Raw genomic sequence first — 56502 nt, 5'->3', positions numbered from 1 at the left:
CTTTGTTCGAGCCGCCGACGGAGCCGGCGCCGCGCCAGCTTCCGCCGCTCGAACCGGCGACGCCGGCGGCAGCTGCCCGGCCTTGCGCGCCACCGATGCGCGATCCGCTCGCCGACGCGGGGCTGCTCGACATCGCCCCCGGTGAGCTGGCCGGCGGAAGCGATCCGCTCGGACTCAATATGTTCACCCCGGCTCCGGCGGGGCCGGGAAGGGCTGCCGAGAGCGACCATGTGCCGCCCGAGCGGGCGGCCTTGTCGCGCAGCGCGCCGTTCGCGCAGTTCGCCCCGGCCCAGCCGCAGTCGCCTGTCCCCGCGGCCGCGCCTGCGCTGGCGATGGGCGCCTTTGCGATACCGGAGGATTACGATCCGCTCGCCGACTTCCGCGCGCCTCCCGCGCCGCCGGTCCAGGCGCCGCCAGCCCCCGTGCCGCTTGCCGTGCCGGCGCCCGAATCGCCCCCGGCGGCGCCGGCGGCCGTGTCCCGGCTCGAGGCGGCGGACGACGCCGTCATGGCCGCGCTGCTGCGCGGTCTGGGGCTGCCCGACCTCAAGCTCCAGCGGCCCGCCGTGGAGGTGGCCGAGATCGTCGGCGCGATGCTGCGCGAGGCGACGGCGGGGACGATCGATGTCCTGATGGCGCGCGCGCTCACCAAGAGGGAGAGCCGGATCGAGATGACGATGCTCGGGGTGCGCGAGAACAACCCGCTCAAGTTCTTCCCCCACGCCGAGGGGGCGCTGCGCCAGCTGCTGGGCGGTTCGCTATCCGGCTACATGGCGCCGGTCGAGGCGATGGCGGGCGCGTTCGACGACCTCCGCGCCCACGAGCTGGCCGTCATTGCCGGGATGCGGGCGGCGCTGGGCGCCGTCCTGCGCCAGTTCGACCCGGCGGCGATCGAGGCGCGCCTGGCCGTGCCCACCGTGATGGACAAGATGCTGTCGTCGAAGCGCAAGGCGAAGCTGTGGGACGGCATGGTGGAACTGTATGCCCAGATCGCGCGCGATGCCGACGCCGACCTGCAGCGATTGTACGGGGAAAAGTTTTCGGAAGCCTATGAGGAACAGGTGGCGCGCCTGCGCAGCGCCAGGTCCTGAGGCGGCATCAACCATGACGGAAAGGGCAATATGGCGTGGAAGAACAAGGTGGTCTGGTCGGAAGGCATGCTGCTGCAGCCACAACACCTGCAGCAGCACGACCGCTACTGGCAAAGCCAGCTGGAGAGCCGCGTGGCGGCCTTGCGTCCGTACGGCTGGGGCTTTTCGGAGCTGAAGGTCGACGAACACCAGCTCGGCCTCGGCAAGCTGGCCCTGAGTGCATGCAGCGGGGTCCTGCCGGACGGGACGCCGTTCGCGCTGCCGGCCGACGACGATCTGCCGCTGCCGCTCGACGTGCCGGCGGAGGCGCGCAATGTGGCGGTGGTGCTGGCGCTGCCCTTGCGGCGCCATGGCGTAGCCGAGGTGACGGGCGGGGAGGGGGCCGAGAATTTCGCGCGCCACCGTAGCACGGATTACGAAGTCTGGGACAGCAATGGGCTCGACAACAGCGCCTTGCTACAGGTGGGCAAGCTGCGCCTGCGCCTGGCCCTGGCCTCCGAGGTCGCACATGCCTACGCCACGCTGGGCGTGGCCCGTGTCGTCGAGCGGCGCGCCGATAACCGTCTGGTGCTCGACCTTGAATACTGCGCTCCCTGCCTGGATTTCCAGGCTGCGCCGCGGCTGGCGTCCTTTGCCGACGAGCTGGTCGGACTGCTGCACCAGCGCGGCGACCTGCTGGGAGCGCGCTTGTCCCAGCCGGGCGCCCTGGGTGCGGGAGAGATGAGCGACTTCCTGATGCTGCAGCTGCTGAACCGAACCGAACCGCTGATGGCTCACCTGGCGGGCGCCGGCGGGGTGCACCCGGAAACGCTGTACCAGGCGCTGGTCGCCCTGGCCGGCGAGCTGGCTACCTTCACCGATCCCGGCAAGCGCGCCGCCGCCTATCCCGTCTACCGGCACGACCAGCTGGCGGAGAGCTTCGCCCCGGTCATCGCCGACCTGCGCCGCGCCTTGTCGGCCCCGATGGACAACCAGGCGGTCCCGATCCCGCTCGACGAGCGCCAGTTCGGGATCCGCGTGGCCGTGGTGCCGGACCGCGAGCTGCTGCGCGCGGCCACCTTCGTGCTGGCGGTGAACGCCCACATGCCGCCGGAGGTGCTGCGCGGGGCCTTCCCGGCCCAGGTCAAGATCGGTTCGGTGGAGAAGATCCGCGACCTGGTCAACCTGCAGCTACCCGGCATCGGCCTGCGGCCGCTGGCGGTGGCGCCGCGCCAGCTGCCTTTCTTCGCCGGCTACACCTACTTCGAGCTCGACAGCGGAAGCGAGTACTTCCAGCATCTGCACCAGTCGGCCGGTTTCGCGATGCACGTCGCCGGGGACTTTCCCGGCCTGCAAATGCTGTTCTGGGCCATCAGGAGGTAGGCCGCCATGAACCCACAGGATCCATCCCGGCCGCAACCGGATCCGGAAGCCACCATGCTGGTGCTCAATCCCGGCGGCCGGCGCGCGGCGCCTTCCGCCGCCGGGCCGGCGGATGCGCCGGCTGCGCCGCTGGACGGGGCGGGCCCGACGCACGCGGTCCTGCCGGGCAGCGGCTTGAATCCCCTGGTGCGGGCCGCCAATCCGCTTCTGGACCTGGTGGTTCCGCTGCGCACCACCTCACAGCCGCCTGAGCTCAACCAGCTGCGCGAGCGGCTGGCCCACGCGGTGCGTAACTTCGAGCGCGAGGCGCGCGATGCCGGCGTGCCGTCCGAATCGGTCGCGGTCGCCCGCTATGCCCTATGTACGCTGCTCGACGAGGCGATCGCAGGCACCGCCTGGGGCAGCGGGGTATGGGGATCGCGCAGCCTGCTGGTGGCGTTCCACAACGAGGCCTTCGGCGGCGAGAAATTCTTCCTGGTGCTGCAGCGCCTGAGCCAGGAACCGGCACGCCATCTTGACCTGCTCGAACTGATGTACCTGTGCCTGGCGCTCGGCCTGGAAGGGCGCTTCCGGGTGGCCGAGCAGGGCCATGCCCAGCTGGCGATCCTGCGCGAGCGCCTGCTGCAGCTGATCCGCCAGCACCGTGGCCCGGTCGAGACCGACCTGTCGCCGCACTGGCGCGGGGCGCCTGCCCCGGCGGCGTCGCCGCTAAGCAGCACGCCGGTCTGGGTGTTCGCGGCGGTGGCTTGCGCTCTGCTGCTGGCGGCGCAGCTGGTGGCCTCGACCGCGCTCAACCGGGCCTCGGACCCGGTGTTCGCCAAGCTGTCGGCGCTGCGCCAGGCCGCCGTCTCGGCGCCGGCGGCGGCCGGCCCGGCGGCCCCGGCCCCGGCCCAGCCGTCGAGGGTCGCCGGCTTCCTGGCGCCGGAAGTGGCCCAGGGCATGGTCACGGTTGCCGAGACCGCCGGCCGCACCACGATCACCCTGCGCGGTGAAGGGATGTTCGCACCAGGCAGCGCCGAACTCGATGAGGCCAGGCTCGGCTTGCTCGAACGGATAGGCGACGCGCTGGCCACCCTGCCGGGCAGGGTCGTCGTGATCGGGCACACCGACAATACCCGGCCCGGGCTGTCGGCCCGCTTTCCGTCGAATTACGACTTGTCCAAGGCACGCGCGCAAAGCGTGATGACGGTGCTGGCCGGGCGCGCCGGCCCCCCCGGGCGCTACAGCGTGGAGGCGCGCGGCGATGCCGAGCCGCTGGCGCCGAACGACAGCCCGGCCGGGCGCGCGCGCAACCGCCGGGTCGACGTAGTGGCGCTGGCGCCCGCGGAGGCCCCATAGCATGCGTCGACCGGTCCGTCCTCATCCACCCATCGGCCGCTTCTGCGGGAGATCATGAAACGACTGCTGTCCTGGCTGTCCAAGCGTCCGGTCCTGCGCTTCATCGGGGTATGCCTGCTGGCGCTGGTGTTCTGGTTCGAGGCGCCGCTGCTGGCCTTCGATGGCAAGGAGCCGTTCGCGTCCGCGAGGGTGCGCTGGATCATGGTCGCCCTGATGTTCGGCGCCTGGGCCGGCTGGTATGGCTGGAAGGCGCTGGCTGTGCACCTGGCCAACCGGCGCCTGATGGCCGGGCTGGCGGCGGCCAGCGCGCCGGCGCCGGGCGCCGCCGCTGCTGCACCGGCGGCCCTGCAGGAGCAGGCCGTGCTCCAGCAGCGCATGCGGCAGGCGCTGGACTTCCTGCGCAAGGCGGCGCCCGGCAAGCGCAGCTGGGGCAGGCAATACCTGTACCAGCTCCCCTGGTACATGTTCGTCGGCGCCCCGGGAAGCGGCAAGACCACCAGCCTGCTGCACTCCGGCCTGCGTTTCCCGCTGGCCGAGGCCATGGGGCCCGGTGCGATCGGCGGGGTCGGCGGTACCCGTCACTGCGACTGGTGGTTCACCGACGACGCCGTGCTGCTCGATACGGCCGGACGCTATACGACCCAGGACAGCGACGCGGAAGCCGACCAGGCCGGGTGGCATGGCTTTCTCGGCCTGCTCAAGAAGCACCGGCCGCGCCGCCCCATTAACGGGATCATCGTGGCGTTGAGCGTGGCGGACCTGTTGCAGCAGGGGCCGGCGGCGCGCCAGGCCCAGGCGGCGGCGATCCGCGCCCGCATCAAGGAATTGCACGAGCGCCTGGGAAGCAGCTTTCCGATCTATGTGACGGTGACCAAATGCGACTTGCTGGCCGGTTTCATGGAGTTCTTCGACAACCTGGGGAAAGAAGAGCGCGCCCAGGTGTGGGGCATGAGCTTCGCAGCCAGCCCGGCGGATGCGGCGCTGGCTGCCTTCCCGGCCCGTTTCCTCGAACTCGAGCAAAGGCTGCAGGCGCGCGTCCTGGGGCGCCTGCAGGAGGAGCGCGACCTGCAGCGGCGCGCGCTGCTGTACCGCTTCCCGCAGCAGTTCGGGGCACTGGGCGAAGTGCTGAGGGGCTTCCTCGAGGCCGTGTTCGCGTCGACGCGCTATGAGCAGGCCGCACAGCTGCGCGGCGTCTATTTCACCAGCGGCACGCAGGAAGGCAATCCGATCGACAGGGTCATGGGCGCCCTGGCCGCAAGCTTCGGCCTGGACCGCAAGGTCTTGCCGCCGAATGCGGTGAGCGGGCGCAGCTATTTCATCACCAGCCTGCTGCGCGACCTGATCTTCAAGGAGGCCGGCCTGGCCGGGCTCGACCCGGTAGTCGAGCGGCGCCGGCGCCAGTTGCGCTGGGCGGCCGCCGGCGCGGCGGCGCTGGCGGCCGCGCTGTTTGGCACCGCGCTGGCCACCAGCTACCTGCGCAACCAGCGCACCGTGGAGGAAGCCGACGCCCGCACCGATGCGCTGGCCCGCATGGTGGCGGGCGTGCGCGCCGACGCGAACCTGCTCGATACGCTGCCGATGCTGAATGCCGCGCGCACGCTGCCGGGCGGCTATGCACAGCGCGAGGAAGGGACGCCCCTGCTGGAGCGCTTCGGACTGAACCAGAGCGACAAGCTGGGCGCGGGCGCCCAGCTGGCCTACCAGCGGCTGCTGCGCTCGGCCTTGCTGCCGCCTGTCATGGCCAGGCTCGAAGAAGTGCTGAGGCGCGGGGATGCCAATAACCAGGAACAGCTCTACGAGACCCTGCGCGTGTACCTGATGCTGGGCGATCCGCGGCGCCTGGAGCCGGAATCGGTGCAGGCCTGGCTCGATCTCGACTGGCGCCGCAGCCTGCCTCAGGCCAGCGCCGCGCAGCGCGACGAGCTGGCCGCGCATGTCGCCGCCTTGCTCGATCCGGGTGGCGCCGCGGCCGCTCCGCCGGCGCTGGACGCCGCCCTGGTTGCTTCGGTGCGCGCAACCCTGGCCATGATGCCCTTGCCGGAGCGCGTGTACAACCGGTTAAAACGGAAGGTGGCCCAGGCCAGGCTGCCCGAGACCAGCGTCAACCGCGCCGCCGGACGCGATGTGTCGGCGCTGCTGGCGCGCAAGAGCGGGGAGCCGCTGACGCGCGGCGTGGCCGGCCTTTTCAGCGTGGCCGGCTACCGCGAACTGCTGAAGCAGGCGCCCGGCGCGCTGTCCGATATCGCCAAGGACAGCTGGGTGCTCGACCGCCGCGAGGCCGAGGATGCCGCCGCCCTGAATGGCGCGCAAATGAACGAGGCCGTCCTGCGCCTGTACTATGCGGACTATATCCGCGCCTGGGACGGGTTGCTGGGCGACGTGCGGATCGCGCCTTTCTCCAGCCTCGACCAGGGCGCACGCATCACCAATGCGCTGTCCGCGGCCGACTCTCCGCTGAAAGCCTTCCTGGCGGCGGCCGCGCGCGAGACCAGGCTCGAAGGCGCGGCCGCCAGGCCGGCCGTGGCGCTGGATACTGCGGTGCGCAACAAGCTGTCTGAGGCGCGCAAGAAGCTGGAAGCGGTCCTCGGCGCCGAGGAGGCGCCGCCACCGGCCGCCGAGTCCGATAACCCGGTGGACCGGCATTTCGCGCCCTTGCACAAACTGGTCGGCAGTCCAGACGCCCCCGGACCGCTGGACGCCCAGCTGGCCCTGATGAAGGAGGCCTCGCAATTCTTCGACGCCGCCGACCAGGCGCGCCGCGCCGGGACGCCGGCGCCGGCCGGAGAAACGCTGCAGAAGATCAAGCGCGCCGCCGAAGGGACGCCGGCGCCGCTCGGCGAGATGCTGCAGACCATCGACAACGCGGGTTCCAGCCTCACCCTGGGGAGCGAGCGTGCGCGCATCCGGGCGCTGTGGGCCGCCGAAGCGGCGCGCTTCTGCCGCGATGCCATCGCCGGGCGCTATCCCCTGGTGCGCGGCGCCGGGCGCGACGCGACGCCGGACGATTTCGGGAAATTCTTCGGGCCCGGCGGCCTGATGGACGACTTCTTCAGCAAGAACCTGGCCGCGCAAGTGGACATGTCGGGAGCTCGCTGGCGCTGGCGGAACACCGGCGAGGCGCCGTCCGGCATTCCCCAGGACGTGCTCGACCAGTTCCAGCGGGCGGCCAAGGTCCGCGACATGTTCTTCGCGGCCGGGGCGCGCCAGCCGTCGCTGCGCTTCGAGCTGACGCCCGAGGCGGCCGATCCCGCCTGGTCGAAAGTCGTCCTCGAGATCGACGGGCAGCAGGTGGTGAGCAGCCCGGGCGCCCCGGTGCGGCCGGTACCGGTCACGCTGCCATCCGGCAGGGGAGGAGGCCTGGTGCAGTTCGAGACCACGCCTCCGCTGCGCACCGACCTGCGCAGCGAAGGGCCGTGGGCCTGGTTCCGCATGATCGACAAAGGCAGCCTGCAGGCCGGCGCCCAGCCCGAGCGCTACCTGCTGGCTTTCGACCTGGACGGACGCCGGGTCAGCTATCGGCTGACGGCGAGCAGCGTCGTGAATCCGTTCCGGCGCGAGACGCTCGAAGGATTCCGCTGTCCTTCGGGCTGGTAAGAGACCTGCGATGGAGTGCCCCGCATCCGCACCCGGCTTTTTCGGCAAGCTGCCCAGCCACGGCGATTTCATCGGACGCGGGCTGCCGCCTGCGGTACGAGACTGCTTCGACCGCTGGCTGCAGGAAGCGCTCCTGCACGGCAAGCAGTCGCTCGGTGCGCAGTGGATGCCGGCGTGGCTGAACGGCCCGCTGTGGCGCTTCGTCGTGTCCGCCGGCGTGTGCGGGCCGCAAGCCTGGGCCGGCGTCCTGATGCCGAGCCACGACCGGGTCGGGCGCTGCTTTCCGCTGCTGCTGGCGGCAGGCATGGCGCGCCCGCCCTCGCTGGACGACTGCCTGGACAGGCACGATGCCTGGTTCGCAAGCCTCGAGGAGTTGGCCCTGGCTTCGCTGGACGAGGGATGCGGCCTGGTTGGCCTGGAAGACGGATTGCGGCTGGCGGTGCACGTCCCCGGCGCACCGCGCGCCCGGCAGCGCGCCTCGCTGCAGGCCTGGAGCGACACCGCGGCGGTGAATGAACTCGGAGGCTCAGGAATGCAGCGACGCAGCGCCTGGTGGACCGATGGCGCCGCGCACTTGCCGCCTGCGCTCGCCATATGCGAGGGCTTGCCGGCGCCGGATGCGTTCCTGGCCTTCCTGGATGGCCGCTGGCGCGGGCATGGCTGGTGTCCGGTGGCGTATCCGTAAGCATGGCGGGCGTGGAGCGAACGCAGTCCAATCGATCACTGGGGAGGGACAATCATGGTTACACTTGCTTGCAATACTGGTCAGCACTTGACCAGCCAGCTCTTGAACAGCTATCTGCACCTGAACATGCGGGACATCTGTCCTCATGGCTACGCGGACGAGGACTTGAATCACTGCGCGCATTTCGTGTCGCACGTGCTGAATGTCGCGGCGGGCAGCATCACCTGCCGAGGCATGTCGGCGACCAAGGCCGCAGGGAGGATCGGCGTGTGTATCCGCGTCCATGAACTCTTTGCGGCCTGCGAGGAAGTGGGCTTCTACAAGGACGCGAGCGCTGGTCAGCTGGCATCGGGCGTCTTCGTCTTTGTATGCGCAAAGAATAATCCGGTCCGCTTTCAACCCAGGTCATTCCAGAACGTTCCGAGGAAGCACGTCGGTATTGGGCTCGGCGGTGAGATCTGGCACTATAGCAACGGAAAAGACATGGTGGTGACGGCGACGCCAGATGATTTCCGCAAGCATTACGCGAAGCAGATCAACGAGCTCTATTTCGGCACCTTCCCGAAGAACTCCTTCCCAAGCTCGCTCAACTGCGGGCGCTGACATTGAAGAACATGGCTTTCTCGCTCAAATATCTCGCGCCGGCGGCGGTTTTCCTGGCGGTCGCCGGCGGCGCGCCGGCCGCGGCAGCTTTCGGCCCGGCGTCGCAGGACAGCCGTACCGATGCCGACGCCACCACTTACCGGATCATTCGTTCCGCCCTCCAGTTGCGCGACGTCTCCCTGGGCGTGCACAAGACCTGCCGGGATGCGGCGCCGCTCAAGCCCGCGCGTACCGTCGGGGATTACCTGGCCGGGTTCCTGGCGCACATGCGCTCGGACGCCAACAGCATCAGCACCTCCTGCCATCCTCATGGGGGCCTGCAGCGCTGCGAACTATGGCTCGCGCATGCGGACGGCGACGACGAATGGAAGTGGGGAATCCGCTTCGACATGGATGGCAAGGGGAAGGCCAAGCCGTCGTCGGTGCAATGCCTGGGAGCGGGCTAGGGAGACTCGCGGTGCGGCAGGCACAGGGCCAGCAGCACGGTGATGTTGTCGCGTCCGCCGTTGGCCTTGGCCATGCCGATCAGGCGGGCGCAATCGTGACCGAGGCTGTCGGCGCGCACCTGTTCCAGGACGCGTCCAAGCTCAGCGGTCGGCACGCTGCCGTGCAGGCCGTCGCTGCATAGCATCAGGACGTCGCCTTCGCGGACGGGATGCGAGCGTACTTCGGCCGTGATCGACGGCGCCGGTCCGACCGCCTGCAACAGCAGGTTGCGCGCCGGTAGCTGCTCGAAGATTCCCGATTCGAGCGCCTGCTGGTACAGGGTCTGGTCGCGCGTGAGCTGGTCGAGGACGCCGTCGCGCATGCGGTACAGGCGGCTGTCCCCGACATGGAAGGCCACCAGCGGGGCCTCGGCCGTGGGGCGCCAGAATCCGGTCAGCGTGGCCCCCATGCCGCTGCCGTCGGCATGCCTGCGCGCGCGGTTCTGCGCATACAGATGGGCGTTGGCGTGCGCCACCGCCTCGTGCAAGAGGCGCTTGGCGCCGGCTGCGGGATCAGACCAGGTGCTGTCGGCATCGGGCGCCAGGCGAGTGTCCGCGTCGATCAGGGGAACGCCATGCGCATGCCGGGCGAGATAGTCGCGCATTTCAACCAACACTCCCGCACTGGCCAGCTCACCGGCTGCATGGCCGCCCATGCCGTCGGCTAGCATGGCCAGGCCGAGCGTCTCGTCGAACAGGAAATTGTCTTCGTTGTTGCTGCGGACGGGGCCGACGTCGGTCGCCCCGAACGCCACCATCGCCGGCAAGCGGTGCATACGCGGGGGGGAGAGCGGGATCGGCAGCGTCATCGTGTCCGGGAGTAGCGAAGCGAGCTGGTTGAACCGTGGATCTCAACTTAACACGGCCTTGTCCAAGCCGCAAGAATTCAGTTGAAAAATTGTTCACATCGGTCCGCCGCCTGCTAGCTCTCCCGCTGCCGTTCCGCGTCGTCCTCACGGATGGCGCGGCAGCCGCGGCGCACGCACGATGACGACCGCCATCGTTCCCGCCGTCGCAATGTTTCGCGCTACCGGCGCCGATGGCTTGGCCTTGGCTTCCGGCAGGCTGTCGAGCGCGAATTTACCGGCGCCGAGGACGCCCAGCGTGACGACGAAAATGGCTTCCATGTGCTTGTGGATGTTCATGATGTTCCCCTTCGATGGCTGGTTTCGGAAAAGTGCGGAGCGTTTCGCTTGCCCACGGCTTCCCTATAGCATTTGGCGTGCCAGCCCCAAGGCGCCGGACGGCGCGGCAGAATGAAAAAGGGGATCTTTCGAGAGCGCGGGCGCTCAGCCGTAAATGCCCGAACCCGCCTGGGACGTCGGGCCGGAAACAACACCCTGAAGCTGCGCTGTCGGTTCCGGCCCAACAGCCAGGGGCCATTCGCATCCGCCGGAAAAGGACGCGCTCCCGACGGCAAGCAGCCGTCCAGCGCAGACCCGCCCTGGCACATTCCATGCATCGCTCCTGGCGAGCATTGACCACAAGCTCGCCCCCATCCAACTACATCGAGGAGCACTATCATGGAAACCCTGGTTATCAAGGATCTCGTCATCACGGAATGCGATCGGCGCGGCGCCGTCCGTTCGCTGTCGCGCAAGGAAATGAAGCTGGTTCAAGGCGGACGCGCCATTTCCGTCCTGGTCGACGGCCGCCCCGGCGGCGTGGTCGACGACTTCCAGCTGCAGATGGCAATCTTCAAGGGCGACATCGGCGTCCGGGTCGTCTGAGTTGGCCCGCAAGCATCCACACAACAGGGAAGCCGGCGCTTCGCCGCAGGCTTCCCACCGGCATATCAACAATTTCCACGCGCGGGCAGCGGCGGCATTGTATTTCGCCGATCGAGCTGCTAAAACTGAAAGGTGACGCTGTAGGTCGCTGCTTGGCCATGCGGGTTCGCGCCCGGGGCAAGCGTCGAGCGATCCCGGCTGTCTTTCCGTGCGACGCGAGGACCTCGAGGAGACGTCATGGCAGGAATCGTGCGTATCGACGATGAAGTGATCGATACCGACTACTTCATCAGGACATTGAAACTCACCGGCCAGTTCGAAGGCCTCGTCGAACAGCTGGTGCGCGAGAAGCTGACCGTGCGCGCCGCAAAGAAGGCGGGGCTGGCCCTGGCGCCGGACGACATCCAGGAGCGCGCCGACCAGTTCCGCCGCATCCAGGGGCTGCACCGTGCGGCCGACATGAACAATTACCTCGACGCCCTTGGCGTCAGCCTGGACGAGTTCGAGGACTTCATCACCGAAGGCCTGTACCACGAGCGCATGATGGCGCAGGTGTGCAGCGAGCAGGCCGTCGAGCAGTATTTCAAGCTGAACTCTCCGAAGTTCGACAGCGTCGAAGTCAGCCACATCGTGGTCGACTCCGAGGGCAAGGCCAAGGAGATGATGTCGGTGCTGGAAGAAGACCCCGACAGCTTCGCGGAGATGGTGCGCGAGTATGGCGTCGGCGACGGGCGCGAGAACGGCGGCGTGATCGGCAAGGTCTTGCGCGGCTCCCTCCCGGCCCACATCGAAGCGCGCGTGTTCAACGCCGCCCCCGGCGAACTGCTGGGGCCGTTTCCCTCGCAGGATCGGGAACTGTACGAAATCTATATGGTCAACGCAAAACACCCCGCGGCCCTGGACGAGGACACCGCGGTCGAAGTGCGCCGCCTGCTGCGTGAGGAGTGGCTGGTGGCAAGGGCGCAGGAGCACATTATCGAGGCTTGTTCCACGCGCTGAACCGGCCGGGCGCTGCACGTCCCGCCGGCCAGGCGCACCACGCAATTGACGGGGACTCCCGGCAGGCACAAACATGGAATCCATTGCGCCCCAACAGCAATCCTCCGCGGAGTTCCTGTCGACGGTGGAGATCCTCTCCGTCTTCAAGCCTGAGGAGCTGGAGCAGCTTGCCGCCGCGATCCAGACGCGGTCCTATGCCTTCGGCGACACCATCTGCAAGGCCGGCGACCCGGCCGACGGGCTGTACATCATCAAGTCCGGCTCGGTGCGCGTGTTCACCGAAGAGCACGGCAAGGAAATCAGCATGGGGGTGCGCAAGGCGGGCGAGGTCTTCGCCGAGATCGCCATGCTGCGCAGCAGCCGCCACGAGATGTCGGCGCGCGCCGCCCTGAAGACCGAGCTGTGGTTCATCCCGCGCGCGGCGATCGAGCCGGTGGTCGCGCGCGATCCTCCCGCCCTCGACTTCATCAACAAGGCGGTGGCCGTCAGCTCGGCCGGCGGGCTGGTCGCGCGCCTGTTCGATCTGCGCGGCAAGGTCAGCAAGCCGGAGCTCGACGAGTTCGTGCACAGCGTCGGCGTCAAGCGCGTCGCCGCCGGCAAGGAAATCCTCAAGCAGGGCGCGCGCGACGAGCGCCGCCTCTACGTGGTGCGCCAGGGCGAGGTGCGCGTCGTGGTCCAGGACGCCAACGACGAGTATGTCCTCGCGACCCTGGGGCCGGGCGAGATCTTCGGCGAAAAGGCTTGCCTGATGCGCCAGGAACAGCCCGCCTCGGTGGTGGCCGCGTCCGAGGCAACCCTGCTGGTGATCCCGGAAAAGTCCGCCCATTTCATCCTCGAACGCAACGCCCGTTTCCGCGAGGTGATCGAGGACCGCGTCCGTTTCTTCGAGCGCGAACTGCATCGCCAGAAGAAGCTGGCCGAACGCCGCAAGCGTCCCGTCGTGCTCGACCTGGCTTCTCAACCCAAGTCCGGCGAGAAAGTGATCAAGCGCTTTGCCTGGGTCGAGCAGGCCGAGGAAATGGACTGCGGCGCGGCCTGCCTGGCGATGCTGTGCCGCCACTACGGCATCAACATGACGCTGGGTAAACTGCGCGAACTGGCCAACGTCACCGCGCAAGGCGCGACCCTGGACAGCCTGGCCCGGGCCGGCGAGGCCCTCGGCTTCGGCACCCGCGGCGTGCAATGCACCTACGACGCGCTGCTCGGCTTCGAGCTCCCTTTCATCGTGCACTGGGAGGGCTACCACTACGTGGTGGTCTACGGCGTGTCGCGGGAGCAGGTATGGGTGGCGGACCCGGCCGTAGGCTTCCGCAAGATGAGCGTCGAGGAGTTCGAGCGCGGCTGGAGCGGCACCTGCCTGGTGTTCACGCCGGGCCAGCAAATGGTCCACATGGAGGCGGCGCGCTCGCCCTGGCTGCGCTTCGTCGGCTACCTGCAGCCGTTCCGGAAGATCCTGCTGCAGCTCTTCCTGGCCACCTTCGTGATCCAGATGCTGGGCATCGTCCCGCCCATCATCATCCAGAACATCCTGGACGGGGTGCTGGTGCACCAGAACATCGGACTGCTGCACCTGCTGATCCTGGGCCTGGTGATCGCCACCGCCTTCAGCCAGATCATGACGACGGTGCGCGCCTACCTGTCCAACTACATGGTGCGCAACCTCGACTTCTCGATGATGGCGCAGTTCTTCAAGCACACGATGTCCTTGCCGTACTCCTTCTTTGCCAAGCGCAAGACGGGCGATATCCTGGCGCGCTTTTCCGAGAACCAGACCATCCGCGCCTTCCTCACCGAATCGACGGTGACGACCCTGCTCAACCTCCTGATGGTCTTCATCTACTTCACGATCCTGTTCTTCTACAACGTAAAGCTGACCCTGCTCCTGATCGCCTTCGTCATTCCCATCATCGCCCTGACCGTCGTGGCCACGCCGCGGGTCAAGGAGTACGCGCGCGAAGTCTTCGCCGCCTCCACCGATGCCCAGTCCTTCCTGATGGAAGCGCTGGGCGGCATCGAGACCATCAAGGGCATGGGCAGCGAGCGCCCGGTGCGCCTGAAGTGGGAGAAGAAATACGTCAAGGCGCTGGAGACGCAGTACCGCGCCCAGTCCTTCAACATCCTGGTCGGCCTGGCGAGCCAGCTGCTCAACGCCGCCACCACCATCGTGATCCTGTGGGTCGGCGCCACCCTGGTGCTGAGCCGCGAACTCACCATCGGCCAGCTGATGGCCTTCAACGCCCTGATGGCCAGCGTGCTGGGGCCGCTGATGGGCCTGGTCGGGCTGTGGAGCCGCATGGCGGACGCCACCGTCGCCATGGAGCGCCTGGGCGACGTGCTCGACATCGAGCCCGAGCAGAAACCGGCCGACCTCGGCTCGCGCGTGGTCCTCCCCGACCTGCAGGGCGAGCTCAAGCTCGATCGCATGTATTTCCGCTACGGCGCCGACGACGCGCCCTATGTGCTCGAAGACATCAGCATCGACATCAAGCCGGGCGAGCTGGTGGCCATCGTCGGGCGCAGCGGCTCCGGCAAGACCACCCTGGCCAAGCTGCTGGTGGGCTTTTACCCGCCCAGCGAGGGCAAGCTCTTCGTGGACGGCTACGACATGGCCGTGATCGACAAGGACTACTACCGCGCCCAGGTAGGCTATGTGATGCAGACCAACCTGCTGTTCTCCGGCACCATTGCGGAAAACATCGCCAGCGGCGACGAGAGCCCGGACCGGCGCCGCATCGAGGAAGTCGCCAAGATGGCCGACGCGCATGCCTTCATCAGCAAGATGCCGCTGGGCTACGAGCAAGTCGTCGGGGAGCGCGGCCTGGGCCTGTCCGGCGGCCAGGTGCAGCGCCTGTGCATCGCCCGCGCCCTCTACCACGACCCGCGCCTGCTGGTCTTTGACGAAGCGACCTCGGCCCTCGACACCCAGTCCGAAAGCAATATCATGGCGAACATGGAGGCGATCCTGGCGGGCCGCACGGCCGTCATCATCGCCCACCGCCTCAGCACCATCATGCGTGCCGACAAGATCGTGGTGCTCTACGAAGGGAAGGTCGTCGAGCAGGGCCGCCACGAAGAGCTCCTGGCGCGGCGCGGCATGTACTACGAGCTGGTGCAGAAGCAGCTGGGTGCGGCATGAAACTGTTCAACCCGGGAGGGGAGCGCGGATCGGCGATGTCGTATGCCGGCCTGCTGGAAAAGATCGAGATCATGCGCTCGACCTTGCGCTGGGCGACCCGGATCGAACGCCCCGATATCGAAAAGCTGCTGCGCCAGGCCAATACCTTGCGCGACGAGGTCATGCAGCTCTCGCACAAGGAGCGCTTCGTGCAGGCCGTCAGCAAAGGGACGGCGGACGGCGAAGCGGCCGAGGCGCCGGCCGAATTGTCCACCGGCGAACGCCGCCAGGCGCTGCTGGCGCGCAGCTTCGTGTTCGAGGGCACCTTCGGCGACAATCCCAAGCTGCTCGACGCGCTCGAGATTGCCGAGAAAGCCGCCCCCACCGACCTGCCGGTGCTGGTGGACGGCGAAAGCGGGACCGGCAAAGAGCTGATGGCCAAGGTGATCCACGCCAATGGTTCGCGCGCCGACAAGCCGTATATCTCCGTCAATTGCGGCGCGATCCCCGACAGCCTGCTCGAATCGGAACTGTTCGGCCACAAGAAGGGCGCCTTCACCGGCGCCGCCAACGACCGCAAGGGCAAGTTCGAAAGCGCCCACAAGGGCACGATCTTCCTGGACGAGATCGGCGAGCTGCCGCTGCCGGGACAGGTCAAGCTGCTGCGGGTGCTGCAATCGCACGAAATCCAGCGCGTCGGCTCGGACGAGACCATCGCCGTCGATGCGCGCATCGTGGCGGCCACCAACAAGAACCTGCGAAAGCTGATCGAGCAGGGGAGCTTCCGCGAAGACCTGTTCTACCGGCTAAGCGTGATCCACGTGACCCTGCCGCCGCTGCGCGACCGCAAGGACGAGATTCCCTTGCTGATCGCCTATTACGGCGACGAAGCGGCCGAGGCGCTCAAGCGGCGGCCGGTGGCGCTGACGCCGCGCCTGCGCAGCTTCCTGCTGCGCTATTCGTATCCGGGCAACATTCGTGAACTGCGCAATCTGCTCTACCGCTTGTCCTGTCTGGCCGGGGAGACGGCCGACCTGGCGCACCTGCCCGAGGACATCCGTCCCACTGCGGCCCGCCCAGGCGCGGCGCCAGGCGCGCCCGCGGCCGGGATCTCGCTGGCCGAGGCGAAACGCGCCGCCAGCGACGACGCGGAACGCGATTGCTTGGAGCGCGGCCTGCAGGAGGTAGGAGGCACGGTAGCGGAGCTCGCCCGGCGCTGGGACATGAACCGCTCGCACCTGCAGATCCTGCTGAAGAAGCACGGCCTGCACTCGAAGGATTTTCGCAAGGAATCTTGATTTGTTTTAAATAAATGTGATGTTGCATTCAGCTTGGCCGTGAAAAGAAAATGCTGTAGCAACAGCGGTTCCAACCGCTTCCAAAGCTCGGTGCAGTTCCAGCGCTCGACCACCGACATTGAATTCGCAACTGTCTATATATTTTTATTTGTTTGATTTAGCGTTACTTCCCTCGCCGCTGCACGGATCTGCTGGCGGATACTGAGGGGCACAGTCCCAGTCCTGATTAGAGAGCTATTACTTTTTGCGTTTTTTGAAGATGTCCTGTCATCTCAAAAGGAACAGAGACACCAAAACATTGTATGGCCTGGTCAATCAGAGGTGGTTTGATTTCCTCATCCCCGCTATATAGCGTGAACGAAATGTCGGCCTTGGCCGCCAACCCAATCGTTTCTTTGAGGCAAAATTTACACTTAACCTTATCCAATGTCTGAAGTCGTTTGGAAACATCGCCCGAGACATAGGTAAACATTGTCCTAAACTTTGAGACGACATAAATCTGATTTCCTATGTTTAAGAAATTGTAATATGCCTCACCCTCATCACTGTCGAAATCGGGTTTAGTGACGACTGTTAGTCCACCTACACTTACCGGCCCAATCCCTACAGCGTCTATCAGAAAGGATATCCACATATCAGCTCCCTTGTTTAGTTATTCATGTGCTGACTCCAGAATATATCTTGCAACGAATTGCTCCTTCGCAAATCCACATTTATAATACTTTCCTCGTCCGCCGAACTCTATAGTGTTCTATAGGGTTTAGTTCGCCTATGTCTTCTGAAGGATAGATCATAAGGCAGGGTTGATCATCGTCCGGTCGGCCGACAGATCTTCTGCGTGCACTACCACGGCAGTGACGTTGTCGCGGCCCCCACTGGCCAGCGCCATCGCGATCAGCTCCTGGGCCGCGCGCTCGCAGTCGGCATTCGCCAGGACTGTCGCGATGGATTGCTCGTCGACAGGGTTGCTGAGGCCATCGCTACAGAGGAGGAACACGTCCCCGTCGCGCACCGCCAGCGGGGCGACATCGAACTCGATCGTGTCGGAGGCGCCGATCGCGCGCGTGATCATGTTGGAGCCGACCGCGGCGGCGGCGGCATCCGCGCCGCGCGCCCTGAGCTCCTCGGCCTGGCTGTGGTCGCGGGTCAGCTGCTGCAGGCGGCCCTGGCGGTACAGGTAGATGCGGCTGTCTCCCGCCCACAGGCTGGCCGTGTCCCGCCCGCAAGCGAGCAGGGCGACCACGGTGCTGCCGATGACGGGGACGTGGCGTTCGAGCGCGCTGCTGCGCAACGCCTGGTTCACATGGCTCAGGCCGGCGCGGGCGGAGGCGATGAAATCCGCCAGGTCGAGGGGAGGGGGCAAGGCGGCGAGCGCATCCACGACGGCGCGGCTGGCCAGGTCGCCGAAAGCGTGTCCGCCCATGCCGTCCGCGACAGCCCACAGTCCGCGCTCGGGCTGGACGAGGTAGGCATCCTCGTTGCGGCTGCGGACCGGGCCGACGTCCGTGCGCGCGGCAGAGGTCCAGTGGAAGGCGCTGTCGCAGCTCATCGCATCGCCGGTTTTCCTTTCCTCCGGGTCTAGCGCAGCGCGTTGTTCACGCTGCTTTCATCCACGACGACATCGAGCGTGGCGCCCGCGCCGGAATTGATCACCGACACCGTCTGGAACTGGTTGATCATCTGGTCGGCGAAATTGTTGATCTGGTAGAAGTTGATGACCGGGGCCTGGGAAGGCAAGCGGTCCACGAAAGGCCTGATCCAGCCAAATACCCAGGGAGCGCCGGCGCCGCGAATGGCCGACATCGCTTCGCGATCCAGCGGCGTGCTGACGGGAAGGTCCTTGATGGTAATGCTAGCCATGGTGCATCTCCGTGAAAGGGAAGGAGACAGGAGGCCTGTCTCCCCAGTGTAGACCAAGAATGCGCGGTCGTCCGGGCCTTTTTTGCGCTCAGCGCTGGACGATCTTGTTTTCGCCGTCTTGCGACACGTGGCTGTTCACGTGCACGCCGCCCACGAAGGCCGAACCGTTGGCGGTGGCGGTCAGGACTTCCTGCGCCTGGCCCAGGTTCTGGACCGCGGTGATCGAGGAGTCGTGGCGCGGTGCGTATACCAGGTCGCCCAACTGGTAGGAAGGCGAACCCATCTTCCAGCCGCCGCGCACGGCGGCAAGGGTCGGACGGTCCAGGTGTTCGTTGCGCGAGAGGTCGCTGATGATCAAGGTTTTCATGTGCTGCTCCTGAATGAATGGATGGGGATGAGGGTGTCTGGCTTAGAACACGGCCTGGTTGCGGGCCCACAGCGAAGCGTCCAGGTCGATGTCCGGGCCCTTGAAGCCGGCGCCGATCACGCCATTATTGTTGAGCACGTTGATGCCGATTTGCTGGAACTGGCCGATCTGCTGGTTCACGTTGACATTGACGTTCACGTCCTTGCCGAAGGCATGGCCGCCCCGGACGGACGACATGGCCTGGTGGTCGAGGGGGGCGCTGTGCGCCAGGTCTTGGATTGCGATGGACGACATGGTGTTCTCCTGAATGAATGATGGCGGGACGCTGCGCGGTGGATTGAAGCACCGCGCAGCGGCGGCGATGCTTAGCCGATGATCTTGTTCTGGCCGTTCTGGTCCACGTGGCTGTTCACGTGCACGCCCTTGACGAAGGCCGAGTCGTTGGCGGTGGCGGTCAGGACGCTCTGGTCCTGGAACAGGTTCTGGGTGGCGGTGATCGACGAGTCGACGTTCGGCGCATAGGTCAGGTCGCCCAGCTTGTATTGCGGCGAGAACATCCGGAAGCCGCCGCGCACGGCGCTCATGGCGCTGCGGTCGAGTTGTTCGGTACGGGCCAGGTCGGCGATGATCAGGGTTTTCATGGTCGTGCTCCTTAATGGTGTGTGTGCGTAATTGATGTGTGGGGAAATCAGCGGCGGACGATCAGGTTTTCACCGTGCTGGTCGACATTGCTGTTGACGTGCACGCCGCCGACGAAGGCCGAGCCGTTGGCGGTGGCGGTCATCACTTCTTGCACCTGGCCCAGGTTCTGGGAGGCGGTGATCGAAGAGTCCTTGCTCGGGGCGTAGAACACGTCGCCATATTGGTAGCTGGGCATGCCCATTTTCCAGCCGCCGCGCACGGCGTTCATGGTGTTGCGGTCCAAGTCTTCGGTGCGGGCCAGGTCGGTGATGGTCAAGGTTTTCATGCTGATTTCTCCTAAGTAGTGAGTGGTGTTTGGCGAGCATTTTGGTTGGCGCTCGATAGACATTGAGCAGATTGCGTGCCAGGTCCGCGTCACGCGCTCGTCGCGAACGCAAGTCATTGAATGCAAAAGAGTTTTATAGGATCCGGCCAGGAGGCAGAGGAAAATGGTGGCGATGGCGCACGAGGGGCTGATGGCGCCGCCCAAACACGTAGCGCCATGCTGTTTGGCGCCGCCCAACACCAAAGCCGGTGTGAAACAAGCGAAAAAAAACCGTTCAGTATGCGGCTGAACGGTTTCGCAAGAGGTGGACGAGGCTAGTGCGCTTTGGGGCCTTGAAGGTTAACGGGGTCCATCCCATTGCTGGGATGGAGGAAGGTGATCCAGGCGGGGTCTGCTCAGAAGACCGCCTTGTTCTCCGCCCACAATGATGCGGCCACATCGATATCGGGGCCCTTGAAGCCGGCGCCGATCACGCCGTTGTTGTTCAGGACATTGATGCCGATTTGCTGGAACTGGCCGATCTGCTGGTTCACGTTGACATTGACGTTGACGTCCTTGCCGAAGGCATGGCCGCCGCGGACGGACGACATGGCGTGGTGGTCGAGGGCGGCGCTGTGCGCCAGGTCTTGGATTGCGATGGACGACATGGTGTTCTCCTTGGTTGGGGCGGGGCGCTTCGCGGGAACCCGGCGGGCTCCCGCGAAGCCGCAGGCTTAGCCGACGATCTTGTTCTGGCCGTCTTGCGACACATGGCTGTTCACGCTCACGCCGTGGCCGATGAAGGCGGCGTCGTTGGCCGTGGCCGTGAGCACGCTCTGCTGCTGGCCCAGGTTCTGGACCGCGGTGATCGACGAGTCGTGGCTCGGTGCGTAGGTCAGGTCGCCCAGCTTGTAGGAAGGCGAGTACATGCTCCAGCCGCCACGCACGGCGCTCATGGCGCTGCGGTCGAGTTGTTCGGTGCGGGCCAGGTCGGCGATGATCAGGGTTTTCATGGTCGTGCTCCTTAATGGTGTGTGTGTGCGTAAATGATGTGTGGGGAAATCAGCGGCGGACGATCAGGTTTTCACCGTGCTGGTCGACATTGCTGTTGACGTGCACGCCGCCGACGAAGGCCGAGCCGTTGGCGGTGGCGGTCAACACTTCCTGCACCTGGCCCAGGTTCTGGCTGGCGGTGATCGAAGAGTCCTTGCTCGGGGCGTAGAACACGTCGCCGTACTGGTAGCTGGGCATGCCCATTTTCCAGCCGCCGCGCACGGCGTTCATGGCGTTACGGTCCAGGTCTTCGGTGCGGGCCAGGTCGGTGATGGTCAAGGTTTTCATGCTGATTTCTCCTAAGTGGTGAGTGGTGTATTGGCGAGCATTTTGGTTGGCGCTCGATAGACATTGAGCAGATTGCGTGCCAGGTCCGCGCGATGTGTTCGCCGTGATCACAAGCCATTGAATACAAAGGGGTTTTGGTGAGGGTGGCGAGCCAGCGGTGGCAAGCGGGCACGCGTAGCCACGGGCCGGGTGATGGCGCGCTTCCAACAAGTCGCGCTAGCCTGTTTGGCGAGGCCCAACACCATCATCTGGATCGCGCGCGCAAAAAAAACCGTTCAGCTTTTGACTGAACGGTTTCGTGTGGGTGGACCAGGATTTAGCGCGATGGCGGCCTTGTGGCGGCAGCTTGTGCGGCGCTGCCGGCCGAGATGTCGTAGAGCCGCACGCGCCTGGCGGCGGGACGGACAAGCACGCCGCCGCCAGCCCGCATGCGCGAGCCGCCGGCGATCGCGAGCATTGCTTTGCGATCGAGTTCGGTGCTTTCCGTCAGGTCCTTGATGACGATGCTAGCCATGATGCCTCCTTCGGATGGATGGTTAACGGGGTCCATCCCATTGCTGGGATGGAGGAAGGTGATCCAGGCGGGGTCTGCTCAGAAGACCGCCTTGTTCTCCGCCCACAGCGAAGCGGCCACATCGATATCCGGGCCCTTGAAGCCGGCGCCGATGACGCCGTTGTTGTTCAGGACATTGATGCCGATTTGCTGGAACTGGCCGATCTGCTGGTTCACGTTGACATTGACGTTGACGTCCTTGCCGAAGGCATGGCCGCCGCGGACGGACGACATGGCGTGATGGTCGAGGGCGGCGCTGTGCGCCAGGTCTTGGATTGCGATGGACGACATGGTGTTCTCCTTGAATGGGGCGGGCGCTTCGCGGGAACCGGCGTGGCTCCCGCGAAGCCGCTGGCTTAGCCGACGATCTTGTTCTTGCCGTCCTGCGACACGTTGCTGTTCACGCTCACGCCATGGCCGATGAAGGCGGCGTCGTTGGCCGTGGCCGTCAGCACGCTCTGCTGCTGGCCCAGGTTCTGGACCGCGGTGATCGACGAGTCGTGGCTCGGCGCGTAGGTCAGGTCGCCCAGCTTGTAGGAAGGCGAGTACATGCTCCAGCCGCCGCGCACGGCGCTCATGGCGCTGCGGTCGAGTTGCTCGGTGCGGGCCAGGTCGGTGATGGTCAGTTTATTCATGGCGATTCTCCTCAAAAGTATAGTCAGTTTGCTGGGGTTGCGAAGGGCTTCAGCCGATGATCTTGTTCTGGCCGTTCTGGTCCACGTGGCTGTTCACGTGTACGCCCTTGACGAAGGCCGAGTCGTTGGCGGTGGCGGTCAGGACGCTCTGGTCCTGGAACAGGTTCTGGGTGGCGGTGATCGACGAATCGTGGGTCGGCGCATAGGTCAGGTCGCCCAGCTTGTATTGCGGCGAGAACATCCGGAAGCCGCCGCGCACGGCGCTCATGGCGCTGCGGTCGAGTTGTTCGGTACGGGCCAGGTCGGCGATGATCAGGGTTTTCATGGTCGTGCTCCTTAATGGTGTGTGTGCGTAATTGATGTGTGGGGAAATCAGCGGCGGACGATCAGGTTTTCACCGTGCTGGTCGACATTGCTGTTGACGTGCACGCCGCCGACGAAGGCCGAGCCGTTGGCGGTGGCGGTCATCACTTCTTGCACCTGGCCCAGGTTCTGGGAGGCGGTGATCGACGAGTCCTTGCTCGGGGCGTAGAACACGTCGCCGTACTGGTAGCTGGGCATGCCCATTTTCCAGCCGCCGCGCACGGCGTTCATGGCGTTGCGGTCCAGGTCTTCGGTGCGGGCCAGGTCGGTGATGGTCAAGGTTTTCATGCTGATTTCTCCTAAGTGGTGAGTGGTGTTTGGCGAGCATTTTGGTTGGCGCTCGATAGACATTGAGCAGAATGCGTGCCAGGGCCGCGCCATGCGCCCGCAGCGAACGCAAGTCGTTGAACATAAAGGGAATTTAGAGAGGGTGGCGGGAAGGCAGTGGCAAGTCGGCATGCGCGCCCCTGGGCACGGTGACGGTGCGCTACCAACAGTTCGCGCGATCCTGTTCGGCGAGACCCAACACCAGGCAAGCCGAGCGCGCTCGATACGGCGCGAAGGCTTGATCATCTGGCATTTCGTGCTAGTCTCAATCTAAGGCGCTCGGGATAGCCACACTCAAAATCATGGACAACTTCGCTCAGGCGATACACCAGTTGCAGAGCGGCGCCCTGCAGCGTCCCGAGTTCTTTGCGCAGCTCGACCGCGCGCTGGCGAACACGACCGATAGCGCGGGCCGCTTGCTGGAAGTCCTGAGTACCGAGCACAGGCGCAAGGCGCTGCCTATCGAGGTGTATACCGAAGTGCAGCACCGCATCGAGCGCCTGATCGCCGCGCGCCAGCGCGAGGGCGGCGACGATACCTTTGTCCAGACCAAGCCCGGCGCCCGCACGGTGCGCGATCCGTCTCCCTTGCCGCCGATGCCGCCGCCCGGCGACGACGAGGGCGAGCCCGAACGCATGAAAGGGGTGGGCGATACCCTCAACGGCCGCTTCGTGCTGGAGGAATGCGTCGGCTTTGGCGGCATGGGTACCGTCTACAAGGCGCTCGACCTGCGCAAGCTAGAGGCCTCGGACCGCAAGCCCTACATCGCCATCAAGGTCCTGAACGTCCAGTTCCGCGGCCACCCGAAATCGCTGATCGCCCTGCAGCGCGAGGCGCGCAAGGCGCAGGCGCTGGCCCATCCCAACATCGTCTCGGTCTACGACTTCGACCGCGACGGCCAAATGGTCTACCTGACCATGGAGTTCCTGCAGGGTAAGCCGCTGAGCCAGGTGCTGCGCGTGCAGGGATTCAGCGGCATGCCGTATGCGCAAGTGCTGCCCATCGTCACCGGCATGGGCAATGCGCTGGCATATGCGCACGGGCGCGGCTTCGTCCATTGCGACTTCAAGCCCGGCAATGTGATCCTGACCGACTCGGGCATCGTGAAGGTGATCGACTTCGGGATCGCGCGCGTGTTCCAGAAGACCGAGGAAGACGCCGACGTGACTGTGTTCGATCCGGGCAGCCTCGGCGCCCTGACCCCGGCCTACGCGAGCCCGGAAATGCTGGAGCACCGCGACCCCGACCCGCGCGACGATATCTACGCGCTGGGCTGCATCACCTACGAGCTGTTGACGGGGCGCCATCCCTACGACCGGGTGTCGGCCCTGCAGGCGCGCGGCGCGGGCATGAAGCCGCAGCGGCCCGCCAAGCTGGGGCGCGCCCAATGGCATGCCCTGCGCTGTGCGCTGGCCCTGGAGCGCGAGGCGCGTACGCCGACGGTGGCGCGCTTCCTGGCCGACTTCGGATCGACTGGCCTGGCGGGACGCAAGGGCTTGATCGCGGGCGCGGCGCTGGGCGGGCTGGCCATCGTTGCAGCGGCAGTGGCGGGCTGGTACTACCTGGAACGGCGGCCAGCGCCCGTGGCGACGGCGGAGGCGCCCGCCGCCGCTGTGTCCGAGCCCAGCTCCGCGCCACCGGCGCCGCAAGCAGCGCCTGCGCCGCCGACTGCCGCCACCTTGGCGGCCGCGCTGGCGCGCATACCCTGCTCGGCGCTGAGCGGCGCCGTCAGCGGCGAAACGGTGGAGGTCCGGGGTTTCCTGTCCAGGTCGGTTGGAGAGCAGGGGGTGAAGAACGCGCTGCTGGCCCTGCCCGGCGTCGCCTCGGTCAAGCTCGACGCGCAACAGGTGGATGCCGACAAGTGCCAGATCGTCTCGACCTTCGCGCCCTACTGGGTGGCGCACCGCCAGGCCGGCGGCGGCGCCGCCATGCGCCTAGCGGGCGCCGCGCCGGGCGGCAAGGCCGAATTGACCGAGGGCGATTCCCTCATGATCGACGTCACCACGCCCGGCGCCGAGTCCTTCATTACCCTCGATTACTATTCGCTGCTGGCCAACGTCACCCACCTGCTGCCCAACCCGCGGGCGCGCGACAGCCGGGCGCCGGCGAATTACACCGCCACCATCGGCAGCCTGGGCGAGTGGGGTATCGGCGCGCCTTTCGGGACCGAACTGGTGGTGCTGGTGACGACGCCCGTGGCGCTGTTCGACACGCCGCGTCCCGTCTCCGAGCCGAGCGCCGCCTATCTGTCGGACGTGGCGAAGCGGCTGGCGCAGATCCAGGCGCAGAGCGGCCCCGGCAGGATCGGTGTCGAGTTCCTGCAGATCAGCACCAGGGCGCGCCGGCGCTAGCCCCGGCCAGCCAGGCTTATTTCAGGCTGCGCGCCACCCGGAAGCCATTCTGGAACTGGCGCACGCTGGCGTCGTAGCGGAAGCGCGTCGACGCGACCATGTAGGGCGCCCCCTCGCGCCAGGAGCCGCCGCGAATGACGCGCACGCGGCAGTTGGGCTCGTCCCAGCTGCGGCTGTCCGTGGGCGCATCCTTGAAGCTGTTGTGCCAGCAGTCGCTGACCCATTCCCACACGCTGCCGCTGGTGTCGTGCAGGCCGAAGGCATTGGCGGCGGAGCTGCCAGCCCTGGCCGGCCCCTCGTTGGCCCAGGGCTGGCCGCATTCCTTGCAATTGGCCTTGCCGGTCGCCATCTGTTCGCCCCACCAGTAGCGCGTGGACGTGCCGCCCCTGGCCGCGTACTCCCACTCGGCCTCGGTCGGCAGGCGGTAGGGTTTGCCGGTGGTGCTGGCCAGCCATTTCACGTACTGCTGGGCATCGTCCCAGCTGACGTCGCGGATCGGCGCGTCAGGAGGGGTGTTGGCGGCCTGGGTGGTCTTCTGGCAGCCGCCGGCGTTCACGCAGGCGTTCCACTGCTGCACGGTGACTTCGAATTTGCCGATCGCGAACGGTGCAGTGATGGCCACGCGGTGCGCAGGCTTCTCGCTGGGATCGCTGTTGTTGCTGCCCATCGTGAAGCTGCCTGCGGGCAGGGCGATCAGCGGCGGGCAGGCGGGACAATCCTTGATCACCGAGCCAGCGGTGGGCCTGGCCGCCGACGCTGCCGGAGCAGCGCTTGCCGGCGCGGGCGCGGGCTGGGCGGGCCGGGAAGGGGGCGGTTTGGCGGCGGTGGCTGGCGCGGTGACAGCCGGTGCGGTCTTTGCCGGCGGCGGCGCCGTTCCCTGGGCCTGGGCCGCGCGCAGGCGGGCGATCCTGGCTTGGGCGAGGGCCGCGAAGCGGCCTTTCGGGTAAGCCTTCAGGTAGGCTTCGTAATCGCTGACGTGTTGGCTGTCCTTGATCGATTCCCAGAACGCCAGCTCGAATTGCTCGGCGCTATTCTTGGGAACGACCCCCGCAAGCTGAAGGTCGGCGCTGCGATGCTGGGCCTTTGCCACAGACGCAAAAAGCGGGCCCGCCAGTACGCAAACTATCAAAAGTGTGTGCCACATGAGCGGCTCCTTTTTCATGCTGCGTTTGAGAGGAATTACCTTGCGATCTGACTGAGAGTGTGCCAGATTTAAGAGTATCGATGCACACCTCAGTCCATCTTCGGCGGGAGGTTTCAATCATGCGCCACATCCGGGTTCTTCCTGTGCTGTTTGCGGCATGCCTGCATTGCGGCGCGGCCATTGGCCAGCCGTCCGGCGCACCCGCGGCTGCCCCCGCCAACGCCCAGGTCTACTTCATCTGGCCCCATGACGGCACGGTCATCAACGGCGGCAAGTTCTGGGTCCGGATGGGGCTGCGCAACATGGGCGTCGCGCCCAAGGGAACCAATATTCCCCACACCGGTCACCATCACCTGCTGATCGATACCGAGCTGCCGTCGATGACGGAACCGATCCCCAACGACCGCAACCACCTGCACTTCGGCGCCGGCGAAACCGAAGCCCGCGTCGAGCTGCCGCCAGGCACCCACACCCTGCAGCTGCTGCTGGGAGACAAGGACCACGTGCCGCACAAGCCGCCGATCCAGTCCAAAAAGATCACCATCACGGTGCGCTAGGCTGCGGCGCGGCCCTTGCCGGCGCGCGCTGTCGGAGACCGCAAAGAACAAGGAGAAGACCATGCGCAAACTGTTCGCCGTCGCTGCCCTGACGGGGAGCCTCGCCGCTGTTGCAACGATTGCCGGCATGGCCGTCATGCCGGTGCATGCGGCCGACGCGCCTGCCAACGCCTATTGCTATATCGGCTGGCCGCGCGACGGCGAGGTGATCGCCTCCGGCAAGCCTTTCCGGGTCTGGTTCGGCCTGCGCCATATGGGCGTGGCGCCCAAGGGCGTGAACTTCAGCAATACCGGTCACCATCATTTGCTGATCGATACCGAACTTCCGCCGGCCGGACAGGTCATTCCATCGGATCGCAACCACCTCCATTTCGGCGCCGGAGAAACGGAAACCATGATCGAGCTGCCACCCGGGAAGCACACGCTGCAGTTGCTGATGGGCGACGCGGACCACGTGCCCCATACGCCGCCCGTGAAGTCTAAAAAGATCACGATCACCGTGAGGTGAGCGGATGTCCGGGCGCGCAGGGGAGTCAACCCATGGAACCGAATGCAACATTCTCCGCCGCCGCCGGACCCGTCAGCGCCTACATCGAATGGCTGGGGACGGAATCGGGCAAGCCGGCCGTGTTTCCGCTGCATGACGAAGCGGTGATCGGCCGCGGCCCGCAGGACGCGCTGGCGAACGACAAGAATATCTGCATTCCGGAGCAAACCATCAGCCGCCGCCATGCCCGCATCCGGCGCCGCGGCGCGAATTATTTCATCGAGGACCTGCACTCGCGCAATGGCACCTTCGTGTCGGGCGAGCGCCTCCCGCCGGGCAACTGGCATGCGCTGCGCGACGGCGAAGAGCTGGCGCTGGCCTCGGCCCAGCTGGTGTTCCATTCGCTGATGCTGCCCGAACGCGGCAGCGCGCCGACCGTCATCACCCGGTCGGTCGACGCCACCCGCTTCGCGCCCGTGGTGGACACCCGCAATGCCGGGCGCAGCGAACTGGAGAACACCGTGCACCGCCTGCACGCGATGGCCCAGGTGAGCATCGCGCTCGGCGCCGTCACCGACCAGGAAACCCTGATCGACAAGATCATGAATCTGATCTTCGACCTGTTTCCGCTGGCCGAGCGCGCCTTCATCATGCTGCGTGGAACAGAGCGCGATCCGCCGCGCCCCGTTGCCGCAAGGCGTCGCGGCGGCACGGTGGAAGACCCCGCCCAGCTGCGGATCTCCCACACCATCGTCGACGAAGTCCTGGTGCGCAAGCGCGCCATCCTGTCGGTCGATACGCTGGCCGACCGCCACTTCGGTTCCCACGAGTCGATCGTGGCCCAGGCGATCCTGAGCGTCATGTGCGTCCCGCTGATCATCGGCGACGAGGTGCTGGGCCTGCTCCAGGTCGATACTTCGTCCGACCCCTACGCTTTCCAGGAGGCCGACCTCGAGATCCTGAGCGGCGTGTGCGCCGAAACGGCCGTGGCGCTGAAGAATTTCCAGTTGTATTCGGACATCAAGGGCTTGCTCGACGGCTTCGTATGCGCGTCGGTGCAGGCGATCGAGGAGCGCGATCCCGTCACCGCAGGCCACTCCTTCCGCGTGGCGGGCTACGCCGAAGCGCTGGCGCTGGCGATGGAGCATGCCGGCGACGCCAGCCTGCGCGCCGCCGCCTTCACGCCGGCCCAGCTGCGCGAGATCCGCTACGCAGCGCTGCTGCACGATTTCGGCAAGGTCGGGGTGCGCGAGCACGTGCTGCGCAAGGAAAAGAAGCTGCACCATGCCGACATGCGCCTGCTGGAGGAACGCTTCCGCTACGCGCGCGCCTGCCTCGAGCGCCATGCCTGGCGCAGCCTGGCGGAACGCCACCTGCATGGCGAGCTCAGCATGACGGAGTTCCGCCGCGAGCGCGAGCGCATCGAGGCCGAGCTGCTGGCCGAGGGCGCGCGCCTGGACGGCTTCCTGGAGCTGATCGTGCGCGCCAACGAGCCCTCGGTCTCGCACACCGAGCCGCCCGCCGAACTCGACGCGATCCGCTGCCACGCCTGCACCGGCGCCGACGATCCAGGGTTCCGGCTGCTGAACGACGAGGAATTCAGCGCCCTCAACATCGGCAAGGGCTGCCTGACGCCGGACGAACGCCGCCAGATCGAGGCCCACGTGGCCGATTCGTATTCTTTCCTGATCCTGATTCCCTGGACCCGCGAGCTGGCCGGGGTACCCGCGATCGCCCACGGCCACCACGAAAAGCTGGACGGCTCCGGCTATCCGATGGGCTTGCGGGACGGGCAGATCAGCCTGCAGACCCGCATCCTCACCATCAGCGACATCTACGACGCGCTGACCGCGCGCGACCGTCCCTACAAGCAGGCGGTGCCGCCCGAACGGGCGCTCGACCTGATCGCCGAGGAGTGCCGCGCCGGCCACCTGGACGAACGGCTGTTCAGGGTGTTCGTCGATTCGAAGGCTTGGGAAAAAGGCGGCGAGCTGCGCGCCAACACATGAGGGGGCTCCATGAGACCGACATCGAGCAGGTTCAAGAGACAGGCCCTGGCCGGCGCCATGCTGGCGCTGCTGTGCGGCTGCGCCGATGTCAGCATGAAGCCTTACCAGCGGCCCGAGACCCCGGCCAAGACGGCCTGGTCGAGCCAGCAGGGCTTGCCGGTCGCGCCCAGCGAGATGATCGCGCCGGACTGGTGGCGGCAATTCCGCGATCCCTACCTGGACCAGCTGGTCGAGCGCGCCCTGGGCGCCAACTTCGACCTCAAGATCCTGGCTGCCCGCATCCGGGTGGCGGGCGCGGAACTCGACGAGGCGCGCGCCGGAGCCTTGCCGACCCTGGATGCCGGCGCGGGCGCCAGCTTCGAGAAGAGCACCGGCCAGAAATTCACCAAGCAGTTCAATCTCGGCACCCAGGTCAACTGGGAAATCGACGTCTGGGGCAAGGTGGCCAAGGGCGTGGAAGCCCAGACCGCCGAATTCAAGGCTACCGAGGCCGACTGGCGCGCCGGTTACCTGAGCCTGGTGTCGGACGTGTCGACCACGTACTTCCAGATCATGCAATTCGACGAGATGGTCGCCCAGCAGGACAAGACCCTGCAAAAGAACCGGGATATCCTGGCCGCCTACGAGGCAATGATGCAGCAGGGCCTGGTGCCGCAGACCCGGGTGATGCAGCAGCGCGCCGAAATCAACCGCATGAGCAAGGACTTGATCGAACTGCAGCGCTTGCGGGCGCTGGCCGCGAATGCGCTCGCGACCCTGCTCGGCACGCCGGCCGGCGACCTCCAGGTGCCGCCCGGTTCCCTCCAGCAGCGCGTGCAGCTGCCCACGGTGCCGGAAGGGCTGCCCTCCGAGCTCCTCAAGCGCAGGCCGGACGTGGTCGCCGCGGAGTACCGGGTGCTGGTGGCCTACGACCTGGTGGGGCAGTCCAAGCTGGCCCAGCTGCCGTCGATCAGCCTGACGGGACGCGGCGGGACCTCCAGCTTCGCGCTCGGCTCCCTGCTCAAGTCCTTCACCTTCGGCCTGCTCCCGAGTATCAACTTCCCGATCTTCGACCCGAGCGTGAAGGCGCGCATCAAGACCAGCGAAGCGCGCACCGAGGTGGCCGAGCAGCAGTACCGGCGCGTGGTGATGGGCGCGTTCGAGGAAGTCGAGAACGCGCTGGTCAACCTGGACGCCCACCGCCGCCAGCGGGTCGAGCTGCAGGCGCAGTCCGAGCAGCTGGCCACGGTCGCCACCCAGGTGGAGGCCCAGCTCAAGGAGGGCATGGTGTCGCAGCTGGAAGTGTTCGAGGCCCAGCGCAGCCTGCTGTCCGCGCAGCTGGCGCTGCTGGCCAACCACCAGCAGATCCTGTCCGACACCGTGACCTTGTACAAGGCCCTGGGCGGGGGCTGGCCGGCCGTGGAGGTGCGCAATGCCGCGCGCAATTGAGGGCGGAGCCCTGGGGAGCGCCGTATCATGGCTGCCGAAATGATGGCGGCGCCTCCGCGCACCGGGCCGGACAGCGCGGCCGGCACGGCGTCGATGATCGTGCTCGAGCCGGTCTCGCATCCCGAACTGGAACCGATCCGCATCCCCGACAGCCTGTTCGCCATCGGCCGCACCGAAGCGCCTTTCGACAACTATCCCGCCGGGCTCGCCGGCGACCTGTCGCGCCGCCATGCGCGCATCTTCTGCGAGCACGGCGCCGTGTACCTGGCGGACCTGGGCAGCAAGAACGGCACGACGGTCAACGGCGTCGCCGTCAAGCAGGCGATCGCGCCCCTGCACAACGGCGACCTGGTGGGCTTCGGCAAGACGCTCAGCTACCGGGTGCGCCTGGAACAGGCCGCGCGGCCGGCCGGGCTGTCGCGCCCGTCCAGCCTGACGCTGTGGCCGGAGAACGCCGGCGCGGACGTCCAGCCGATCGTCGTCACCGAGTTTCCCTTCCTGATCAGCAAGGCCGACGACAGCTTCGCGCGCTACCGCGACAGCAGCCCGGCCCAGCTCAACTACCTGTCGCGGCGCCATGCGCACGTGTTCCTCAAGGGCGGGGAGCTCTACCTCGAAGACCTGGGCAGCACCAATGGCAGCTTCGTCAACGGCGTGCGGCTGCAGGAGCATGCGGTCGCGCTGCATGACGGCGACGTGCTGGCCTTCGGCGGCCGGCATTTCGTCTACCGGGTGGAGGTGCAAAGGGCGGCCGAGCCCGACCCCACCCTGACGCGCATCGGCGCGCTGGCCGGCGCGGCTGCGGCCGCCAGCGATGCCGACAAGACCACCTTCGTCGCGGCCGCCGATTCCTTCCTGGAGATCTTCTGCGTCGATGCTGGGCCTGGACAGGACGACACACCGCAGGCGTCCGCGCCGCCGGCGCAGATGGAGGACGAGCCGGGGCCGGGCAGCAAGTTCGCGCTCATGGTGACGGGACTGTACAAGGCCTTCGGCGGCAAGCGCAAGCTCGACCTGCACCGGGTACGGACCTGGAGCCTGGCTGCGGCCGCGATGATCATGGTGCTGGGCTGGGCGCTGTTCGCGCTCGAGGGGCCGGAGGGCGAGGTCGAGGGCTTGCTGGCCGACGGCGCCTATGCGCAGGCGGCGGCGGTCGCCAGCCAGGCCCTGGCCCGCGACCGCGGCAACGCCCGGCTGGCGGCCCTCGGCACGGAAGCCGTGCTCAAGGCGGGACTGCCGGACTGGATGGCGTCGCTGCGCGCGGGACAGTACCGGCGCGCGGCCAGCCAGGTCGACGCGATGCGGCGCCAGGCCCGCGATAATCCCGAGCTCGCAACTTTGCTGGCCGAGCTGGACTGGATCGTGCAGCTGAAGTCCTTCGTTGCCGCCAGGGGCGGCGCCCAGGCGCCGGTGCGCGATGCGGCCGACCGCGCCGGGGTCGAACGGGTGCTCAAGCAATGGGAAGAGCAGAACGAGGCCCACCAGCGCGCCTTCGCGACCATTTCCGCCCACGTGCCCGCCTACCGCGACGCCTACGCCGATGCGCTCAGCGAGCTGCGCAGGCTGGCCCTGGTGCGAGGCCAGTCATGAAAGCGCAAACCCTGACCCCGTTGACCGAGGCGCTCGAGGACCACAGCGCCGAGGGGATCTCCATCCTGACCGCCGATCCCTGGCGCTACAGCCAGGCCCTGGTCTACACCATGGTCGGGCTGGTGCTGGCGGCGCTGCTGTGGTCCTTCTTCGGCCATGCCGACGTCCTGGTGACGGCGAACGGGACACTGGTGCCTGCCTCGGAGGTGCGGCGCCTGTATGCGCCCATCGACGGCGAGCTGAGCAACATCTACATCGCCGAGGGCCAGCCGGTGAACAAGGGCGACGTGGTGGCGCGCATCTACGCCCGGGGCGCGATCGAGGCGGCCAGGAATGCACTCGAGGCGCGCCTGAAGCTCGAGGATGCGGAACGCGAATGGCAGGAGTTCCCCGAGAAGAAGGCGCTGATGGAAAGGCGCGCCGCAGCGCTCAAGGAGGCGGTCGGGGTCGAAGCGCGCCAGCTCGAGCGCCGCACTGGCGAGGGCAGCAGCAGCCTGTCGCAAAGCCAGCAGGCGCAGCTGCAGGAAGCCCGCACCAACTTCGAGGACGCCCGCCGCGCCCGCGACGCGGCAAAGGACGAGGCCGACAAGTACGCGCGCCTGTTCGCCTTGCCCGGCGGGGGCGGCGTGTCGCAACTGCAGGTCGAAAGCAAGAAGAACGCGCAGCTGGCGGCCGAGAACGCCATGCGCGTGGCCCAGGCGCGCATCGCGGAGCTCAGCGCACGCCAGCGCCTGGAATCGAGCCAGGCCAGGTCGGAACTCGAGACCGGCGAGCAGGAGCTGACCCGGCTGCGCCTGCAGTCCGAGGCGGCCGACCGGGAAGTCGCCAACGCCGAGGACAAGCTGCGCCTGCAGGTCCAGACGGCGCGCCTGGTGGCCGAGGCCGCGGCGCGCATCAAGTTCGAGAACATCGACAAGGAAAACTTCCTGCGCATCGTCGCACCGGTCGACGGCGTGATCACCGAAGTGACCTCGACCCAGCCCGGCGACAAGATCCAGGCCAACGCGCCGCTGGGCGGCATCGCGCCCAAGGATGCGAAGCCGGTGCTCAAGATCGAGATCGCCGAGCACGACCGGGCTTTCGTGCGCGAAGGCCAGGCGGTGCAGCTGAAGTTCAATGCCTTTCCCTACCAGCGCTATGGCCTGGTCCAGGGCACGCTGCAGTCCATCTCGCCGGCGACGCGGCCTTCGCCGCAGAGCAAGCAGCCGGTGTACGAAGGGCGTGTTACCTTGTCCCAGGACCACTACAAAGTGGGCGAGACCAGCTATCCGCTGCGCTACGGAATGACGGCGGTGGCGGAGATCGTGGTGCGCGAGCGGCGCCTGATCGACCTGGCGCTCGATCCGTTCAGGAATGTCGGCGGGTGAACGGCCTGTAGGGGCTGGAGCAGATGCCGCCGGCTAGTGTGTGATCCAACGGGCAACGAAAACATGAGGGAGAGCCAAGCGGTGGACGATTGCGTTTGACAGTGCGCGAGTGCACTGTTCCCAACAGCTTTTTCTTGCAAACTAGCCGACAGAAAAAGCGAAAACGGAGGTGAACGCGATGTCGACCGCATCCGCCACGGTGGAACAGGGCATACGGCTAGCCGGCGTGGGGCGGTTCCAGTACCGCCTCTTCATGATATTCGGCCTGGTCTGGATGGCCGACGCCATGCAGGTGCTGTCGATCGGCTTCAGCGCGCCCTCGATCGCCCAGACCTTCGGGATCGGGGTGCCGCAGGCCCTGCAGACCGGTACGTGGTTCTTCGTCGGGATGCTGGCCGGCGCCTTTGGTTTCGGCCGCCTGGCCGACCGCATCGGGCGCCGGCCGGTGCTGATGTCCGCGGTGGTGGTCGACGCCTGCTTCGGCGTGGCCTCGGCTTTCGCGCCCGACTTCGGCTGGCTGCTGGCGCTGCGCTTCCTGACCGGCGTCGGGGTGGGCGGCACCCTCCCGGTCGATTACACCATGATGGCGGAATTCCTTCCCAGCGACCGGCGCGGGCGCTGGCTGGTGCTGCTCGAATCCTTCTGGGCAGTCGGCACGGTGGCCCTGGCGGTGCTGGCCCTGTTCGCGGTGCGTTGGGGGCCGGATGCCTGGCGCGTGATCTTCTTCGTCACCGGCCTGCCGGCCCTGATCGGCGTGGTGCTGCGCCTCTACGTGCCCGAGTCGCCGATGTACCTGCACCGCAGGGGCCAGGCCGAGCAGGCGCGCGCGGTGCTGGAGCGGGTGGCGAACGCCAACGGACGCGAGGTGGCGATTCCCCCGCTGGATGCGGCGGTGGCGCCCAAGCAGCCGCTGTCCGCGCTGTTTTCGAACCAGCTGAGAAGGCGCAGCCTGTCGCTGTTCGTGGCCTGGGCCTTGACATCGATCGCCTATTACGGCGTGTTCGTCTACCTGCCGGTCAAGCTGAGTGCCGAGGGCTTCGGCTTCATGCGCGGCCAGGAATTCCTGATCCTGCTGGCGCTGGTGCAACTGCCCGGCTTTGCCCTGTCGGCCTATGGCGTGGAGCGCTGGGGGAGGAAGCCGACCCTGGTCGGCTTCCTGCTGCTGAGCGCAGCGGGCTGCATGTTCTACAGCCTGGGCGGCACCACTGCGGTGGTGGTCGGCGCGACCCTGTTGATGAGCTTTGCGCTGCTGGGGACCTGGGGCGCCTTGTATGCCTTCACGCCCGAGGTGTATCCGACCGACCTGCGCGCCAGCGGCATGGGCATGGCGGGCGCCGTGGCCCGCTTCGGCGGCCTGTTCGCGCCGGCCATCGTGGCGCCGGTGATGGCGACCCATTTCACCCTCGCGCTGGCCATGCTGGCCGGCTTCCTGGCGCTGGGCGCGCTGGCGATCCTGAATGTCGACGTGGAGTCGCGCCAGCGCGCCCTGGAGTAAGCGTCAGCCGGCCAGGCCCAGGTCCGTGCTCGCCTGTTCGCGCAGCAGGTACTTCTGGATCTTGCCGGTCACCGTCATCGGGAAGCCCTCGACGAAGCGGATATAGCGCGGAATCTTGTAGTGGGCGATCTGCCCCTGGCAGAACTGGCGGATCTCCTCGGCGTCCGCCTGCATGCCGGGACGCAGGACGATGCAGGCGCACAGCTCCTCGCCGTACTTCGGGTCGGGCACGCCGACGCACTGCACGTCCAGCACCTTGGGGTGGCGGTACAGGAATTCCTCGACCTCGCGCGGATAGATGTTCTCGCCGCCGCGGATCACCATGTCCTTGGCGCGCCCGACGATGGCCGCGAAGCCCTGTTCGTCGATCACGGCCAGGTCGCCGGTGTGCAGCCATCCGGCGGCGTCGATGGTCTCGCGGGTCTTTTCCTCGTCGTCCCAGTAGCCGAGCATGACGGAATAGCCGCGGGTCAGCAGTTCGCCCTTGACGCCGCGCGGGACGATCCTGCCGTCGGCGTCCACGATCTTGACTTCCAGATGCGGATGCACGCGGCCGATGGTGGACACGCGCAGCGGCGCCGGGTCGTCCACCGAGCTCTGGAAGCTCACCGGCGAGGTTTCGGTCATGCCGTAGGCGATGGTGATCTCGCCCATGTGCATCTTGCCGATCACCCGGCTCATCACCTCGGCCGGGCAGGGCGAGCCGGCCATGATGCCGGTGCGCAAGGTCGACAGGTCGTAGCGGGCGAAATCCGGATGGTCGAGCAGGGCGATGAACATGGTCGGCACGCCGTGCAGGCCGGTGCAGCGTTCGGCCTGCACGGTCGCCAGCACCGCGCCAGGTTCGAAGCTCTCGCCGGGGAAGACCATGGCGGCGCCGTGGGTCACGCAGGCCAGGTTGCCGAGCACCATGCCGAAGCAATGGTAGAGCGGGACCGGGATGCACAGCCGGTCCTGACTGCCGAGCTTCATCGCCTCGCCCACGAAGAAGCCGTTGTTCAGGATGTTGTGGTGGGTCAGGGTGGCGCCCTTGGGCGCGCCGGTGGTGCCCGAGGTGAACTGGATGTTGACGGGCTCGTCGAACTGCAGCCCCGTCTCGATCGCGGCCAGGTGCGCGCGCTGCCCGGCGCTCGGGGGCGCGAGCAGGGTGTCGAAGCCGCGCATGCCCGGGGTCTGGCCGCTGCCCAGGCGGATCACATGGCGCAGCTGGGGCAGGCGGACGGCATGCAGCCGGCCCGGCGCGCTGGCGCGGATCTCGGGCACGACGTCCTGCAGTATCGCGAGATAGTCGCTGGTCTTGAAGGCCGGCGCCAGGATCAGGCAGGCGCACTGGACCTTGCCCAGGACGTATTCGAGTTCGGCGCGGCGGTAGGCGGGGTTGATGTTCACCAGGACCAGGCCGGCGCGCGCGGTGGCGAACTGGACCAGCACCCATTCGGCGCAGTTGGGCGACCAGATGCCGACCCGGTCGCCGGGCTGCAGCCCCAGGGCCAGCAGTCCGGCCGCCAGCGCCGTCACCCGCTCGTCGAACTGGGCATAGGTCCAGCGCACGTCCTGGTGCGGCACCACCAGCGCTTCGTTGTCGGGGTAGCGCGCGGCGATGCGCGCCAGGAAGGGACCGATGGTCTCCCCGATGAGGGGAACATCGTGCGCTCCGTGGACATAGCTCAGGCTTGGGTGCATAGTGTCTCCATGTAATCGCTTGCCGCCAGCATAGCAAAACCATGGCGCAGGCAATCGACGTACACCCCGGACAGTCAGCATCGATGCGGTCAACCAGAGGAGGCCAGCATGGACACCACCAGCCCCGGCGCTGCGGCGAGAACCACCGTGACCACATCTTACGCGACCGACGACTACGGCAAGCTCCTGCTGCGCGCCGTACTCGCGATCCTGATCCTGTTCCACGGCCTGTCGAAACTGAGCGGCGGCGTCGGCCCCATCAGCGGCATGCTGCAGCAGGCCGGCTTGCCGGCCGTGTTCGCCTATGGCGTGTACGTGGGCGAAGTGATCGCGCCGCTGATGATCCTGGTCGGCATCTTCACGCGCCTCGCCGCGCTGGTCGTGGCCGTCAACATGGTGGTCGCGCTCCTGCTGGTGCATACCAAGGAGTTCTTTACCCTGTCGAACACCGGCGGCTGGGCGCTCGAGCTGCAAGGCATGTACCTGGGTGTCGCGCTGGCGGTGGCGCTCCTGGGCGCCGGCCGCTACAGCATCGGGGGGCGAGAAGGGCGCTTCAACTAGGCGCGTGGAAAGGCGATGCTTATATAATCGGCATCATCGGCCGAAGCGCGACCGTTCGGCCACGCCAACTATTCTGAAACGAGCCGATGCCTACGCCAGCCGCCGACGATCCGCATGACGCCCACCGGTCGATCAAGACCGTGCTGGACACGCTTGGCCTCGATGATGACGTCGAAGGCCGCGTCTTTTCCTTCCTGCAGCATCGCATCCGCGACGTCATCTTCGTGCTCGAGGTGTGTGCGCCGGAACAATACCGTTTCATCTACGTCAACGCCGCATTCCAGGCGACTACCGGTATCCCGCCCGAGGCCGTGGTGGGCAAACTGGTCGACGAGGTGATCCCGCCCGAATCGATCGAGCTGGTCCGTTCCAAATACCGGCGCGCCGTCGAGACCGGCGAGAGCGTGCACTGGGACGAGGTATCGAACTACCCCACCGGCACCAAGGTCGGGGAAGTGACGGTCACGCCGGTGCCGGCCGCCGCCGACGGCGGCATCGCGACCCTTATCGGCACCGTGCACGACATCACCGAGCGCTACCAGGCCCAGCAGCATCTGGCCGAACTCGAAGAGCGCTCCCGCCTTGCGCTGGAGGCCTCGGGTTCCGGTTCCTTCGACTGGCATGCGCACACCCGGCAAGTGTATTTGTCCGACAAATGCCGCCAGATACTCGGCCTGGTGGCCGAGCGCATCGACCTCAAGACGGTTACGCTGGAACGCCTGGCGCATCCGGAAGACCGGCCCGCTGCGGCGGCAATGCTGGCCCAGGTGCGGTCGGGAATGCTGCCGACCTTCGCGCTCGAACTGCGCATCCGCCACCTCTACGGGCACTGGGTCTGGGTGCGCTGCCGGGGGCGGGCGCTGCTGGATGGCGAGGGCCGGGTCACGCGGGTGTTCGGCGCCATCTCGGACATCACGCCGAACAAGGAAGCCGAGGAGGCGATGGAGCGCGCGTCGCTGGTATTCGCGCACAGCAGCGACGCGATCGCGATTTCCGACGCCCTGGGGCGCATCGTCATGATCAACCCGGGTTTCACGCGCATGCGCGGCTACGGGGAGGCCGAGATCATCGGCCGCACCGCCGACTTCTACAGCACCGGGATGGAGCGCGAATTCCACGACGAGAGCCTGCGCACCGAAGTCGCCGCGAGCGGCCACTGGAAAGGCGAGTTGTGGAGCCGGCACCGGGACGGGCACCTGATCGCGGAGCAGCGTTCGGTCACCGCCGTCCGGAACCCCAGCGGAGCGGTCAGCCACTACATCGAGATCGCCAGCGACATCACGCGCGCCAAGAAGGACGAGGAACTGCTGTGGCGCCAGGCCAACTACGACAGCCTGACCGGCCTGCCGAACCGCCACCTGTTCATGGACCGCCTGCGCCATGCGATCCGGCACACGCACCGCGGCGAGCATCCGGCCTTCTCGCTGCTGTACATCGACCTGGACCAGTTCAAGGAGGTCAACGACACGCTCGGGCACCCGGTCGGGGACCAGCTGCTGAAGGAAGCGGCGCGGCGCCTGCTGCACTGCACTCGCGACACCGACACCGTGGCGCGCCTGGGCGGCGACGAGTTCACCGTGCTGCTGGTGGACATGCATAACCTCGACAAAGAAGACCCGCACGTGATCGAGCGGGTGGCGCACGATATCGTCGAGGCGATGTCAACCCCTTTCCACGTCGACGGTGAGACCTTGCACCTGTCGGCCAGCATCGGCATCACCCACTTCCCGGACGACGCCGGCGACGCCGACAGCCTGCTGAAGCACGCCGACCAGGCGATGTACGCGGCCAAGCACCTCGGCCGCAACCGCTTCGCCTACTTCTCGCCGGCGATGCAGGAACGGGCGCAGGACCGGCGCAAGATGAGCGACGAACTGCGCCAGGCGATCGAGCGCGGCGAGCTGCAGGTGCACTACCAGCCGATCGTCGAACTGGGCAGCGGCAGGATCGTCAAGGCCGAAGCCCTGCTGCGCTGGCGTCACCCCGAGCGCGGCTGGATCAGCCCCGTCGAATTCATTCCGCTGGCCGAGGAGACCGGCCTGATCTTCGATATCGGCGAATGGGTGTTCCGTACCGCGGTGAGCGATACGGTGCGCTGGGTGCTGGAGCAGGGACAGCCGATCCAGGTCAGCGTGAATGTCTCGCCGCTCCAGATCACCAAGGGCGGCATGAGCTTCGCGCGCTGCATGGCCTTCCTAGAGGCCCAGGGCTTGCCGCGCCACTCGATCGTGGTGGAAGTCACCGAGGGCTCGCTGCTGCAGCACGACCGGACCGTCGAGGACAGGCTGCGCGAAGTCGAGGAGCACGGCATCGCGCTGGCCCTGGACGACTTCGGGACGGGGTATTCCTCGCTGTCCTATCTCCAGCAATACCAGTTCGAGTTTCTCAAGATTGATCGCGCCTTCGTGGGCAACATGCGCACGGGGAGCCGGCAGCTGGCCTTGTGCAAGACCATCATCGCGATGGCGCATACCCTGGGCATGCGCGTCATTTCGGAGGGGATCGGCGACGAAGACGAGGCCGAGCTGCTGCGCGAGGCCGGATGCGACTTCGGGCAGGGTTTCTTCTTCCATTATCCGATGCCGGCCGAACGCTTCGAACATCTGCTGCGGGCGCGTGACGGCTCTTCCGGCGCGCGGGCGGTGTGAGCCGCCAAATCCGAGGACCTGTTGGTCTATATGCACGCCCGTGCACAACTTTCGTTGCAATAAGGTAAAATATATTTCAAGCAACTAAATACCTTATCGCTACGCGTTTCGCTCGCGCCTCTCCTTGGACAACTTACGCACCTTCGCAAGCCTGCGCGGCCGTCTCACATTCATCCTGATCATGCTGGTCCTCTCGGCCTGTGCGCTGGTGGCCGGTATCGCCTTGTCCGTGGTGGAGCAGGAAGGACGCGACAGCATCGGCTCCCAGCAGTTTTCCCTCCTGTCGGCCGCCGCGGAGCACTTGGCGGCGGACATCGACAACAAGCGAATGCTGCTGCGTACCCTCGCCGAGGGCGTTGTTGGCGGCGGCGTGCCCGCCAGGGAAGAGGTGCAGGGCTTGCTCGAAAGGCATGCCGCCTTGCGCTCGCAGTTCGACAGCGTCGTCGTACTCGATCATGGCGGGCGCATCGTGGCGGGCGTCCTGCGCAAGGGCAGACCGGCGCTGGGGGAGCAGCGCTACGACGACCGCCGCTACTTCAGGGCGACGCTGGCGCAGCGCAGAGGCGTCATTTCGGAGCCGGTCATCAGCAAGGTGACGGGCAAGCCGCTCGTAGTGATCACCGAGCCGGTTCTCGACGCGCAAGGCCGGGTCGTCTACATCCTCGGCGGCAGCATCCGTCTCGATCACTCCAGTTTCTTCGCCAAGATCCGGAACCTGAATCCCGGAGAGCGCGGCTACCTGTTCGCGCTGACGGCGGACGGCATGATCCTGCACCACCCGAACACGGCGCGCCTGCTGCGCAACGTGCGGACCGAAGCCGGCACGCCGGTTCCCGCGACGCTCAAGGCGCTGGGCGGCTGGGAAGGCTGGGCCCAGGCCACGGCGAAGAACGGGACTCCCGCCATCCTGACCTACAAGCGCATGCGGGGGACCGGCTGGATCATCGGCTCGGTCTACCCGACGGAAGAAGCCTTCCACGGTATCCACATCGCCCGCGAAACGGCCTGGGTCGACACCGCCGTGGTGGCGCTGCTGGCCGGCCTGGCGGGCTGGTATCTGCTGCGCATGGTGCTCAGTCCGTTGCACCAGCTGCGCCAGGCGGTGGCCGAGGTGGAACTGGGCCAGCGGGGCATCGATGCCTTCGATTTCAAGCGCGACGACGAGATCGGCGCCCTGGCGCGCGCTTTCCACTCGCTCTCGCTCAAGCGCCGCGCGGCGGAGGTCGAACTGGCGCGTATGGCCATGACCGACGCGCTCACCGGCTTGCGCAACCGGCGCAGCCTGGACGAGGCGCTGGGCGCAGCCTACGAGCGGGTCAAGCGTACGCGCAGCACCTTGGCCGTGGCCTTCCTCGACATCGACCATTTCAAGCGCATCAACGACACCTGGGGCCACGAAACCGGGGACCTGGTGCTGCAGGAGTTCGCCCGCCGCCTGACCAGGGCGGTGCGCGTGACCGACGCCGTGTTCCGCCTGGCGGGGGACGAGTTCGTCATCATCTTCGAGTTCGCGGACCCGGCGCAGGGCCTGGACGTGGCGGCGGCCAAGGTGGTGCAGGCGATGCACGCGCCCTTCGTCATCGGCGGGCGCGAACTGTCGGTGACGACCTCGATGGGCGTGGCCGCCGCTCACTGGAACGAGACCGACCCGAAGCGCATCATGGCCGCCGCCGACGAGGCCTTGTACGAGGCCAAGGGCGCGGGACGCGACCGCTATCAGTTGCGCTACCCGCCGGCGAGATCGCTGGCGCCGGGGATCGAGGCCGGCTAGCGCTCCTGGTTGCCGGCGCCGTCGTTCTCGTCCACCTCCGGGGTGCGCGCGGTCGGCAGGTGCCAGCCGTAGCGGATGGCGGCCAGGCGCAGCCCGAAGCACAGCGCGGCGCCTGCAAGCGCGGTGGGAGTGGTGGGCAGCTGCAGCGCGTCGCCGATGACCACCACCGAGGCGCCGGCCAGGGCGGCGACCGCGTAGATGTCGGAGCGGAACACCGCCGGCACGTTCGACAGCAGCACATCGCGGGCGACGCCGCCGCCGATGCCGGTCAACATCCCGAGCAGCGCGGCCATGATGGGCTCGAGGCCGAACACCAGCGCCTTCTGGGCGCCGGCCACGCAGAACAGGGCCAGCCCGGCGGCGTCGAACCACAGGACCGCATTGTGCATGCGCTGGATGACCGGGTACCAGAAGAAGATCGCCACCCCGGCCAGCATCGACACCGCGAGGTAGCGCCAGTCGCTGATCGCGGCGGGCGGCGTGGCGCCGATCAGGACGTCGCGAACGATGCCGCCCGAGTTGGCGGCGACGAAGGACAGCACCAGCACGCCGAAGATGTCGAGCCGGCGGCGCGCGCCGGCGGTGGCGCCGCTGAGGGCGAACACGAAGGTGCCAATGAGGTCGAGGGTGAGCACGAGGGTCTTCATTGCCGCCCCCATGTCGAGAGAAAGTACTGCGAACACGTCTGCCTGCCTTTGGATGTGAAGGGAAGACCGGCGGCAAGCGCGCGCCGCCGCCAGGTCAATCCGACATGGTAACGCGGCGGCCGGGGAAACGTGCAAGTCGAAGCGTGCAGGGAGGATCAGGCGGCCACTTCGCGCTTGTTGGCCTCGCGGATCGTCCAGTAGAAGATCTTGCGTCCTTCCACCTCGGCCGTCCTTTCGGGCGGCCATTCCGGCCCCATGTCGAAGGCGTGCGACACCACGCGGGTGCCGACCTTGAGCTGCTTCCAAAGTTGCGGACGCAGCTTGGCGTTCACCGTCGGCAGCAGGTAGAGGGTGACCACGGTCGCTTCCGAGAAATCGGTCTCGAACAGGTCGCCGACCCGGAAATTCGCCCTGTCCGCGACACCGGCCCGTTTCGCGTTGTCCTTCGCCTCGGCGATCCTGGCCGGGTCCAGGTCGATGCCGGTCCCGCGCGCGCCGCGTTCCTTGGCCGCGGTGACCACGATGCGGCCGTCGCCGCAGCCGAGGTCGTACAGGACGTCCTTCTTGCCCACCTGGGCCAGGTCCAGCATCTTGTCGACCACGCTTTGCGGCGTGGGGACGTAGGGAACATCGAGATGCCGCGCGGGTGCGGCGGTGGTCTGGGCAAAGGCCCTTCCGGCCGGCAGCAGCAGGCTGGCCGCGTAGAGGAGCAGGGTACGGCGTCGTGCTTGCGGGTTCATGGGAACATCTCCTGGTGACGGTTAGGACAACGGGGGAGTGTGGTTCTCGCTGCGCCGGTGCAGCACCAGCAGCAGGACCAGGCCGAAGGCGAGCACCGCGACGCCGATCCAGGCCGCGTTCAGCCCGCCCAGCGTCTGGCTGCTCACGTACGAGAGGCTGGACCACAGCATGTAGGCGCAGGTGGCGCAGAACAGCAGCGGCACCAAGGGGTAGAGCGGCACCCGGTAAGGCCTGGCGGTGCGCGGCTCGCGCCGGCGCAGTACGAACAGGGACAGGCCGGTCAGCAGGAAGAACAGCCAGAACACCGGGGCCGTGAATTCGACCATCGCCTTGAAGCCGCTGCCCAGGGCCGCGCCGACGCCGACCAGGACCAGCGCCGCCGCGCACTGCAGGGCCATCGCCACGTGCGGGGTGCCGCGGTCGCCGTCCCAGCAACCCAGCCGGCCCAGGGTCCGCCAGTCGCAGCCCATGGCGTAGCCGGTGCGCGCGCCGACGATCATGGTGGCGTTGATCGAGGTGAGGGCGGAGACGGCGACCAGCAGCGAGATCAGCTTTTCGCCCGCCGGCCCGAAGGCGCGCAGCATCACGTCCGCGGCCACCGCGTCGGACGCGGCCATGCCTTCCATGCCGAGCACCGCCCAGTAGGCCCAGCTGACCAGGAGGTAGAGGCTGGTGATGACGATGATGGACAGGACCAGCGCCTTGACCATCCGGCCCGGACCGCCGCGGATCTCTGCGCTGATGTAGGCGGCCTCGTTCCAGCCGCCGTAGGTCAGCAGGACGAAAACCATGGCCAGTCCGATGGACGGCGCCTGGGCAGTGGCGGATGCGCTCTGCACGGGCGGCGCGGGATCGGCCAGGAAGGCCGCGGCGGCGGCGATCAGGAGCAGGCCGCCGATCTCGGCCAGGGTCAGCAGGCTCTGGGCGCCCGCCCCGCTGCGGATCCCGCGCAGGTTGAGCGCCGACAGCACGACAATGACCGCGCAGGCGTAGGCGGTGGCGCCCCAGCCTGCCGGGAGGAAGCTCAGCGGCACGGCTTGCTGCATGTAGTCGCCGAACACGAAGCCCAGCAGCGCGATCGAGCCGGTCGTGATCACGGCGAAGCGTGCCCAGCCGAACAGGAAGGCCAGGGAGCGGCCGAAAGCCCGCCGCAGGTAGTGGTAGTCGCCGCCGGCGTGCGGATAAGCGGTGGCCAGTTCGGCATAGCAGAGCGCCCCGACGAGGGAGACCAGGCCGCCCAGCACCCAGAGCACGAGCATCGTCCCGGGACTGCCGCTGAGGCTGGCGACGATGGAAGGCGACTTGAAGATGCCGGCGCCGATGACGACCCCGACGATCACGGCCATGGCTTCACGCAGGCCGATCATCGGCCGCGGATGGGCTCCGTGAGGACCGGGCGCAGGGCGTTCCGCTTCCAGGGCATCCATGGTGGGCGCTAGGTGGTTCGCCGGCGCCAGGCACGCGACGCCGCGCAGTTGATCAGTAGGAAGACAGTCTTCGACCCCGCTTCCCGTCTCAGTGCGATTCGGATCTTAGCGGGCGCTGCCCGCGGGTGGCGCGCGGTTGCTGCAATGCAGCGAAACCCGTCGAGCCAGGCCGCAGCGGCCGTCCCACGCCGATCGCATGGCTCGCGGTGATCCCTGCAAAGAATATTTGCATCCAAAGCTCCCTGTGCAAAGGTTCTTTGCCGCCGCCGCCGGATCGGTACCGAACGTTCAGGCCTCGCGGATCGTCCCGAGCCACTGGAACAGCGCCGGCCAGATCCGCGCGTGCGCACTGGCGCCCACCAGCACCCCCACATGCTGGAGATTGACCCCCACGTCCCCCTCGTAGCGCAGCAGCAGCTTGCCTTCGCTCGCGGCGGCCTCCATGAAGGGCGCCATGGCCTGCAGGGGAATCAGCTTGCTGCGGGGATCGACCACGCAGGCCAGCGGCGCACGCAGGTCGGCGGGGCCGATGCGCCGCCCGCCGACGTCGAGCTGGCCCTGCATGAAGGCGTCGTGGCGGTAGATGTCCTCGACGATTTCCGTGAACAGCCGCCCCGGCAGGGGAAACTCGTCGTGGGTCCAGCGCTCGACCCGCATATGGTTGGCCAGCGCCGCCGGATTGGCCATCGACAGCCAGCGGTCCATGATGCGCTCGACCTGGAAAGCCTGGGGCTCGGCCATGGCGCTCATCATGTTCAGGAACACACCGGGCACCTGGCGGAAGGTGTCGGCGATCTGGCGCGCGTGCGGGGTGGCCTTGACCAGGGGGGTGAAGCAGCAGGATTTCGCTTCGATATGCAGCGGCGACTCCAGCAGGATGGTCGCGCTCACGTGCTCGGGATGCAGGCAGCTGTACATCGCGGCCAGGATGCCGCCCAGCGAATGGCCGACGACCGCCAGGCGCTGCTCCCCGCTGTCGGCGGCGGCCACCTTGCGGCACACGTCCAGCATGTGGTCGCCATAATCGTCCAGGCCGAAATGATCGTTTTCTTCCGGCACCGGCAGCCACTGGGCCAGGTAGACGCGGTAGCCATGCTCCAGCCAGCGCCGCACCACGCTGACCTGGGGCGCCAGGTCCCAGATGTAGGAGCGCTTGATCGGCGCCGGGACCAGCAGCACCGCCGGGCCTTCGCCGGCGTCGCCGTAGCGCCGCACGTTCAGCCCGGTTTCGGTATGGAGGACAACGGAAGGGGTTTCCACAGAGCCGTAGCCGGCGCGTTCCAGCATCCTGCCGCGCGCCTGGCGGCTGCGGTCCATGTGCTTCAGGGCTTGCGCCCCGAAGGTATTCAGGGTGTTCCAGTTGCCTGCAGTCCACTCGTTCGTCGTCATGAGGAGCCTCGTCTGGTTCTGAGCCATAAGACTCTACGCCAAGTCGCCGCAGCTTCCAACCGTGTTCCAATCGAACGCGGCGGAGGCTTGCGCTGCGCCAAAGCGCCGCAGGCCGCGGCTGATGCGCGTAGCATGAAGGTCCAGACTATCGGAGTCCGGCAGCCATGCTTTACCGCATCCTGGCCGACGCAGTCCTGCTGCTGCACCTCGGCTTCATCCTCTTCGTCGTGTTCGGAGCCTTGCTGGTCGCGCGCCACCGTGGATGGATGCCTGCCCACCTGCTGGCGGCCGTGTGGGGATTCGGCATCGAGGCGAGCGGGGCCATCTGCCCGCTCACCTACGTGGAAAATGCGCTGCGGCATTCCGCCGGCGAATCCGGCTATAGCGGCGGATTCATCGAGCATTACCTCTTGCCGCTGATCTATCCGGTCGGACTGGGCCGCCCTACGCAGGCGGTGCTGGCGGCGGCCGTGCTCCTGATTAATATTGCTCTCTACGCGTGGATCGCCCGGCGCCGCCGGGCGACCTAGCGATTACTCCCGCAGGGCCAGCGCCGGCCGGATGCGCATCGCCGCCAGCGCGTGGCGCGCCGTCGAGCCGAGCGCCACCAGGCAGGCGACCAGCAAGGCCGTGGCAATGGTCCACACCCCGATCGGCGCACGCTCCGTGAACCCGGCGAGGTAGCGCTCGATCGCCAGCCAGGCCGCCGGCAGGCCGATCAGCGCGCCCACCGCCAGCAGGGCGGCGAATTCCTTCCCGACCAGGCGGCCGACGGCCCCGTTGCCTGCGCCGTAGAGCTTGCGCAGCACGATCTCGCGCGCCTTGCGCTGCACGCTGTAGGCGGCCAGCACGTAGATGCCGAACGCGGCGATGGCGGTCGCGATCACGCTCGACGCGCCCAGCAGCTTGGCCAGGCGCAGGTCGTCCGCATAGTTCAGGGCGAACATGCCGGCGGCGCGCTGGATGTCGAGCACGTCGTTGGGGAAGTAGCGCGGCCACAGTTCCTCGATGGCGCGCTTGACTGCTTCCTGGCTGCCGCTGGTGCGCACGGTGAACACCGGCGTGCGGCTCTCCAGGAAGTAGACCGTGGGCTGCATCGCTTCGCGCGCGGAACGGTGCCGGATGTCGGGCGCGACCCCGATCACCTGCATCGCCGTGCCGGAGCCGTCCGGATTGCGCACGTACTTGCCGACCGCATCCTGGGAGCTGGCGAAGCCGAAGCGGCGCGCGCCGGCCTCGTTGACCACGATCTTGTCCTCGTCCTCGACCTTGTCGCGGGTCGGGTCGTACAGCCGCCCGGCGACCTGCTTGAGCCCATAGACGCCGAAGAATTCCGGGCTCACGTACAGGGTGCTGATCTCGACCGCCTCGCCGCCGTCCCGGCGCAGCGCCGTGCTGTTGCGGTTGACCGTGACCGGGGCGTCGCTCTCGGCCACGCCGCTCACGCCCTGCACGCGCAGCAGGGCGTCGCGGAAGGCGCGCACGTTCGCGTTGCGCATGTCGTCCGACGCGGTCAAGACCAGCAGCGGCTCGGGGTCGAAGCCCGGATCGAGGCTGCTGGCATGGCGGGTCTGCCACGCCACCGCGAGCGTCATGCCGGTCAAGCCCATCGCGGTGGCGAACTGCAGCACGGTGAGCACACGGCGCAGGCGCAGGCCGCCGGCGGTCTCGCTGTTGCCGCGCCCCTGCAGGGCGGCGGTCGGCAGCACCTTGAGCGCCGAGAAGGTCGGGTAGGCCCCGGACAGCAGCCCAAGCAGCACGCCCACCAGCAGGCTCAGGCCCACCGACAGCGGGGTGAACACGCGGTCCATCTCGCGCTGCACCAGGCTTGAAAACACCGGCAGCAGCAGCCAGGCCAGCAGCAGCCCGATCAGGGTGGCGATCAGGCAGACCAGCACCGACTCCGCCAGGAACTGGCGGCTCACGGCGCCTGCGCCCGCGCCCAGCACCTTGCGCACCGCGATCTCGCGCTGGCGGCGCAGGGTGCGCACGGTGGCCAGGTTGACGTAGTTGGTGGCCGCCAGCACCAGGATCAGCGCCGCCACCGCGGCCAGGCCGAAGATGGTCTTGCGGTCGCCGTGCAGCTTGCCGCCGCCTTCCACGCTCGGGTCGAGGTAGGCTTCGGGCAGCGGTCCAAGCCGGAAGCTGATCATGTCCTGGCCGTTGAGGGCCGCGATCTGGTCGGGCGCCTGGCGCTGGTAGAAGCTGGACGCCAGCATCGCGCGCCGCACCGCGTCGAGCACCGGCTGGGCGTCGGCGCTCGAGGACAGCTTGACGTAGACGGGGCCATGCGAGGAACCCCAGTTGGTGGTGACCAGGCGGCGGTATTCCTCGTTCCACACCGAGGTGCGGATGCCCGCCAGGATGGCGTAGGGCAGGGTGGTCGCGGCCGGCTGGTTTTCCAGGACGGCGGCGATGCGGTAGGGCTGGCCGGCCACCTGCACCGTCTTGCCCACCGCGTCCGCGCTGCCGAACAGCTTGATGGCGGTCTCGCGGGTGAGGGCGAAGGCGTCGGGGCTGGACAGCGCATCGGCCAGCTTGCCCGCCACCACCGGCGGGCGGAAGATCTGCTCGAAGGCCGGGTCGACCACGGTCAGGCTGACGGTCTGCACCCGGTTCCCGACGCGCACGTCGATCGTGCGGTCGATGAAGGTGCTGGCAAGGAGCGGCACGCCGCTCTGCGTTACCGCGTCGCGCGCCGGCAGGCTGCTCTGCGGGCTCCAGTGGCCGCTGGAGGCGGTCGGGTGGTTCCAGTGCTGCATCAGCCGGTAGATCTTCTGGCGCTCGGGGACATGGCGGTCGTAGGACAGCGAATGGGCCACGTAGCCGAGCAGCAGGAAGCATGCGGCGAAGCCCACGGCCAGGCCGAGGATCACCACGCTGGAATAGGCCGGCTCCTTGATCAGGAGGCGCCAGCCGATGCGGAAGTCGCGCAGGTTCATGCGGTGCTCCTCACGCGGCCTGCAGCGCGTCGACCACCACGCGGCCGTCGAGCAGGTGCAGGGTGCGCGAGGCCTGGGCCGCGTGCGCCGGGGAGTGGGTGACCATGACGACGGTCGTGCCCTCGGCGTTGATGGCGCGCAGCAGGCGCATCACTTCGTCGCCGTGGGCGGTGTCCAGGTTGCCGGTCGGTTCGTCGGCCAGCAGCATGGCCGGCCGCGCCACCAGCGCACGCGCGATCGCCACGCGCTGCTGCTGGCCGCCCGACAGCTGGGAAGGACGGTGTTTGGCGCGGTGGGCCACGCCCAGGCGCTCCAGGATCTCGGTCACGCGGCGGCGGCGCTCGGCGGCCGGCGTCCCCGTGTACTCGAGGGCCAGTTCGACGTTCTCGTGGACGCTGAGTTCCTCGATCAGGTTGAAGCTCTGGAAGATGAAGCCCACGCGCCCGCGGCGAAGTTCGTTCAATCTGGTCTCGCTCCAGCCGGCGACGTTCTGGCCCTCGAACCAGTATTCGCCCTCGGTCGGCACGTCGAGCAGCCCGAGCACGCTCAGGAGAGTGGACTTGCCGCAGCCCGAAGGGCCGGTGATGGCGACGTATTCGCCGGCGGCGATGTCGAGGTCGATGCGGTCCAGGGCGGTGGTCTGGACCTCGCCCGCGACGTGGACTTTGCTGACGCCTGTCAGTTTGAGCATGGTGGCTTCCTTGTGATGGAGGGTGTTCATGGATTCAGTTGCAGCAGTTCGGCCTTGCCGAAAGGCGCGTAGCCGGAGGTGACGACCTGGTCGCCGGCCTTCAGGCCGGACAGCACCTCGACCTGGCTGTTGTTGCGGCGGCCCAGCTGCAGCGGCTGGCGGCGCGCCTCGCCGCCGCCGGGCGACAGGACGAAGGCCCAGGCGCCGCCGCTGTCGCCCAGCCAGGGGCCGGTCGGCAGCATCAGGGCCTGCGCCGGCCGGCCCAGGGTCAGGCGCGCGTCCAGGCTCTGGCCGGGGCTGATGACTTCCGGCTGGCGGTCCGCGAACACCAGCTCCGCGGTGAAGCGGCCCTCGCGGATCTGCGGGAAGACGGTGCGCACCTTGACCGGATAGTGCTGCTCGCCCTGGGCCACGCTGCCGGTGACCCCGGCCGCCACGCGGCTCAGGTAGAACTCGTCGATCAGCACGGTCAGCTTGAAGCGCTTCGGATCGTCGATGCGGCCGATGTGCTGGTCGGGACGCACGGTCTCGCCCACTTGCAGGCGGAAGTCGGTCAGCACGCCGTCGGCGGGCGCGCGCACCGCCAGCGCATCCACGGTCGCATCCACCAGCTGCAGGCCGGACTGCAGGCCGCGGATCGCGGTTTCCATCTGCTGCAAGCCTTGCCGGCGCACACGCTCTTCGGTGGCGATGCTGTCGCGCTCGACCTGCAACGCACGCTTTTGCTGGGCCAGTTTGTCGCTGGATTCTTCTAGCGCGACCGAGGAGATAAAACCCTGGGCGGCCAGGCGGCTGTTGCGGGCGTACTGTTTTTGCGCCTGCTCGAGCGCGAATTCGAGGTCGGCGATGCGGCGCTGGTGATCGGTGCGGCCGGCTTCGTGGGCGACGCGCAGGGTCGCCAGGTTGGAGATCTGCTGCGCGTGCTCGGCCTGGCGCTCCAGCAGCTCCAGGTTGCGCTGTGGATTGGACAGGCGGAACAGCAGCTGGCCCTTCCGGACCGCGTAGCCGTCCTGGACGAAGACTTCCTCGACACGGCCGGATTCGACCGAATCGAGGATGATGGAATTGAGCGGCTCGGCGGTGGCGCGCACGACGATATCGTCGCGGTAGACGCCGGAGACGGCGCGCGCGATGCGCAGGTCTTGCCGGTCCACCTGCAGGCCGTGCGGCATCAGCTGCCTGGCGCCCCAGGCCAGGACGAGCAGGACGGCCGCCGCCGCGACGATGCGCAGGGCCAGCTTGCCGCGCCGCTTGGGCAGCACCGTGTCCATGGCGGCGCCGGTGACGGCATGGGGAGGAAGTCGGTCCATGATCGGTCTCGAAACAAAATGCCTTCCTCTCTGCAAGCTCCGTGCCAGTGCCTTTTTGGCCATGTTTCGGGCGGTTTGGACAGCCAACTGTCCGTATCCGGACACTTCCGGGTGTGCGCTTCCGGACAGGCGGCCTCTGCCTGTCCCCACGGGCATGGCGCGCTGCTAGAATGGCAATCCCACTTCCCCGACCCAGCCAATGGCCGACTCCACCGCACACATCCTGATCCTCGACGACGACCTCGATGTCGCCTGCGCGGCGCAGATGCTGCTGCGCCGCCGCCACGGCATGGTCGAGACATTGGACGACCCAGGCCGGCTGGCCGCGCTGCTGGCGGCGCGCACCCCGGACGTGGTGCTGCTCGACCTGAACTTCACGCCGGGCCGCATCGACGGTTCCGAAGGCCTGGGCGTGCTGGACCGCCTGCGCGCCTTGCCGCGTCCGCCCGCCGTGATCGCCCTGACCGCGTATGCGGACGTTCCGCTGGCGGTGGAAGCGCTCAAGCGCGGCGCCAGCGACTTCATTACCAAGCCCTGGGACAATGCGCGCCTGATCGCCGCCGTGGAAGGTGCGCTGGCGCGCCGCGCGGCCAGCGGCGCGGCCGGCGCGTCAAACCTGATGGGCGAATCCGCCGGCATGCGCGAGGTGAAGGCGATGATCGCCAGCGTCGCGCCGACCGAGGCGAACGTGATGGTGCTGGGCGAGAACGGCGTCGGCAAGGAGCTGGTCGCGCGCGCCATCCACCAGGCCTCGCGCCGCGCCGGCGCCACCTTCCTGGCGGTGGACATGGGCGCGCTGCCGGAATCGACCTTCGAGAGCGAATTGTTCGGCCACCGGCGCGGCTCCTTCACCGACGCCAAGGCCGACCGCGCGGGCCGCTTCCAGGCCGCACGCTGCGGCACCCTGTTCCTCGACGAGATCGGCAATATGCCGCTCCCGGCCCAAACCAAGCTCCTGACCGCGCTGGAACGGCGCGAGGTGACCCCGATCGGCGCCGACCGCCCCGAAGCGATCGACGTGCGCATCGTCAGCGCGACCAACCTGGACGAGGCGCGCCTGTTCGACCCGGCGGTCTTCCGGCCCGACCTGCTGTTCCGGCTGAACACCATCGTGATCCGGGTGCCACCGCTGCGCGAACGGCGCGACGATATTCCGGGCCTGCTGCACCATTACCTGTCGCTGTACGAAGCCCAGTACCAGCGGCCGGTGCGCGAGCTCGCTCCCAGCGCCATGGAGCGCCTGTGCGCCTGGTCCTGGCCGGGCAACGTGCGCGCCCTGCGCCACGCCTGCGAGCGCGCCGTGATTTTGGCCAGCCAGCCGGAGTACCGCTTCGAGGACTTCGGCCTGGCCGCGCCCGCGATCCAGACTGCGCCCGCGGCGCCGCCAGAGGACAGCGCCTTCAAATTGGGCGACCTGGAGCGCGAGACCATCGCGGCGGCCCTCGACAAGGCCAACGGCAACATCAGCATGGCGGCGCGCCTGCTGGGCCTGAGCCGCGCGGCGCTGTACCGCAAGCTGGGCAAGCATGGCATCTAGGCGGGTCCAGGCGGCCGGCGTCGTGCTTGCCGTCGCCGGCGTGGGCGCGCTGTCCTGGGGCGCAGGCGCCTTGCACGCGTCCCCGCGCCTGGCCGTCCTTTGCCTGCTGGGTATCCTGCCTTGCCTGTTCGTGCTGTGGCGCTGCGTGCGGGGCCTGGCTTCCTGGCGGCCCGATCCCGCCGCCGCGACGGCAGTCCTCAACATCGAGCAGCAAAGCCTGGTCGACAACGCGTTGGCCCTGGAAGCGCGCCTGGAGTTCGCACCGATCGCGCTGTTCCGCATCGACGGCGCTTCCGGCCCGGGAACGGTGGCGCCGCTGAATGCCAACGCGCGCAAGCTGACCGCGCCCGGACGCGCGACCGATCCCGCCGAGCTCTATGCCCAGCTGGCGGCCCAGCCGGCCGAGCGTCGTGCAACGATGCAGTTCGAGACCGAACGCGGCGCCGAGCGCGCGCTGGTGGCGGTGGCCTCGATCAGCCTGCATGGCAAGCCCCAGCGCCTCGCGGCCCTGATGCCGGTCGAAACCGAGCTGGAAGCCGAGGCCCTGAACGCCTGGCGCCAGCTGGTGCACGTGCTGACCCACGAGATCATGAATTCGCTGACGCCCGTGGCCTCGCTCTCGCATACCGCCTACGACCTGGTGCGCGAAGCCGAGGGCCTGGACCCCGACCTGGGCGCCGACCTGGGCACCGCGCTGGACGCGATCCGCCGCCGCGCCGACAGCCTGGTCGCCTTCGTGGCGAGCTACCGCAGCCTGTCGAACGTGCCGGAAGCCCATCCGGAACGCATCCGCCTGGCCGAGATGTTCGAGCGCATCGGCGCCCTGGTGAACCCGCTGTGGCGGGCGCGCGGCGGCATGGTGGAGTTTTCGGTGGAGCCGGGATCGCTTGAGCTGGTGGCCGACCCGGGCCAGCTGGAACAGGCCCTGATCAACCTGCTGAAGAACGCCTTCGAGGCCACGGCGGGCGTCGAGAAGGCGCAGGCGAAGGTGAGCGCACGCCTGGTGCGCGGCGCGCGCCTGCGCATCGAGGTGGCCGACGACGGCCCGGGCGTGCCCGAGGACGTCGCCGCCCATATCTTCACGCCCTTCTTCACTACCAAGAAGCAGGGCGGCGGCATCGGCCTGGCGATGGTCCGCCACCTGGTGCACGCCAACGGCGGCACCGTGCGCTACGCCCGGCCGGTCGGGAAGGGCGCGCGCTTCATTATCAGCTTCTGATGCGAGCTTTTAAATCACTCGACCCAGGCGAAGCCGTCGCGCGCCAGCAGCGCGAAGGATTCCGCCGGGCCCCAGGAGCCGGCCGCGTAGGCGTGCGGCTTCTCTCCCAGCGTGCCCCAGCCCTCGATGATCGGATCGGCCCAGGCCCAGGCGGCTTCCAGTTCGTCGCGGCGCATGAAGTGGGTCAGGCGCCCGCGCACCACGTCGATCAGGAGGCGCTCGTAGGCTTCGGCGCGGCGCTGCTGGAAGGCCGATTGCAGGTCGAGGTTGAGCGTGACCTGCTGCATCTGCATCCCGGTGCCCGGCTGCTTGGCCATGATCTGCAGCTTGATCGCTTCTTCCGGCTGCAACTCGATGACCAGGCGGTTGGCCACGCCGCCCGGCGCGTCCGGGAACAGCGGGAAAGGCGGATTGGCGAATTCGACCACGATCTTGGACGAGCGGCGCTGCATGCGCTTGCCGGTGCGCAGGTAGAACGGCACCTTGGACCAGCGCCAGGTGTCGACATGGGCGCGCAGGGCGACGAAGGTCTCGGTCTTGCTGTCCGCCGGGACGTTCTTTTCCTCGAGGTAGCCCGGCACTTCCTGGTTGCCGCTCACGCCGTGGGTGTATTGCCCGCGAATGGTGTCGCGCGCGATGTCGGCCAGGGTGAAGCGGCGCAGCGAGCGCAGGACCTTGAGCTTTTCGTCGCGGACGGCGTCGGCGTTGAGCGAGGTGGGCGGCTCCATGGCCACGATGCATAGCAGCTGCAGCAGGTGGTTCTGCAGCATGTCGCGCATGGCGCCGGTGCTGTCGTAGAAGCCGGCGCGGCTGCCCACGCCGATTTCTTCCGCCACCGTGATCTGCACGCTCGAGATGTTCGGCGCGCGCCACAGCGGTTCCAGGATGGAATTACCGAAGCGCAGCACCATCAGGTTCTGCACGGTCTCCTTGCCCAGGTAATGGTCGATGCGGTAGATCTGCGATTCGGCGAAGTGCTTGCCGACCGCTTCGTTGATCTCGATGGCCGAGGGCAGGTCGTGGCCGAGCGGCTTTTCCAGCACCACGCGCGAATGCGCATCGACCAGGCCGGCGGCGGCCAGCTTGTCGCAGATGGTGGTGAACAGCGTGGGCGCGGTCGACAGGTAGAACACGCGCTGGGCGCCGGCGCGCGAGGCCTGGGCCAGGGCGCCGAAGCTAGGTGCGGCCTGCACGTCCAGGCGCACGTACTCGAGCAGCTTGAGGAACCCGTCCCAGGTCTTCTCGTTGAAGTTGGCGGCGCTGATGAAGGAACGCGAATGCTCCCCGACGTGGGCGAGATAGGCGTCGCGGTCGAAGTCCTGGCGGCCGGTGGACAGGATGCGGGTCGTGGCGGGCAGGTTGCCGTGCAGGTAGGCCATGTAGAGCGCAGGCATCAGCTTGCGCATCGCCAGGTCGCCCATGCCGCCGAAGATCACCATGTCGAGGGGAAGGCCGTTGTCAATCTCAGTCGAGGGAATCATGTCGCTCTATGCAGTAAAAGTTAATTGGTCGCTCCGGCGCGCGCGCCGCGAAAAGCGGGCTGCCGGGCCGGCTGGGCCGGATCAAGGCCGCCGCGCCGCCCTGCATAGGGCGCTGTCGGCGGCGGCGTATGCACGCGGCCGGGATGCGGCTTGTGGCCGGCCCGGGGTGCGAAGAGGGTAGCAGGTCGGTATGCTTGAATGTCGTCATGTCAGCCAGTCGGCTTACCACCCGGTCAATCATTAATGAATGATAACCGCTGTTGTCCTTCCATGTGCGGAGAGGCGGCGTTTTGCTTCCTCAGCGGCATAATTCTTGTCGGGAATCTTTACATTGGGAAAAGTCTCTTCTGCTAAGTTGTTGATATCGCGTGATATTGCACGCATGGCACGTTAATTGCTAAACATGCCACAGTATTTCCAACCTGAATGAGACAATAATGAAAACCACGCTTCTCTCCCTGATCCTCGCTACCGCTTTCACCAGCGCCGCCGTCGCTGCTCCGGTCACCGGCAAGGGCGATCCGGTCCTGACCGGTACCGTCACGGTCGTCAATTTCGACGCACTGGGCAACAGCTGGGTCCCGAGCCTCACTGCCGGCAACCTCAGCATCAGCGGCATCGACGGGTCGATCAGCACCTCGACCACTTATGCCGGCTCGTATAACACCCGCGGCGCGGCCTACGTCGACAATGCACAGGGCAACACGAACGGCTTACGCTTCGACTTCGCCAACTCGGTCAGCGCCTTCGCCTTCAACTGGGGCGCTTCGGACGTCAACTGGACTCTGACCGCCTACGACAGCACCGGCGTCGCGCTCGAATCGACCAGCGTGAACGCAGTGTGGGGTTCGAATGACGGCGACTACTTCGGCCTGGCGCACGCGGGCATCGCCTATGCAGAACTGATCAGCGGCGGCTGGGGCGACTACGTGATGGTCGACAATTTCAGCTTCGTCGAAGAAGCGGTCGCCGCAGTGCCGGAACCCGGCACGCTGGCGCTGTTCGGCGTTGCCCTGGCCGGCCTGGCGCTGGGCCGCAAGCGCAAGCAGGCGCACTGATCGCTCGATAGGCGCCATTCGGCGCCCGCGGCCCTTGATGGCCGGCGAGTGCCGGCCATTCGCATTCAAGCAGGCGTATACCGGGATGCGCCGCATGCGGTCGCTTCCGCCCCAGCCTTTCCAATTCTTCCGGGGGCAGGCCGCGAACCAAATATCGAGGCTGCATGCACAACACGGCCACCATGCAATCCAGGGCTTCGGCGTCGCGATCGGCGGCGCTTCGGCCATCCTGATCCAGCGTCTGACCCGCCGCAGCGCGAAGCCCTGCTAGCGGGTCGCG

The 56502-nt window shown here is 67.3% G+C and carries 52 protein-coding genes (1 of these 52 only partly in view); 26 read left to right on the top strand and 26 right to left on the bottom strand.

The annotated features are described in order from the left end of the window. The 7 genes from tagH to KBW95_RS19000 all read left to right on the top strand — a co-directional run. Positions 1-1088: the 3' portion of a type VI secretion system-associated FHA domain protein TagH gene (gene tagH / locus KBW95_RS19030; RefSeq protein WP_211529060.1), read on the top strand. Its footprint begins 367 nt before the window's first position; 1088 of the gene's 1455 nt are visible here — the last part of the coding sequence; its start codon lies off the left edge, out of view; it ends in the stop codon at positions 1086-1088. A gap of 30 nt (positions 1089-1118) precedes the next feature. Continuing rightward, positions 1119-2450 carry a type VI secretion system baseplate subunit TssK gene (gene tssK, locus KBW95_RS19025; protein WP_211529059.1) on the top strand — a complete coding sequence of 444 codons (1332 nt, stop codon included), beginning with the start codon at positions 1119-1121 and terminating at the stop codon, positions 2448-2450. 6 nt (positions 2451-2456) lie between these two features. Next, complete coding sequence (gene icmH, locus KBW95_RS19020) at positions 2457-3788, top strand: type IVB secretion system protein IcmH/DotU (RefSeq protein ID WP_211529058.1); 1332 nt, start codon at positions 2457-2459, stop codon at positions 3786-3788. Positions 3789-3842: 54 nt separating this feature from the next. After that, positions 3843-7382, top strand: a complete 3540-nt coding sequence (tssM, locus tag KBW95_RS19015) for a type VI secretion system membrane subunit TssM (RefSeq protein WP_211529057.1) — start codon at positions 3843-3845, stop codon at positions 7380-7382. Positions 7383-7392: 10 nt separating this feature from the next. Continuing rightward, a complete protein-coding gene (gene tagF, locus KBW95_RS19010; RefSeq protein WP_211529056.1) occupies positions 7393-8067 on the top strand; it encodes a type VI secretion system-associated protein TagF in 675 nt (224 codons plus the stop codon). An 87-nt stretch (positions 8068-8154) separates the two neighbouring features. Next, complete coding sequence (locus KBW95_RS19005) at positions 8155-8670, top strand: hypothetical protein (RefSeq protein WP_211529055.1); 516 nt, start codon at positions 8155-8157, stop codon at positions 8668-8670. Positions 8671-8681: 11 nt separating this feature from the next. Next, complete coding sequence (locus tag KBW95_RS19000; RefSeq protein WP_211529054.1) at positions 8682-9116, top strand: hypothetical protein; 435 nt, start codon at positions 8682-8684, stop codon at positions 9114-9116. On the opposite strand, the gene KBW95_RS18995 is transcribed toward KBW95_RS19000, so the two are convergent. After that, the gene (locus KBW95_RS18995) at positions 9113-9964 is read right to left on the bottom strand and encodes a PP2C family serine/threonine-protein phosphatase (protein ID WP_211529053.1); all 852 of its coding nucleotides are present in this window, start codon (positions 9962-9964) and stop codon (positions 9113-9115) included. The genes KBW95_RS19000 and KBW95_RS18995 overlap by 4 nt on opposite strands. Before the next feature lie 144 nt (positions 9965-10108). Next, positions 10109-10300, bottom strand: a complete 192-nt coding sequence (locus KBW95_RS18990; protein ID WP_211529052.1) for a hypothetical protein — start codon at positions 10298-10300, stop codon at positions 10109-10111. A 378-nt stretch (positions 10301-10678) separates the two neighbouring features. Between KBW95_RS18990 and KBW95_RS18985 the strand changes: the two genes are divergently transcribed. The 4 genes from KBW95_RS18985 to KBW95_RS18970 all read left to right on the top strand — a co-directional run bounded on the left by KBW95_RS18985 (position 10679) and on the right by KBW95_RS18970 (position 16297). After that, a complete protein-coding gene (locus KBW95_RS18985) occupies positions 10679-10885 on the top strand; it encodes a hypothetical protein (protein ID WP_211529051.1) in 207 nt (68 codons plus the stop codon). Positions 10886-11122: 237 nt separating this feature from the next. Beyond that, complete coding sequence (locus KBW95_RS18980) at positions 11123-11884, top strand: peptidylprolyl isomerase (protein ID WP_211529050.1); 762 nt, start codon at positions 11123-11125, stop codon at positions 11882-11884. A 73-nt stretch (positions 11885-11957) separates the two neighbouring features. Further along, positions 11958-15020: a peptidase domain-containing ABC transporter gene (locus KBW95_RS18975; protein WP_211529049.1), complete on the top strand. Its 3063-nt coding sequence runs from the start codon at positions 11958-11960 to the stop codon at positions 15018-15020. Beyond that, complete coding sequence (locus tag KBW95_RS18970; protein ID WP_211529048.1) at positions 15017-16297, top strand: sigma-54-dependent Fis family transcriptional regulator; 1281 nt, start codon at positions 15017-15019, stop codon at positions 16295-16297. Before KBW95_RS18975 ends, KBW95_RS18970 begins: the two co-directional genes overlap by 4 nt. A gap of 790 nt (positions 16298-17087) precedes the next feature. On the opposite strand, the gene KBW95_RS18965 is transcribed toward KBW95_RS18970, so the two are convergent. The 14 genes from KBW95_RS18965 to KBW95_RS18900 all read right to left on the bottom strand — a co-directional run bounded on the left by KBW95_RS18965 (position 17088) and on the right by KBW95_RS18900 (position 22650). Then, positions 17088-17846: a PP2C family serine/threonine-protein phosphatase gene (locus KBW95_RS18965; RefSeq protein WP_211529047.1), complete on the bottom strand. Its 759-nt coding sequence runs from the start codon at positions 17844-17846 to the stop codon at positions 17088-17090. Between the two features lie 29 nt (positions 17847-17875). Next, a complete protein-coding gene (locus tag KBW95_RS18960; RefSeq protein ID WP_211525052.1) occupies positions 17876-18157 on the bottom strand; it encodes a hypothetical protein in 282 nt (93 codons plus the stop codon). An 88-nt stretch (positions 18158-18245) separates the two neighbouring features. Further along, entirely contained in the window at positions 18246-18524 is a 279-nt protein-coding gene (locus tag KBW95_RS18955; protein ID WP_211525053.1) for a hypothetical protein, read from the bottom strand. Positions 18525-18566: 42 nt separating this feature from the next. After that, positions 18567-18818: a hypothetical protein gene (locus KBW95_RS18950; protein ID WP_211525054.1), complete on the bottom strand. Its 252-nt coding sequence runs from the start codon at positions 18816-18818 to the stop codon at positions 18567-18569. Positions 18819-18889: 71 nt separating this feature from the next. Beyond that, entirely contained in the window at positions 18890-19165 is a 276-nt protein-coding gene (locus tag KBW95_RS18945) for a hypothetical protein (RefSeq protein ID WP_211529046.1), read from the bottom strand. Between the two features lie 47 nt (positions 19166-19212). Then, on the bottom strand, positions 19213-19491 hold the full coding sequence (locus KBW95_RS18940) for a hypothetical protein (protein WP_211529045.1): 279 nt from the start codon (positions 19489-19491) through the stop codon (positions 19213-19215). Between the two features lie 395 nt (positions 19492-19886). Continuing rightward, positions 19887-20138, bottom strand: a complete 252-nt coding sequence (locus tag KBW95_RS18935; protein WP_211529041.1) for a hypothetical protein — start codon at positions 20136-20138, stop codon at positions 19887-19889. A gap of 66 nt (positions 20139-20204) precedes the next feature. Continuing rightward, positions 20205-20483 carry a hypothetical protein gene (locus KBW95_RS18930; protein ID WP_211529044.1) on the bottom strand — a complete coding sequence of 93 codons (279 nt, stop codon included), beginning with the start codon at positions 20481-20483 and terminating at the stop codon, positions 20205-20207. 49 nt (positions 20484-20532) lie between these two features. Then, entirely contained in the window at positions 20533-20811 is a 279-nt protein-coding gene (locus KBW95_RS18925) for a hypothetical protein (protein ID WP_211529043.1), read from the bottom strand. Between the two features lie 316 nt (positions 20812-21127). After that, a complete protein-coding gene (locus KBW95_RS18920; RefSeq protein WP_211529042.1) occupies positions 21128-21325 on the bottom strand; it encodes a hypothetical protein in 198 nt (65 codons plus the stop codon). Between the two features lie 78 nt (positions 21326-21403). Beyond that, the gene (locus tag KBW95_RS18915) at positions 21404-21655 is read right to left on the bottom strand and encodes a hypothetical protein (RefSeq protein WP_211529041.1); all 252 of its coding nucleotides are present in this window, start codon (positions 21653-21655) and stop codon (positions 21404-21406) included. A 65-nt stretch (positions 21656-21720) separates the two neighbouring features. Next, complete coding sequence (locus tag KBW95_RS18910) at positions 21721-21999, bottom strand: hypothetical protein (RefSeq protein ID WP_211529040.1); 279 nt, start codon at positions 21997-21999, stop codon at positions 21721-21723. A 49-nt stretch (positions 22000-22048) separates the two neighbouring features. Then, positions 22049-22324, bottom strand: a complete 276-nt coding sequence (locus KBW95_RS18905; RefSeq protein ID WP_211529039.1) for a hypothetical protein — start codon at positions 22322-22324, stop codon at positions 22049-22051. A 47-nt stretch (positions 22325-22371) separates the two neighbouring features. Beyond that, positions 22372-22650, bottom strand: coding sequence for a hypothetical protein (locus KBW95_RS18900; protein WP_211529038.1), 279 nt, complete (start codon positions 22648-22650; stop codon positions 22372-22374). A gap of 341 nt (positions 22651-22991) precedes the next feature. Between KBW95_RS18900 and KBW95_RS18895 the strand changes: the two genes are divergently transcribed. Continuing rightward, a complete protein-coding gene (locus KBW95_RS18895) occupies positions 22992-25040 on the top strand; it encodes a serine/threonine-protein kinase (protein WP_211529037.1) in 2049 nt (682 codons plus the stop codon). A gap of 16 nt (positions 25041-25056) precedes the next feature. On the opposite strand, the gene KBW95_RS18890 is transcribed toward KBW95_RS18895, so the two are convergent. Then, the gene (locus KBW95_RS18890) at positions 25057-26130 is read right to left on the bottom strand and encodes a formylglycine-generating enzyme family protein (RefSeq protein ID WP_373888824.1); all 1074 of its coding nucleotides are present in this window, start codon (positions 26128-26130) and stop codon (positions 25057-25059) included. Between the two features lie 173 nt (positions 26131-26303). Here KBW95_RS18890 and KBW95_RS18885 point away from each other — a divergent pair, with 173 nt between their 5' ends. The 7 genes from KBW95_RS18885 (at position 26304) to KBW95_RS18855 (ending at position 35117) form a co-directional block, all read left to right on the top strand. Further along, positions 26304-26741 carry a DUF4399 domain-containing protein gene (locus KBW95_RS18885; RefSeq protein WP_211529036.1) on the top strand — a complete coding sequence of 146 codons (438 nt, stop codon included), beginning with the start codon at positions 26304-26306 and terminating at the stop codon, positions 26739-26741. A 61-nt stretch (positions 26742-26802) separates the two neighbouring features. Beyond that, a complete protein-coding gene (locus KBW95_RS18880) occupies positions 26803-27249 on the top strand; it encodes a DUF4399 domain-containing protein (RefSeq protein ID WP_211526078.1) in 447 nt (148 codons plus the stop codon). A gap of 32 nt (positions 27250-27281) precedes the next feature. Then, positions 27282-29237, top strand: a complete 1956-nt coding sequence (locus KBW95_RS18875) for an HD domain-containing phosphohydrolase (protein ID WP_229429879.1) — start codon at positions 27282-27284, stop codon at positions 29235-29237. 9 nt (positions 29238-29246) lie between these two features. Continuing rightward, positions 29247-30665 (top strand): efflux transporter outer membrane subunit, encoded by a 1419-nt coding sequence (locus KBW95_RS18870; RefSeq protein WP_211529035.1) that lies wholly within the window; start codon positions 29247-29249, stop codon positions 30663-30665. Positions 30666-30692: 27 nt separating this feature from the next. After that, positions 30693-32255 carry an FHA domain-containing protein gene (locus KBW95_RS18865; RefSeq protein ID WP_211529034.1) on the top strand — a complete coding sequence of 521 codons (1563 nt, stop codon included), beginning with the start codon at positions 30693-30695 and terminating at the stop codon, positions 32253-32255. Continuing rightward, positions 32252-33622, top strand: coding sequence for an HlyD family efflux transporter periplasmic adaptor subunit (locus tag KBW95_RS18860; protein ID WP_211529033.1), 1371 nt, complete (start codon positions 32252-32254; stop codon positions 33620-33622). Before KBW95_RS18865 ends, KBW95_RS18860 begins: the two co-directional genes overlap by 4 nt. Before the next feature lie 178 nt (positions 33623-33800). Beyond that, complete coding sequence (locus KBW95_RS18855) at positions 33801-35117, top strand: MFS transporter (RefSeq protein WP_211529032.1); 1317 nt, start codon at positions 33801-33803, stop codon at positions 35115-35117. Between the two features lie 3 nt (positions 35118-35120). Here KBW95_RS18855 and KBW95_RS18850 read toward each other — a convergent pair whose 3' ends face one another. Beyond that, positions 35121-36800 (bottom strand): AMP-binding protein, encoded by a 1680-nt coding sequence (locus KBW95_RS18850; RefSeq protein WP_211526083.1) that lies wholly within the window; start codon positions 36798-36800, stop codon positions 35121-35123. A 108-nt stretch (positions 36801-36908) separates the two neighbouring features. Between KBW95_RS18850 and KBW95_RS18845 the strand changes: the two genes are divergently transcribed. The 3 genes from KBW95_RS18845 (at position 36909) to KBW95_RS18835 (ending at position 41780) form a co-directional block, all read left to right on the top strand. Further along, the gene (locus tag KBW95_RS18845) at positions 36909-37361 is read left to right on the top strand and encodes a DoxX family protein (protein WP_211526084.1); all 453 of its coding nucleotides are present in this window, start codon (positions 36909-36911) and stop codon (positions 37359-37361) included. 86 nt (positions 37362-37447) lie between these two features. Beyond that, positions 37448-40009, top strand: coding sequence for an EAL domain-containing protein (locus KBW95_RS18840; RefSeq protein WP_211529031.1), 2562 nt, complete (start codon positions 37448-37450; stop codon positions 40007-40009). A gap of 124 nt (positions 40010-40133) precedes the next feature. Then, entirely contained in the window at positions 40134-41780 is a 1647-nt protein-coding gene (locus KBW95_RS18835) for a sensor domain-containing diguanylate cyclase (RefSeq protein ID WP_211526086.1), read from the top strand. Here KBW95_RS18835 and KBW95_RS18830 read toward each other — a convergent pair. The 4 genes from KBW95_RS18830 to KBW95_RS18815 form a co-directional block, all read right to left on the bottom strand. Continuing rightward, the gene (locus tag KBW95_RS18830) at positions 41777-42427 is read right to left on the bottom strand and encodes a trimeric intracellular cation channel family protein (RefSeq protein ID WP_229429878.1); all 651 of its coding nucleotides are present in this window, start codon (positions 42425-42427) and stop codon (positions 41777-41779) included. The two genes, KBW95_RS18835 and KBW95_RS18830, sit on opposite strands and share 4 nt — an antisense overlap. A gap of 155 nt (positions 42428-42582) precedes the next feature. Then, complete coding sequence (locus KBW95_RS18825; RefSeq protein WP_211529030.1) at positions 42583-43167, bottom strand: cyclopropane-fatty-acyl-phospholipid synthase family protein; 585 nt, start codon at positions 43165-43167, stop codon at positions 42583-42585. Positions 43168-43188: 21 nt separating this feature from the next. Beyond that, positions 43189-44535: an APC family permease gene (locus KBW95_RS18820; RefSeq protein WP_229429877.1), complete on the bottom strand. Its 1347-nt coding sequence runs from the start codon at positions 44533-44535 to the stop codon at positions 43189-43191. A gap of 348 nt (positions 44536-44883) precedes the next feature. Further along, positions 44884-45984, bottom strand: coding sequence for an alpha/beta fold hydrolase (locus tag KBW95_RS18815; protein ID WP_229429876.1), 1101 nt, complete (start codon positions 45982-45984; stop codon positions 44884-44886). A gap of 164 nt (positions 45985-46148) precedes the next feature. Here KBW95_RS18815 and KBW95_RS18810 point away from each other — a divergent pair, with 164 nt between their 5' ends. Further along, positions 46149-46514 (top strand): DUF2784 domain-containing protein, encoded by a 366-nt coding sequence (locus KBW95_RS18810; protein WP_211526089.1) that lies wholly within the window; start codon positions 46149-46151, stop codon positions 46512-46514. A 3-nt stretch (positions 46515-46517) separates the two neighbouring features. On the opposite strand, the gene KBW95_RS18805 is transcribed toward KBW95_RS18810, so the two are convergent. From KBW95_RS18805 to KBW95_RS18795, 3 genes are read right to left on the bottom strand one after another with little or no spacing between them, the layout of a single operon-like run. Then, complete coding sequence (locus tag KBW95_RS18805) at positions 46518-48926, bottom strand: ABC transporter permease (protein WP_211529028.1); 2409 nt, start codon at positions 48924-48926, stop codon at positions 46518-46520. A 10-nt stretch (positions 48927-48936) separates the two neighbouring features. Next, positions 48937-49617: an ABC transporter ATP-binding protein gene (locus tag KBW95_RS18800; RefSeq protein WP_211526091.1), complete on the bottom strand. Its 681-nt coding sequence runs from the start codon at positions 49615-49617 to the stop codon at positions 48937-48939. Positions 49618-49643: 26 nt separating this feature from the next. Then, positions 49644-50927: an efflux RND transporter periplasmic adaptor subunit gene (locus tag KBW95_RS18795; RefSeq protein ID WP_229429874.1), complete on the bottom strand. Its 1284-nt coding sequence runs from the start codon at positions 50925-50927 to the stop codon at positions 49644-49646. Between the two features lie 199 nt (positions 50928-51126). On the opposite strand from KBW95_RS18795, the gene KBW95_RS18790 reads away from it, so the two are divergent. Together KBW95_RS18790 and KBW95_RS18785 are read left to right on the top strand one after the other, a co-directional pair. Next, on the top strand, positions 51127-52464 hold the full coding sequence (locus KBW95_RS18790; RefSeq protein ID WP_211526092.1) for a sigma-54 dependent transcriptional regulator: 1338 nt from the start codon (positions 51127-51129) through the stop codon (positions 52462-52464). Continuing rightward, positions 52454-53683 carry a PAS domain-containing sensor histidine kinase gene (locus KBW95_RS18785; protein ID WP_211526093.1) on the top strand — a complete coding sequence of 410 codons (1230 nt, stop codon included), beginning with the start codon at positions 52454-52456 and terminating at the stop codon, positions 53681-53683. The genes KBW95_RS18790 and KBW95_RS18785 overlap by 11 nt, the downstream gene beginning before the upstream one ends. 14 nt (positions 53684-53697) lie before the next feature. On the opposite strand, the gene zwf is transcribed toward KBW95_RS18785, so the two are convergent. Continuing rightward, positions 53698-55164 (bottom strand): glucose-6-phosphate dehydrogenase, encoded by a 1467-nt coding sequence (gene zwf / locus KBW95_RS18780; protein WP_211526094.1) that lies wholly within the window; start codon positions 55162-55164, stop codon positions 53698-53700. Positions 55165-55601: 437 nt separating this feature from the next. Between zwf and KBW95_RS18775 the strand changes: the two genes are divergently transcribed. Further along, a complete protein-coding gene (locus KBW95_RS18775; RefSeq protein WP_211529027.1) occupies positions 55602-56222 on the top strand; it encodes a PEP-CTERM sorting domain-containing protein in 621 nt (206 codons plus the stop codon). Positions 56223-56502 lie beyond the last annotated feature (280 nt).

It is taken from the genome of Massilia sp. ZL223, from assembly GCF_018119395.1.
In the GTDB taxonomy this organism is placed as follows: Bacteria; Pseudomonadota; Gammaproteobacteria; order Burkholderiales; family Burkholderiaceae_D; genus Telluria.
The sequence above is the reverse complement of the archived record's forward strand: the minus strand, read 5'-3'. Positions and strand labels throughout refer to the sequence as shown.

Bases quoted from the DNA above. Each gene is read 5' to 3' on its own strand.
- tssK (WP_211529059.1), top strand. From the start codon at position 1,119: ATGGCGTGGAAGAACAAGGTGGTCTGGTCGGAAGGCATGCTGCTGCAG.
- icmH (WP_211529058.1), top strand. From the start codon at position 2,457: ATGAACCCACAGGATCCATCCCGGCCGCAACCGGATCCGGAAGCCACC.
- tssM (WP_211529057.1), top strand. From the start codon at position 3,843: ATGAAACGACTGCTGTCCTGGCTGTCCAAGCGTCCGGTCCTGCGCTTC.
- tagF (WP_211529056.1), top strand. From the start codon at position 7,393: ATGGAGTGCCCCGCATCCGCACCCGGCTTTTTCGGCAAGCTGCCCAGC.
- KBW95_RS19000 (WP_211529054.1), top strand. From the start codon at position 8,682: ATGGCTTTCTCGCTCAAATATCTCGCGCCGGCGGCGGTTTTCCTGGCG.
- KBW95_RS18995 (WP_211529053.1), bottom strand. From the start codon at position 9,964: ATGACGCTGCCGATCCCGCTCTCCCCCCCGCGTATGCACCGCTTGCCG.
- KBW95_RS18990 (WP_211529052.1), bottom strand. From the start codon at position 10,300: ATGAACATCCACAAGCACATGGAAGCCATTTTCGTCGTCACGCTGGGC.
- KBW95_RS18985 (WP_211529051.1), top strand. From the start codon at position 10,679: ATGGAAACCCTGGTTATCAAGGATCTCGTCATCACGGAATGCGATCGG.
- KBW95_RS18980 (WP_211529050.1), top strand. From the start codon at position 11,123: ATGGCAGGAATCGTGCGTATCGACGATGAAGTGATCGATACCGACTAC.
- KBW95_RS18975 (WP_211529049.1), top strand. From the start codon at position 11,958: ATGGAATCCATTGCGCCCCAACAGCAATCCTCCGCGGAGTTCCTGTCG.
- KBW95_RS18970 (WP_211529048.1), top strand. From the start codon at position 15,017: ATGAAACTGTTCAACCCGGGAGGGGAGCGCGGATCGGCGATGTCGTAT.
- KBW95_RS18965 (WP_211529047.1), bottom strand. From the start codon at position 17,846: ATGAGCTGCGACAGCGCCTTCCACTGGACCTCTGCCGCGCGCACGGAC.
- KBW95_RS18960 (WP_211525052.1), bottom strand. From the start codon at position 18,157: ATGGCTAGCATTACCATCAAGGACCTTCCCGTCAGCACGCCGCTGGAT.
- KBW95_RS18955 (WP_211525053.1), bottom strand. From the start codon at position 18,524: ATGAAAACCTTGATCATCAGCGACCTCTCGCGCAACGAACACCTGGAC.
- KBW95_RS18950 (WP_211525054.1), bottom strand. From the start codon at position 18,818: ATGTCGTCCATCGCAATCCAAGACCTGGCGCACAGCGCCCCCCTCGAC.
- KBW95_RS18945 (WP_211529046.1), bottom strand. From the start codon at position 19,165: ATGAAAACCCTGATCATCGCCGACCTGGCCCGTACCGAACAACTCGAC.
- KBW95_RS18940 (WP_211529045.1), bottom strand. From the start codon at position 19,491: ATGAAAACCTTGACCATCACCGACCTGGCCCGCACCGAAGACTTGGAC.
- KBW95_RS18935 (WP_211529041.1), bottom strand. From the start codon at position 20,138: ATGTCGTCCATCGCAATCCAAGACCTGGCGCACAGCGCCGCCCTCGAC.
- KBW95_RS18930 (WP_211529044.1), bottom strand. From the start codon at position 20,483: ATGAAAACCCTGATCATCGCCGACCTGGCCCGCACCGAACAACTCGAC.
- KBW95_RS18925 (WP_211529043.1), bottom strand. From the start codon at position 20,811: ATGAAAACCTTGACCATCACCGACCTGGCCCGCACCGAAGACCTGGAC.
- KBW95_RS18920 (WP_211529042.1), bottom strand. From the start codon at position 21,325: ATGGCTAGCATCGTCATCAAGGACCTGACGGAAAGCACCGAACTCGAT.
- KBW95_RS18915 (WP_211529041.1), bottom strand. From the start codon at position 21,655: ATGTCGTCCATCGCAATCCAAGACCTGGCGCACAGCGCCGCCCTCGAC.
- KBW95_RS18910 (WP_211529040.1), bottom strand. From the start codon at position 21,999: ATGAATAAACTGACCATCACCGACCTGGCCCGCACCGAGCAACTCGAC.
- KBW95_RS18905 (WP_211529039.1), bottom strand. From the start codon at position 22,324: ATGAAAACCCTGATCATCGCCGACCTGGCCCGTACCGAACAACTCGAC.
- KBW95_RS18900 (WP_211529038.1), bottom strand. From the start codon at position 22,650: ATGAAAACCTTGACCATCACCGACCTGGCCCGCACCGAAGACCTGGAC.
- KBW95_RS18895 (WP_211529037.1), top strand. From the start codon at position 22,992: ATGGACAACTTCGCTCAGGCGATACACCAGTTGCAGAGCGGCGCCCTG.
- KBW95_RS18885 (WP_211529036.1), top strand. From the start codon at position 26,304: ATGCGCCACATCCGGGTTCTTCCTGTGCTGTTTGCGGCATGCCTGCAT.
- KBW95_RS18880 (WP_211526078.1), top strand. From the start codon at position 26,803: ATGCGCAAACTGTTCGCCGTCGCTGCCCTGACGGGGAGCCTCGCCGCT.
- KBW95_RS18875 (WP_229429879.1), top strand. From the start codon at position 27,282: ATGGAACCGAATGCAACATTCTCCGCCGCCGCCGGACCCGTCAGCGCC.
- KBW95_RS18870 (WP_211529035.1), top strand. From the start codon at position 29,247: ATGAGACCGACATCGAGCAGGTTCAAGAGACAGGCCCTGGCCGGCGCC.
- KBW95_RS18865 (WP_211529034.1), top strand. From the start codon at position 30,693: ATGGCTGCCGAAATGATGGCGGCGCCTCCGCGCACCGGGCCGGACAGC.
- KBW95_RS18860 (WP_211529033.1), top strand. From the start codon at position 32,252: ATGAAAGCGCAAACCCTGACCCCGTTGACCGAGGCGCTCGAGGACCAC.
- KBW95_RS18855 (WP_211529032.1), top strand. From the start codon at position 33,801: ATGTCGACCGCATCCGCCACGGTGGAACAGGGCATACGGCTAGCCGGC.
- KBW95_RS18850 (WP_211526083.1), bottom strand. From the start codon at position 36,800: ATGCACCCAAGCCTGAGCTATGTCCACGGAGCGCACGATGTTCCCCTC.
- KBW95_RS18845 (WP_211526084.1), top strand. From the start codon at position 36,909: ATGGACACCACCAGCCCCGGCGCTGCGGCGAGAACCACCGTGACCACA.
- KBW95_RS18840 (WP_211529031.1), top strand. From the start codon at position 37,448: ATGCCTACGCCAGCCGCCGACGATCCGCATGACGCCCACCGGTCGATC.
- KBW95_RS18830 (WP_229429878.1), bottom strand. From the start codon at position 42,427: ATGAAGACCCTCGTGCTCACCCTCGACCTCATTGGCACCTTCGTGTTC.
- KBW95_RS18825 (WP_211529030.1), bottom strand. From the start codon at position 43,167: ATGAACCCGCAAGCACGACGCCGTACCCTGCTCCTCTACGCGGCCAGC.
- KBW95_RS18820 (WP_229429877.1), bottom strand. From the start codon at position 44,535: ATGATCGGCCTGCGTGAAGCCATGGCCGTGATCGTCGGGGTCGTCATC.
- KBW95_RS18815 (WP_229429876.1), bottom strand. From the start codon at position 45,984: ATGACGACGAACGAGTGGACTGCAGGCAACTGGAACACCCTGAATACC.
- KBW95_RS18810 (WP_211526089.1), top strand. From the start codon at position 46,149: ATGCTTTACCGCATCCTGGCCGACGCAGTCCTGCTGCTGCACCTCGGC.
- KBW95_RS18805 (WP_211529028.1), bottom strand. From the start codon at position 48,926: ATGAACCTGCGCGACTTCCGCATCGGCTGGCGCCTCCTGATCAAGGAG.
- KBW95_RS18800 (WP_211526091.1), bottom strand. From the start codon at position 49,617: ATGCTCAAACTGACAGGCGTCAGCAAAGTCCACGTCGCGGGCGAGGTC.
- KBW95_RS18795 (WP_229429874.1), bottom strand. From the start codon at position 50,927: ATGGACCGACTTCCTCCCCATGCCGTCACCGGCGCCGCCATGGACACG.
- KBW95_RS18790 (WP_211526092.1), top strand. From the start codon at position 51,127: ATGGCCGACTCCACCGCACACATCCTGATCCTCGACGACGACCTCGAT.
- KBW95_RS18785 (WP_211526093.1), top strand. From the start codon at position 52,454: ATGGCATCTAGGCGGGTCCAGGCGGCCGGCGTCGTGCTTGCCGTCGCC.
- zwf (WP_211526094.1), bottom strand. From the start codon at position 55,164: ATGATTCCCTCGACTGAGATTGACAACGGCCTTCCCCTCGACATGGTG.
- KBW95_RS18775 (WP_211529027.1), top strand. From the start codon at position 55,602: ATGAAAACCACGCTTCTCTCCCTGATCCTCGCTACCGCTTTCACCAGC.